This is a genomic window from Irregularibacter muris (assembly GCF_024622505.1).
GTDB lineage: Bacteria > Bacillota > Clostridia > Eubacteriales > Garciellaceae > Irregularibacter > Irregularibacter muris.
On the sequence record NZ_JANKAS010000017.1, the window covers coordinates 1 to 55,237 of the forward strand.

Here is a 55,237-nt window from a genome sequence, read left to right on the forward strand (position 1 = left end):
GTATAACCTCCTTCGCCACGTAAATATGCATCTACAACTTTCTTTTTAAACTCATAACTGTATACAGCCATAAAAATACCGACCTCCAATCGTTAGATTTTTGGTCTAACTTTTGGGGGTCGGTACATTAAGTAAGATGCCTTTTATTCTACAGAATAATTTCTGATTTCTTCTACTTTTCTTATCTTCCAAGGTCCTTGTTCATTTTCCTGTTTTTCTAATTCAAATTCATATACTTTTACCTTATTATATCTTGGATGAATCTCTGTAGGATAATAAAAAGATAAATAGACTATATTTTCTACATCTTTTCTTTCAAAGAAGTAATAAGAAGGTAAAGATATTTGATTCCACCCTTCTTCTACCTCTTGGATCATGCTTTCTACACCTTCAGGATTCTGATCTTCCTCCAGCAAATATCCCTGAGCTTCTTTGATTAAACCCAATTCATAGGCCTGAAAAAAAGCTTTTACTGTCATTTGGGGTTCCATAGGCCATTGGGGCCTTCCCTTCCACCAGCTTGTGACCTTTTCCACTTCCTTGTATTTGTTCTCTACCCATTGATAGATGGTTTTGCCATAGTGATCTACTGTATCAAATAATCTTTTTCCTACCAATATTTGGCCATTAGAAAATAAAGCAATATCATCTCCGTAAGCCCAAAAAATCCTATTAAGTTGTTGATCTTGATATTGAAATATTTCTATATACTGGTGGGAGTTCCCAAACTCTCCCTTTATAATAATTTCTTCTTTTCCATCTCCATTGATATCCTTAATAAACCATTGGGATTGTTCTTCTTCATAATCCTTAAGAATTATTTTATTTCCTTCATTTAACTTCAGAAAGTAGTATTTTCCTTGTTTTATCAGTTGAACTTTTTCTAAATTATTATCATTATTTAAATCCGCCACTTGTTCTTCGAGCAAAACTTCCTGTCCTGAAAGTTCAATTTTTGCCCTGGTGGTCAAATGAATGGATAATTGGTATACCTGATTTGGCCATTGATTTATGCTGATATTATCCCAAAAGTCTTGTTCTTCAGAAATCAATAATTTTCCTTCTTTAAAACTCAATATCTTTTCCGTAGAAGTCTGATTATCCTTAGCGTGTAAAGGATCCATTTTAATATGAATAGTGTCATTGGCTTTCACATTTATGATGTAGGGGATTTTTGCATTTACCTTTTGTTCTCCTAATTTTTCATCGTTGATATATAAATTAGAAGGATCGCCTGGGGTAATAATTAAAGTGACTTCTTCTTTTAGCATGTTAAAAACAGCTTTCTCTTCCATATTACACCATTGATAAATAAAAATACTCATCAATAAAATAATCAATACGAGAAATGATAGGACTATAGATTTCATTTTTTTCCAAGAAAATACTTTTATAATAATCATTTTTTCTGCTCCCCTTTTCATATTATAAATTTATGGGGAGAAGTTTAAAAAAATGTCATTTATTCATTTTTATCCTAAAGCCACATCTAATACCATCATAACAGCAAAACCTAACATAGCTCCAATGGTAGCAACATGGGTATTTTTGTTCAATTGGGATTCTGGAATAAGTTCCTCTACCACTACGTATATCATCGCACCTGCGGCAAAAGATAAAGCATAGGGCAATATGGGTTCCATGGCTACAACTGCTATAGCCCCTATAACTCCTGCTATAGGCTCTACAATCCCTGAAGCCTGACCGTAAAGAAAACTTTTCCACCTGGAAAGCCCTTCCCTTCTGAGGGGAATAGACACTGCTGCTCCCTCAGGAAAGTTTTGTATGCCTATTCCCAAGGCCAAGGCAATGGCTCCCCCAATGGTAGCGGGACTGGATCCTGTGGCCAATGCTCCAAAGGCCACTCCTACGGCCAACCCCTCTGGAATATTATGAAGGGTAATAGCCAATACCAATAAAACACTTCTATGCCAATTGGTTTCTATTCCTTCAGCTTCACTTGTGGGGTATCCCATATGCAAATGAGGAATAATATTATCTACTAGCCATAAAAAAGCTCCTCCTCCTAGAAATCCTATCACTGCTGGTAAAACGGGATACTTGCTAGTTTTTTCCGCCATATCAATAGCTGGAGCAAGTAAGGACCAAAAGCTTGCTGCTATCATAACCCCTGCGGCAAAACCTAACATACCATCTAATACTTTTCTATTAATGGTTTTAAATATAAATACCAATCCTGCCCCCAGGGCAGTGACAAACCATGTAAAAAGAGTAGCAATTAAGGCCTGAGTAACATGATCTATTTCGTAGAACCATTGAAACATCGACACTATCATCTCCTTTAAAACTTTTATATTCAATAGGTATTATCCTATTAGATCTTTTAGTTTATTCCCTTTTTTATTTCTATTCAAGCAAATTTTTTATTTGTTTATTTTATTATAAAATGGTTAAAAATAATAGGAGATTTCATAGCAATAATTTACTAGGGAGGGTTTCTTTTGAAAAGTATAGATATATTAGTCCAAGAGCATAACAACATACAAAGAGTGTTGGCCGTTGTAAGAAAGGCGTGTATGGATATTGTAGAAGGCGGCGACGTAGATACTGAGGATTTCTTGGCTATAGTTGATTTTATTAAAAATTATGCAGATAAGCATCATCATGGAAAAGAAGAGGATATGCTGTTTGCAGATATGTCTAATGAATTAGGCGAAGCCATAAAAGTTGGGCCTGTTCAAGGAATGCTTATAGAACATGATATGGGCAGAAGGTTCGTAAAACTTCTAGAGGAAGCAATTAAAAGATACCAAGCAGGGGATAAAGGTGCTAAAGTAGATATTATTGCCAACGCCATTGGCTATGCCCATTTATTAAATGATCATATTGATAAGGAAAATAATGTACTTTATCAATTTGCCCTACGTCAATTAAAAGATGAAACTAAGGAGAAATTAGATAGGGAATTTAATGAATATGAATCCTTAGATGAACATCAAGAGAGAAGAGAAAAGTACATTCATATGGTTAAAGAATTGCAGAAAAAATATAATCTAATATAATCAAACAGAGGGTAGAAAAATATTATTTTTCTACCCTCTGTTTGATTATAAAGTATCATAAATACCATATATATTTTCCTTACTTGCAATTAGTATTTTATTTATGATACTTCCTTATTTTTTATTTCATCTATAATCTTCGGTAGAAGAACATCTACCTAGTATCTACTTCTCATAAGAAGCTAATCTTTCTAACACCTTTTCCATCATTTCCTGATATTTTTTCTGCTTTTCTTTTTCTTGTTCCACTACTTGGTCAGGTGCTTTGGCTATAAAACCTTGGTTAGATAGTTTCCCATTAACGCGTTTTAATTCAGATTCTAAATGGGATTTTTCTTTTTGTAGCCGCTCTATTTCCTTTTCTTTATCCACAAGATCTTCTAGGGGGATAAAAATTTCTACTTTATCTACCACGGTAGTCACTGCATTCTCTGGTATATTTTCTTTTATCGTATTAACCACTATTTCTGATGCACTGGCAAGACTTTTGAAATATGCAGCGGAATTTTTCAATAATCCAGCAATATTTTCATTATCAGCAATTAATATTACTTTTGCTTTTCTAGAAGGAACCACATTCATCTCTGCTCTAGCATTTCGAATACTTCGAATAACCGCCATGATAGTTTTCATTTCTTGCTCTTCTTTTTCATAGTTATTTTCTTCTTTGTATTCTGGCCATTGAGAGATCATAATACTTTCTTCCTGTCCTGGAAGGTGGGTGAAAATCTCTTCCGTGATGAAGGGCATAAAGGGGTGTAGCAATTTTAGTGTATTCTTTAATACCTTTACCAAGGTATACTGAGCTGCAATTTTGCTATTTTGATCTTCTCCATATAATCTTGGTTTGACCAACTCAATATACCAATCACAGTATTCACTCCAAATAAAATCATAAAGCTTTGCTGTCGCAATGCCTAGTTCATATTTATCTAGGTTTTCCGTAATCTCTTTTATTAGGGTATTGCATCTACTAATGATCCATTTATCTGCACTAGTGAAATTTTCATTGGCAATATCTTCTTTGTCTAAAATGTCCTCCTGTAGGTTCATCAAAACAAATCTAGAGGCATTCCATATCTTATTGGCAAAGTTTCTATTGGCTTCCACTTTTTCCATATGCCATCGAGTATCATTTCCCGGGGAATTTCCCGTAACTAAGGTAAATCTTAAAGCATCTGCTCCAAATTCTTCAATAATTTCTAGGGGATCTACTCCATTTCCCAAGGATTTACTCATTTTTCTTCCCTGGGCATCTCGTACAATCCCATGGATATATACATCTTCAAAGGGGGTTTCTCCCATTTGTTCTATTCCTGAGAAAATCATTCTAGCTACCCAGAAGAAGATAATATCATAGCCTGTGACTAAAACATTATTGGGGTAGAACTTCTCTACATCCTCTGTTTTATCTGGCCATCCTAAAGTAGAGAAAGGCCAAAGGGCAGAACTAAACCAGGTATCCAACACATCTTCATCTTGCACAATATGGCTAGAACCACAAGAGCATTTCTCTGGAGCCTCCTTGGCCACTATAGTCTCCCCACAGTCTTGGCAATAATAGGCTGGAATACGATGACCCCACCATAATTGTCTAGATATACACCAATCTCTGATATTTTCCATCCAATTGTAATAGATTTTTTCAAACCGTTCTGGGATAAATTTAGTTTCTCCTTCTCTTACTACTTGTAATGCTGGCTGAGCTAAAGGTTCCATTTTGACAAACCATTGTTGTGAAATAATAGGCTCAACTGTAGTAGAACATCTATAACAGCCACCAACATTATGAGGATGAGCTTCTATATTCACTAAGAGCCCCATTCCTTTTAAATCTTCTACTATAGCTTTTCTTGCCTCATAGCGATCCATTCCCTCATATTTCCCTGCCAATTCATTCATGGTAGCATCATCATGCATCACCTTAATTTTAGGTAATTTATGGCGTAATCCTACTTCAAAATCATTGGGGTCATGGGCTGGAGTAATCTTTACAGCTCCTGTACCAAATTCCATATCTACATAACTGTCTGCAATAATAGGAATTTCTCTATTCATTAGAGGGAGCATGATTTTTTTGCCTATGAGATGTTGATATCTTTCATCATCGGGATTGACAGCAACAGCAGTATCTCCCAAAATGGTCTCGGGTCTTGTAGTCGCAATGACAATGCTTTCCTCACTATCTATGACAGGATAGGCTACATGCCATAAATTTCCTTCTTTTTCCTCATATTCAACCTCTGCATCCGAGAGAGCTGTTTTACAGTCGGGACACCAGTTGATAATGCGATTGCCCCTATAAATAAGGCCTTTTTCGTATAGTCTTACAAATACTTCCTTTACCGCCTCACTACACCCTTCATCCATAGTAAAGCGTTCCCTTGACCAGTCGCAGGAGCTTCCTAGTTTTCTAAATTGAGCACTGATACGATTACGATATACTTTTGCCCAATCCCATGCTCTTTCTAAAAATCCATCTCTCCCTAAATCATTTTTCGTTAAGCCATCCTTAGCCATGGCTTCGACTACCTTTACCTCGGTAGCTATGCTAGCATGGTCTGTTCCTGGTAACCATAGGGCTGCATAACCCTGCATTCTCTTCCATCTAATGAGAATATCTTGCAAGGTACCATCAAAGGCATGACCGATGTGTAGCTGCCCTGTAATATTTGGTGGAGGCATAACTATGGTATATCCCTCACCTTTTTCATTAATTTCAGGTTTAAAATATCCCTTTTCTTCCCACCTACTGTATAATTTGTTTTCTACTTCGGCAGGATGATAGATTTTTGCAATATTTGTTCTATCTTCCATGACAAAACCTCCTTGATTCTTAAATAATGTTAAATATATATAAAATGCCAACTACTGCTATAATAAAGCCAATAAGCTTTAGAGCTAAAAATGAAATCCATTGAAAAATCTTTGTAATCATCTTTGCGCCATATACCAATACAGCACCAAAAATTAATAAGCCTACACCTAATTCCATATCTTTCACCCCAAGGTCAAAATATTAGTATAAATTAAGAAGTTTAAGGACTAAATAAAAGTGATCATTTCCTCCTCGCTAAATAATAAATGATAATAAGTAGAAGGACCATAAAAGTAAAAAACCCCTCGTCCAATAAAGGACGAAGGGTTATCTTCGCGGTACCACCTTAGTTCTCAATATGAGCACTTTATCATCATATAACGGATTTCTCCGGATCAACCTACTTCAGACGATGTCCTTTCAGTATCACAGTTTAGAAGCTACCTTCAAAAAAGCCTGTTTCAGGAAATTTCTCAGCCTATGAATTTCCTTCTCTTGGAAAGTACTTTTTCTACTCCTCTTCCTCATTACCTTTAACTGTCTATATTTGTAAACTATTATATAGTAATTTTAGATTTTGTCAATTCATTGTGAAGATCTTTTTCTACTATGCCAGTAATATAAGAATTTAATACCTCCAATGCTTTCATATTATGTCCTCCCTCGGGAATAATAATATCTGCCACTTTTTTCGTCGGTTCCACATAGGAATCATGCATGGGTTTTACCGTAGAAAAGTATTGATCCATTACAGAATCTATAGAGCGTCCTCTTTCTTCTATATCTCGCATTAGTCTTCTTGAAAAACGAATATCACTTTCAGTATCTACAAAAAGCTTTAAATCTAGGATATCCAAAATTTCCTTATAATATAAGGTAAAAATTCCCTCTACTATAATAATAGAGGCAGGTTTTACCTCAATAGTCTCTTGACTACGGGTATGGAGTTTAAAATCATAGACAGGCTCCTGTATAGTTTGTCCATTTTTCAAAGCCTTTAAATGTTCAAATAATAATGCACTTTCAATGGCATCTGGATGATCGTAATTGGCCTTTTCTCTTGTTTCAAAAGGGATATGGCTTTGATCTCGATAATAATTATCTAAAAATATCATGGTGCCACTATTTTCTGGCAACATGTTAAAAATCTGATAGGCTAAAGTGGTTTTTCCCGAGCCTGTTCCCCCGGCAATCCCAATGATTTTCATTAATTCCCGTCCTTTCATTTTTAGGATTTATTCTGTGTAATATGCTACCCTAAAATCATATGCTTAGTCAAGGAACTTGTCCAGTAGTTTTTTTGTTTTACTTTATAAATTAAAATATTATGGGTATATAGGTAGAATAATTGGTATTGCCTCATAAAATAATTAATCATATAATAATATAAGATCAATCTGTTGTACTCGTTAAATTAAGAGCTTGCTTTGTATGAGTGTTTGAGCCAAGCAAGTTTTTGACGCTACCTGTAAGGGTTACAAACTCTTCACCTGGGGATTTAACTGGTACAACCGACAAGATGAATTATTTCATACTTATTCTGGAGGTGACTGTTATGGATGATGGACCCTATCATCTTATGTATGTGATAAGGAAATACGAGGTTTCTCATTCATACTTTCACCTACGGGTGCTAATGATAAAAGGGGAAGCCTCAAAAATTGAATAAAGGAGGAATTTCCTTGAAAGAAATCTTGGACAGAATAGAAAATAAAAACTTTAAAAGTTTACAGAAATACCTTATAGAACAACAACCAGCAGATATCGCTGAATACATGAAGGAATTATCTGATAAAAATAGTTTGCTTGTATTTAGATTGCTACCAAAGGATTTGGCCACTGAGGTATTTTCTTTTATGGATGTTTATTATCAAACTAGATTTTCAGAGCTTATTAAGATCGATGAATTAAGAGAAATTGTTGATGATTTATACTTTGATGATAAAATTGCATTTTTGGAGGAATTGCCAGCAAATTTGGTGAAAAAAATCTTACAGAACACCCATGAGCAAGAACGTAGATTAATTAATCAATTTCTTAATTACCCTGAGTTTTCCGCTGGTAGTCTTATGACTATTGAGTTTGTAGATTTAAAAAAACAAATGACAGTAGCTACTGCCATCAAACATATTCGAGAGACCGGTTATGACAAAGAAACTATTTATACTTGCTATGTTATTGATAAATTTAGAAAATTAGAAGGAGTTATTTCCCTACGGGATATTTTAGTAGCTGATGAAGATGAAAAGATTAGTGAATTGATGGAAACAGAATTTATTTCTATCCACACAAAGGAAGACCAGGAGGAAGTAGCTGAGATTTTTAAAAAATATGATTTTCTTGCCCTGCCAGTAGTGGATTCTGAAAATAGGTTAGTGGGCATTATTACCGTAGATGATATTGTGGATGTTATTGAAGAAGAAAATACCGAAGACTTTCATAAAATGGCAGCTCTACAGCCTACTGAGGAAGAATATTTAGACTCTAGCATTCTCTCCCTTGCCAGAAAAAGAATCCCTTGGCTGTTGATATTGATGATCTCTGCTACCTTTACGGGGGCCATTATGGATGGCTATGAAGCCTTATTACAGCAAATCGTGGCCCTCATGGTGTTTGTACCCATGCTCATGGGTACCGGGGGAAACGCTGGATCTCAATCCTCTACTTTAGTTGTAAGGGGGATGGCCCTAGGGGAAATTACTCCCTCTGATATTTTCAAGGTGGTTTGGAAGGAAATAAGGGTAAGTCTTATAGTAGGATCTACCTTGGCCCTTTTGAACTTCTTACGGATTTATTATATTGAAAAGTATCCCTTCAATATATCCCTTACCGTAAGCCTTACTCTAATCATTACGGTCATACTTGCCAAAGTCATAGGAAGTACACTGCCCATTGGAGCAAAGGCCCTAAAAATGGACCCAGCGGTTATGGCCAGTCCTTTGATTACGACAATTTTAGATGCATTGGTGCTGATTACTTATTTTACAGTGGCGGGAAGTATTCTACATCTATAAAACTATTAAAAAGCAAACCACAGAGCTATGGCATGAAAAATAATTACGAATTTTAAGATTCATGTCAAATCTCTAAAGTATAAAAAATATTAAGAGTCTAGTCGATGATCTAAAATCCGATCGAAGACAGATAGAGAGTTTTAATCCTAGGATAAGACAAATGCGTGTTTTACTAGTTTCATTCCAAATTGCCCTATCCTAGGCTTAAAGTTTGTATGCTTACTACAGATTTCACCAAGCTTGCTTTACTGAAACAGGTGACTGGGCTTTTCTTTCACATTTAACTGGTACAACAGATTAATTTATTTCTTTGCCAAATGATAAATATTCAATACATCCTCTTTATAGAGTTTAACTAAACTACCTACAGGACCATTTTCTGTACATTTTTCTGCCATTTCCTCTAATCGGTCATCAGGAATGTTTAATTCCTCTAAAGTAACTGGTAAACCTGCTGCCCTAAAGAAATCCTTCATTTTTTCTATAGCAGTTTCTATGGTTACCTCTAAATGATCAAAGTCAGGCTCTACCTCCCATACCCTTGATGCAAATTGTGCAAATATACTCATGTTATTTTTATAAACATACTTTATCCAGGCCGGGAAAATAACAGCCAAGCCTGCTCCATGAGTTACATCATAGATCCCACTTAATTCATGTTCAATATTGTGGGAAGCCCAATCTTCTTCCCTACCTGTTCCCAACAATCCATTATGAGCGATGGTACCTGCCCACATAATTTCTGCTCGAGCAGCATAATCTCGTGGATTTTTTAGTGCTATAGGAAGATTTTTAATCATAGATTTCAAAGTAGCCTCACAGAGACGATCCGTAAAATCTACATTTTTTTCATTAGTAAAATATCTCTCCATAACGTGGGCCATAATATCCGCCACTCCCGATGCAGTTTGATATGGAGGTAGACTATAGGTAAGTTCTGGATTCATAATGGCAAATCTTGGCCTCATTAAATTATGTCCGCAGCTTTTTTTGTACCATCCCTCCTCATTGGTAATGACCGTTCCACTACTGGCTTCACTGCCTGTAGCAGGCAATGTTAAAACTACACCTATAGGGATAATTGTGCCTATTTTACTTTTTCCTTCAAAAAAATCCCAAACATCTCCATCATAGTGTACACCTACTGCAATAGCTTTGGCAGAATCAATAACACTTCCTCCCCCTACAGCTAGAATAAAGTCAACCTTTTCTCTACGACAAAGTTCTATTCCCTCTTTAACTAAGCTAAGCCTAGGATTAGGTTGTACACCAGATAATTCCACGAAATCAATGTTCTCATCCTTTAGTGCTTTGACTACTCTATCATATAGTCCACTTTTTTTAATACTTCCTCCACCATAGTGAAGTAAAATCTTTTTCCCATGATGCTTTACTTCTTTTCCTACTTTTAACTCAGTTTCCTTCCCAAAAATAAATTTTGTAGGACTTTGAAAAGTAAAATTTTGCATAGTTCATCTACCTCCCTTTATTATTAAATTAAATCCTTGAAAGCCTCTATAATTTATAGAAGGATTTTCAAGCACAAAATTCATTAATGAACTAAAATTGCTTATGTTTATAAAAATGCTACGCTATCTTCAATTTTGTATTCATATCTTATCTTGAGCTATTATTGGCTTGTTAATTGACTTTTACATAATGTGTGGTCATCATGCTCTTTCATGTTTTTTTCATCTATTACCAAATGATTTTACAACGTTTATATTTTTCGGGTGTTCATCTCAATAAGGTGATATTTCATTGTTCCTAATCCTATTTTTTCTGCATGCTCTAGAGTAACTCTTCCCTTTTCAAAAAGCTTTTCCCCGCTATTTTTCTGTAGTAAATCTAAACAAGCTGTATCCAGGGCTACAGGATCCTTTCCTGCTAAAACTCCGATATTATCAGCAATAAGTTCCATGGCCTGGCCCGCACAGTCACAGGCTTCGGTAATGTTATGAATAAAAGCGATATAAATAATATCCTTATCCTTGGCTGCTCCATAGGCATACTCCGCCAATTTTTCTAGAAAATGGTCTCCTCCCCCTGCTGTTTGAATTGCTCCTTGGGGACAAACAGCAATACATCCTGCACAGCCTACACATTTTTCATCATTGATTATGGCGATATCCTCGGTATGGATGGCATCAAAATCACATTTGGTTTCACAGATACCGCAGGTGATACATTTCTCAGCTATTACATTAGGGGATATTCCTGAATGCTGATCCAATTTACCTCCCCGGGCAGCAAAACCCATAGCAAGTTGTTTTAGAGCGCCTCCAAAGCCTGCCTCTACATGACCTTTAAAATGGCTCATGACAATAAATTGATTATAATCTCCATAGGCCTTGCCGATTTTACACTTGTCTATGTAGTCCTTATTAATTTCTATTTCATTATATTCAGTTCCTGTATCTCCATCGGCTATGATAATGGGGATCTGGATAAAGCCATGGTTTTTCGCTGTTTCAATATGGATATCTTTGGTGGTTCTAGATCCTCTATATAATACATTGGTCTCAATATAGGATGGAGATACTCCCTTTTCTTTGAGATAATCTATAATAGCATCATAAGAGGTGGCAGGCATAAAAGTTTTATTGCCTTTCTCTCCAAAATGGACTTTGATGGGAACTCGCTTTTCGAAATTATACTCCGTTTCTATTACGATTTTCTTCAACAATTTTAAAGCATCTTTTCCCAATTCACCATAATCTGATCCTGAGTTTTTGATAAAATATACATTGCTCATTTTTATCCCTTCCCTTCTTTTGATAATCAAAATATTTTATAACCTTTGGATATAATCTCATAATAGCCTAATATTAACCCCCATAAAATACTATCTGATTGTAATTTGCATATCTTTTCCAAGACTTCTTCTGGCCCACCAATATCAATCATATCTTGCATAACATTAGATAGATTATCCGTTGGCACTCTAAAGTGTAAAGCTGCGGCTGCTGCTAGACATAAATTTAATGGGAGAATTCTATGTTTAAGCGCCAACTTTGCTCCTCCTATAATTCTATCGTTATCAGATAGTTTTCGCAATGGATCCCTACCAACTCTAATAATGGTATCATCTAAATCAGGGTCTCTTAATCTTTCTATCATACTATTAATTTTATCTAAAGTTTCGGTAAAGGAGACATTAAATTCTTTTGCTAATGCTTTTCCCGATTCTAATGCTGAACAGTAAACTATATATCGAATATGATGGTCATTTATTGCCTCGGATATATGCTGGTATCCTTTTACAAAACCCAAATACGCCACTACTGCATGAAGCGAATTATAGACAAAGATTTTTCGTGTTTTATAATACTGAAACGAATCTAATAAGATCATATTTTTAATCCGAGGTATTTCTCCTTTAAAGGCATATTTGTTAACAGGAAAATCATAGCTCGATCCTGCATAAATTTTTAATGGATTTCCTTGTTTCATTTCCTTCGTCATATTGGGAACTAATCTTTCAACAGAGGTATCAACTATGCCTACATATTCATTTAACATATTGATCAGGTGGTCATCCTGAAGTTCCTTTACCAATAACTCCTTAAAATAAATATCTGTATCAACCATATTTTCTCCTAGCAATATATTTATTTTAGAATATTCTTTGTTCTCCCATCTTCTTTTTAATCCTTTGACTATTGGCTTCACTATATGAATAAGATTTTTTGCACCTACTGATGTGGAGATTAAATAAGCATTAGAAATCTCTTCTTCTACCTTTTGTAAATCAGATATATTAATGGCTCTTACATTTTTGATAATCATTTCCTTTGCTTCTTTTACATGATCTGCATCCATTACTACCAATGGATATTGCCTATATTTATTTAAAAGTTGGATTTTCTCCTTAGTAACTCCCACGTAAACTGTTTCTAATTTTGATTCATAGTATAATTGACCAAAAAATCCTCTTCCAATATTTCCTGGGCCAAAATGTACTACCTTTTCCATCTTTAATCACTCCCCTTTTGCTCAAGGATTTTTTATTCATCATTACAATAATAGTTTCTTTGATAGAATTCTTGGCCTAAGTATCACGATTACGAATTTTCTCACTTTTTCCCCCATGCTCTCTCCTAATAATATCCTGTAGAGTTTCTTGTCTAGTATTCTTAATATCAAACTTCCAAATATTAAAGGTAATTTGTAGAAGAGACCCAAAGCCAAAAGCACTAATAAGGGTGCCTATTCCCAAAGGGCCCCCTAAAAGAAAACCTATAATTGCAATAATCAATTCTATAGTAGTTTTAATCACAGATACTGATTTGTCTAACTTTCTAATCATTCCTATCAATAGTCCATCAATGGGCCCTGCTCCAAGGCAGCTACTTAAATATAAATAAGCTCCCTGACTAATGACTGTTAATCCTACTATCAAAAGTATAAATTTTCCTAAAAACGTCATAGGAGTAAAGAAAAGATTTGTATGAATAACTAAATCTATAAAAAATCCTACAAAATACATATTAATTATTGTTCCAATACCAGGAATTATTTTTAATATTAATCCAATTCCTATTATGACCACACCCGTTACTTGTACTGATTGACCAATACTAAGGGCCGTAATTTGAGAGAGTCCAATATGAAATACGTCCAAAGGCCCTGTACCTAAATTAGCATATATTGTCATCACAACTCCAACGCTAATTATAAAAATTCCCATAAATAATTTTATATATCTGATTAAATATGATTTTATAATTCCTAAATTCATAACTTCATCTCCCTCATCCACATTTCCAATTGAATCCAGCTGCATTTAACTGAGGAGACTCATTAATAATATTTTTCTTTCTCTTCGTAATCTTACTTAAAAAATCTAACTATTATAAATAAAAACGAATCAACATAGGTAATCCTTTATTGAAAATTAAGTTGTGGTAGCCCTTAGAATAGGGAATTTCCCTTTAGAAATCTAGTTTCTGCCATTGATTCTAAAAATGTATCCTAGGGTATTTCTGGAACAACAGAAGAATAATCATCAGTTTTTTAGTACTTCCAGTAAGTGAATTCACACCTTTCCCCTTGATTGAACATTAAGGGTTCTCCTTTGTAGTTGTGGCTTTATTCTAACAAAGTTGAACCCTTTTCTATTGTTTAGACTTCACCCCTAAGTGAAATGTAATATTAATAAAAATACAATAGTGACGAAGTACATAGCATGGTTAAATGGGGTCTATAAATTATTCACGTTCATGATAACTCTACACATACGCGATAATTTCCAGGGGTACTTGCCGCTTCATATGCCTTTTGTAACTCTGATAGTGGGAAACTGGTTTCTATCAAAGGAGCTACATCTACAATGCCTTCATTTAACAATCTAGCTGACTCTATAAAATCAGCCTTATCAGCGCCAAATGTTCCTATTAACTCTAATTTTCTATAATGTATAACATTTGAATCTACATTTATTTCTGGAGCAGGATATCCTGCAGCAAATAACAAAACACGGCCCCTAAGTTGTTTCACCATTTCTATTGCCTGTTGGTTAGCTTTAGTAGCTCCAACTGCAAGAATTACGGCGTCTGCTCCCTTCCCTTCTGTCATTGCCTTGACCATTTCAATGGGATCGTTCTTGCTGACATCTACAACTTCAAATCCCATAGCTTCTGCAGTCTTAATTTTTTTCTCCATTAGTTCAGTAATAATTACCCTTGCTCCATATCCTTTAGCTGCCTGAGCGTTAACCAACCCCATAGTTCCAGCTCCTATTATAACTACAGTTTCTTTGGGTTGTAGTCTTAGCCTCATTATGCCATTAACGACTGTAGCAAGTGGCTCCAAAAAACCTGCTTCAGCAGGAGGTAAATCTTTATTCATTTTTATAACAAACCTAGAATCCCTGACATTATAATCGGCAAATCCAAATTCTCCTAGATATCCGTCTTCTGATCTGCCACGTTTATGATTTACACAATCTGAAGTCAGTCCAGTTTTACATGCCTCACATTCACCACAATACTGATAAGTTACTGCTATTCGGTCTCCTACCTGAAGTTTTTTATCTACCTTACTCCCTTTAGCTACTATAATACCTGCTCCCTCATGACCTCCTGCCATGGGGTATCCCTGATGTTCTCTCAATCCCAACCACTGCCCATAATCTGTAGTACATATATTGCAAGTTTCTTGTTTAACTAAAATATCGTATTTTCCTAATTCTGGAATAGGACGTTCATGAATTTCAGCTCTATGGGCTTTCGTGAGAACTCCAAATTTCATTGTTTTTGTCATGTTTATTCCCCCTAATCAATTCGTATAATTTACGCTCTACCATTCGAACCAAACAAACGCATATAATGTATTAATTTTTGTTTATACCCTTCAGCTCCCGCCATAAATGCCTCAGGTAAATTGTGTTGTTCCTTATTATCTAAGTACTCTTCTAATGTCTCTAAGCCAGCCATACTTAGATCTGTAAATAAATTAATTTTCTGAATACCTTTTTTAACTGCTTTTTCTAATTGTTCATCTCCTGTACCAGAGCCTCCATGTAATACAAGGGGTATACTAATTCTCTTACTCAACTCATCTAATAAATTAAAATCGAGGTATGGGGTGCCAGTATAAACACCATGGGATGTTCCCACCGCTACCGCTAAACAGTCAATATCTGTGTCCTTAATGAAATTTACAGCTTCATCTGGCTTAGTCAAACCCGAATTGCGAGTTTTTTCATACTCATAGCCCTGACCTACGTGTCCTAGCTCGGCTTCAACAGAAACACCTACTGCATGGGCCATTTTAACAATTTCCTTTACTTGTGCCACATTTTCTTCGTAGGGTAAAGTAGAGCGATCAGCCATAACAGATGTAAATCCTGCTCTAATTGAAGCCACTGCTTCTTCAAAGGTTTGACCATGATCAAGATTTAAAGCAGCAACTACCTCTGGATATTTTTTAGAGTAGTAATAAGTAAGATTGCTCATCTCTTCAACTCCAACACCATATCCGACGTCAATAATAACTGGGGCCTTTAGTTCATTAGCTGCTTCAAATGCTGCCCTAACTGATTCCATATTAAAGACATTTGGTGCTGCTACTCCATATCCTTCTTTTTTGGCTTTGTCTAAAATGCTCTTCATTGTGACCAACATATATTAAACCCTCCTCGTTAAATTTTGGGTGTTACCTCTTGATTTGGTTAAAAGCATGGATGATTGAGTAATTATTCAGAGATAACTACTCAATCCTATATTTAATTTTATTTTCCTAGATACTTATTAAATTTATATTTAGAATATCCCTATCAATGCTCCTAATAATGAGGCTATGATTATTGTTAAAAGAATCTTCGTGTAGTTCTGCCCTTTATTCTTTAGATACCAATAGATAATGAATGTAATAGCAAGGGGAAGAATCCCAGGGGCAATTTGATCAAATATATTTTGTATTGCTAATGGCTCAGCATTTGCCATCTTAATGGTTAATGGTGTAGTTAATTTGACAAAATTAGCTGACAATGCTCCCATCATGAACAGTCCTAATATACTGGCCCCAGTTATTAACTCTTGAACCCATCCACCTTTTAAAACCGTTTTGATCGAATCTTGCCCTAATGAATAGCCTAAATTCCAAATATAGTAGCCCTCTATTAAAGTAATTATTGTAAATAAGAATGGTAAGATTGCTCCTATTGCACTTCCGTTTGAAGCAAAGGTTACCCCTAAAGCGAAACATATTGGTTTCCATGTGCCCCAATCAACAGTATCTCCTATGCCAGCGAAGGGCCCCATTAACCCTGTTTTAATACCAGTAATGGCTTCTTCTGGTACATCTTCCCCTCTAGCCTTCTGTTCTTCCATTGCAATTGTAATTCCATGTACTAATCCACCCCATATCCCTTGACTATTAAAAAAGTTCAAATGTCTCATTAGAGCTTCACTTAGATCTTTCTCATCAGGATAGAGTTTTTTAAGGATGGGAGAGATACATGCACAAAATGCTAATGTTTGCAGTCGTTCAAAGGAGTTAGATATCTCACAAATCCACCACCATAAGAAAAAGGATTTGTTTACATCTTTTTTCGTGAGTTTAATATCACTTTTAACAGATTCTTGATAGATATCGCTCATTATGCTTTCTCCCCTCCTTTTTCTTGTCTCATTAATACTGTTAGTAAAGCTATACAAGTCCCAAATATAGCAGCAGCCATAATATTGATTTCTAGATATTGTACTAGGAAAAAGCCGAGGATAAAAAATGGAATGAGAGTTTTCTTACCGATAATAAATATGGTTATTGCAAATCCTAAAGCGGGAAGTACTCCACCAGCAACACTGAGTCCATGAAGTATCCATTCAGGAATAATATCCATAAAGCCTTGTACTGCTTCAGCCCCATATAAATTGGCTAAAAATACTGGAGGAAATCGTAAAATGAATCCTATCACTAAGGGCCATACCGTTGCAGCCATCCATATTCCCTTTGTATTACAGGTTAAAGCATATTTATCTGCCATATGATTTAAAGAAGCATGAATTGTTCTTCTAACCTGGTCTAGAAATACCCCAAGTACTCCAAAGGGTACAGCTAATACTACCGCCATTTCAGGCGTCATATTTGTTTGTAATGCAATAGGGATGGCTATTAATCCTGCCAAAGCTTCATCAGCTGGCATATTCGCACCCGGAGATATCATACCTAAATATACAAGTTCTACTGCGGCACCAACCATCATTGCCTGTGGTACATCCCCCATAATAAGCCCTATTGGCAATGCCATAACCACAGGTTGCGCGAATACATACCCAAATGTATAGCCAATATTCATTCTGGTTAGCCAATACCATATGCCTGTAAAAATTGCTAATACCATTTACTATTCACCCCTTTAAAAATTAAATTTTTTAATTGCTTTTTCTAGTGGAACTCTAGGTTCCTCTGGTACAATGTGTAATACAACTTCTGTCCCCATTTTTTCCATTTCTCTCAACTGCCTTACATCTTCTGCGTCAAGCGAAATTGCTGAGAACACATTTATTCTCCCTGGACCACCTCCCAATCCTCCTATTTGTAACTCCTGAATTGGTAATCCTTGCTTCAAGGCCTCATAGGCTGAAGTAACGCTTTTAAATAAGACTAGAAGCCTTCCATTTCCAAACTCATTTTCCTTCCACATATTCACAGCATCTTGCAATGTATATGCTTCTACCGAAATTCCTGTCGGTGCTGCCATAGCATAAATATCCTTCATAAATGGATCATTGGCCAGTTTATCATCAATAATTACCATTCTATTAGCGTTTACCCTTTTACTCCATTTTGTTATTACCTGACCATGTATAAGACGAAAATCTACCCTAATCAAATTAATAGAAGCCATATAATCACTCCCCTTTTTATTTCATTCTAATTTAATACCTTTACTATATTTCTACATGCTTGCTTAGAAATTGAAATAATAGCTTCCGCTAACTCCTCACCCCTTAATTCTTTTCTCAATTCATCTGCCCCTATTAACATAGCCATATTTAATCCTGCTACCGCAGAAATGTTATAGTCTTTTGACAACATTGCAGCAATATTTGAAGGCGTACCACCAAATAAATCTGTCATAATTATTGAACCATCTGGAGAACCATTTAATGATTCTTTCACTTTAGATATGTAATTTTCAGGGGACATTCCTGGCAAAAGAGAATATACAAAAACCTTTTCCAGTGGTCCTAAAATCATTTCAGCACTGTTTTTTAATTCTTCTCCGGCTTTTCCATGGGTGAGTATGAAGATCCATGGTATATTGCTTTCCCAACTCATTTTCATCACCTCCTTTCAGATTTAATATATTTTTTGACTATTCGTACGCCTGGAAAATTTAGTATAAATATAGTATGAATTTTCCTAGCTCCTACTTATTGGTATCTAATCTAGATTAACTGGTGTAGGTGTAAACGTTTGCCTTTTCTTGTCTATTAATTAAGCAAAATTCATGCCAAATTGTGTATTAAATCTTAAACTCCATCATATATAGGTTTCTATAAAAAAATACATCCCTTTTTATAAAGAGATGTATAAGCGAGTTATTGTGTGTTAAATAAATCAATGATATATCCAATTTCTGTGTCTGGAATTTCTATATTAAATGTTTGTTCAACTTCCCCTATTGAACTTTTTATTGCATTATATAAAACAGGATTATTTCTAATCGTGTCCTCGATATTATTATAGGTCAATCGCTCATTTATAATTAGCCTTTCAATCATACTGCAGGTGTGAATTACAAAACTAAGTTTTGTGGATCTATAGTCCGTTATTGCTATAGATTTAGTTATTATTTCAAATGAATGATTAACTACATTATAAACCTTAATTGGATTTAGAAAGATCAATGTCTCATTTAACATCTTAACAACAAAATTAGGTTCATTTAAATCATACATATTTTTATTTTTTTCTTCTCCTTGTATCATTAAACTAATCTTTCTTAGACCATCCCCAACGATTACTTCGTCAATGGGTATATAAGGTATATTGGTAAGGTTAGGATTAGTGCTACCGACAACTACTAGGATATTTTCAATATCATTAAGATTATGTATGGTTGCTTCATTCATACTCATTGGTTTGAGAATAATATTGTATTCATCAAGAATAGGAATAGAACTTTTCAACAGCTTAGCTAGCTTAATAGCCGTACCTTTACCGGTTATACATGTAGTAATAATGATCCGTGATTGGCTTATAGATGCTTTCATCTTTACGTTTTTTGTAACTAACCTTCCTATATGAGGAGTTATTCTTTGAATATCTTTTACAAGCTGTTCTAAGCTTGCTTCAGGAAGCAAACATTTTCTAACTACTTCAATCGCAATTGGTGTAGATACCATTTCTACAGAACGAACATTTATGTTTGTCTTCTTGGTTATAATCTCTGCAAAGGCAATTAGAGAACCCATATCCACTAAAAGCAATACTCCCTTCCCCTGGTTAACTTGTTTTACCAATTCAGTGGTCCTATCTAATATAGTTTCTACCCTTTCATCCAGTGGCATATCTATTGCCTTGCAATGATCTGTATCTAGCAGGCTATTGACTACATCCGCTATACTAGAAGCTGTATGCTTGCCGTGGGCCAATACCACGACTCCTATTTTTTTATTTTCCCGTATATTTTCCTCATCCACTGCGTATAAAAGCATTGCTATGAATCCAATTTCTTCCTTAGGTATACTTATATCAAGTTCATCTTCAAGTATATTTTTAACAATTCTTGCAACATTAAACTCATTGGGATTATTCAATGCTATTTTATTTATTTCACTATTAACTATAATCTTATTTTCTGCGATTCTCTCCATTAATGCACTTACATGCATAGCTAAAGCAACTCTTACCTTCTTACTAAACTTTTTCTTCAACTTCCCCTCTGCAACTGTTATTGCTGTTTCAACCGCATTATAAACCCTTGGACTGACAATTTTAAATAATTCTTGATTTTCAGGAATTTCCTTGCCCACATTAAATTTTTTTTGTAGTTTTTTTACATATCTTTCTATATGTCCATTAATTTTCTCATTTATTCTTTTGTGGGAATAGCCCTTTTCAGAATAATAATAATATTTACTGCATATTTCTTTATACAAACCTTCAGATATATCATATTCATCAGTAAAATTGAATTCCTCATTACCTTTTGGTTTAAACTCATAATACTCACTATTTTCAGGATATAATAGGTCAATAATTTCGTTTCTCTTCTCCTGATTTAATAATCCATTATAAAGATAATCAGGTAATAATGTAGTATCTATTTCCACATTTCTTTTCCCATATGTTTTATAATCTAAAAATCCCCTGGCACAGACTAATTGAATATCTCCTTTTAACTGACCAATATTTCCTTGGCAATTGTATAGAAGTAGTGCCTTTATAACATCCTTATATACCATAATGGGAGCTTGTATACTTTTTGATTGATCTTTAAAAAACTGCTTAATTAATTGATATCTTTCTATTAATGCCCTTTCAGATAAGGAAGGGAGTCTTATAATCATTGGGATTCGTCTAAGGAAAGTTTTAAGTAATGTAGAGTTTACATCTTCTGTGGTCGCACCAATAAGAAGTATATTTGCATGTCTTGTCGTCTCAGTTTCTCCGAGTCTTCTATAGATATTTTTGTCCATAAGCAAAAACAACATCTCCTGACCCTCTGGGGCAAGCCTATGAATTTCATCTAATAATAAAATACCGCCATTTGTTCTTTCAATAAGTCCTTCTTTCTCATTATCTGCACCAGTAAATGCACCTTTAACATGTCCAAAAAGTTGAGATAAAATTAACTGAGGATTTTCTGCATATTCAGAGCAATTAAAAATAGTAAGCTTAGCATTCCTATCTATTTGACCTGTTTCTACAGCATAGTTATACATCATTTCAGCGAAGGTGGTCTTCCCTACTCCTGTTGGACCTACTAATAAAGTATGTAACCCTCTAGGCGGATAAAGGATAGCTGCCTTAGCCTGTTTTATCGCAACCTCCAAACTCCCTCCTGATCCAATAAATCTATTAAAAATATTATACTTTGGTAATTTCTCTTTGGCATTTTTATCGTTTATGCTAATAATATCTTCTAAAGAATCTACATGAAATTGATCATCTTTTAATTTAATCCCTAGTATTTCTTCTAATTTATAACTATCAAAAAACAATACGGGTCTACCCAAAATCTTAATTGCTCTTTTTTCATTTACTAATTGATTTAGCTCTTTACTACTATTACTTCTATCAATATTAATTCTCTCCCCCACTTCAGTAGCATCAAATCCTGGAATCTCATTTTTAAAATCCTTTAAAGAAATTTTTGAACAGAGTCGTTTTAATTCATTGTATATTTTTTCTTTTCTAGTCATTCTCCTCTCTCCTTTATAAATACTCTTGAAAAAGAGTGATAGACTTTAAGATTTTAAATCATTTGATTGTTTGATAATACTTAGTTCTTTGAAAGGCTAATAAATGATAAGATAAACAATTAAGCTATCCTATTCAATTAAATTCAAAAAGTGACCATTTAATTCCTCTTGATCTTAATAAATAAATTTTCCCGTATATCAATATTTTTTAAATCCAGTTTTCTTACCGTAATCATATTAATGCTATAAGTCTAAGAAGCAAGATACACCTGTTCATATACAGTAAAAGAATTGTTGTCCAGTAGCAAACTATGCTACCAGTAAGAGTAATTAAACCTAAGGATATGAGAATAGGTAATTTAAACATCTAGTCATTGAAATAAAATAGGCATCCTCTAATGTTACATCTTCTTGTAACTCCATACATAAATCATTTTCCAATCTTTCATAGTTACAAAACTGTAGAGCATGCACTTTTATCTGCATAAATATCACCTCCATTTTTCTAATTTTTATCCTCTATATTAATTTTATTCTAGGCAATAACTTATAAGTCAAATTGTAAATATGCTCTATTAAAATTAGCTTGTATTCTGTACATAATTGATATATATATCGCGAATTTCATATCAATAGTATATTAAAGTTTGCTACAAAACCCTTTTCCAGTATTGATATCTATAAATGAATAATTACTACTAGAAAAAAATTATTATTAATATTATTGAAAAGAAATTTTTGGCTTATTTATAATTATAAACTTAACTTATAATATCTTTATTTTTATGCTATAAGAATAGAACGAAAATCCTTTATATAAACCTCTTGATTTTTTATAATCTTCCACATTTCTGATTAGCTATTTCTATATGTCAGAAATTATTTTACATTTATAAATCCATTTAAAGTCACAAAGCAAGTTAGGTTATATCAATGATAACTTAACTTGCTTTGCTTTTCCATATAGTTATTGGGCTTCTAATCTTTAGCTACCTTTTATTAGTAGTCCGTCTTTTCATGCCTTTCTAATTAATTATTTTCCTTAGACCACCAAGTGATATCTTTGATAGTCGCCTCTATTTATTTCTTGCGTAATCATTTAAATCACTTTTCCATCTGTTTTCTTATAGAATTAATAATTTCTATATAGTCTACTTTTGCGAAATCTGAAACATCTATTTCATAAAGTTTGCCCAAATGAAAATCATTATAACCACGAGTCGTACAGCGATGAATGAATTCATCATAAGTTAATAAATTATCTGCTTTAGCATGCTTTTGTTGCCTATCTTCTTTATGATAGCTCTTTACAATATGTCCTAAATTCCTTGTTCCATCTCTATCTCTATTTCCTTGGCGAGAAAATAACACGTCTAAATCTGCTGTTAGTCGGATTGTAATTATTTGGTATTCATAAAAATCAGCTAATGCACCAATAATCTTTTTTTGTTTATTGCTAAAAGGATAGTCCGATATTATAGAATTTTTCTGTTTAAAACATTCTTCCATTGATGTAAAATATTCATCCCAGCTTTTTTGGTTCAATCTTTCCTTTTCTTCTAAATCCTTAAATCCATACAAATCCCAGTTCTTTTCCTTAAATTTATCAGGGGAAAGTATTTGAAGTTCTGGAATTTCTTTTCTAATCAAATTAGCTAAATAAGTTTTACCTGTTCCGGGATATCCAGCTATTAATAGGATTGTTTGTTTCATCTATCTCCTCTCTTTTTGTACAAAATAATATCTTCAATATTCTTGACCAATTTAAATAATACTATCTTATTTCTTCCTTAATCCATCCATTCACCGCCAGCAAGATTTATCGATTGTCCAGTAAGATAACTTGAATTATCTGTCAAAAGAAATACCGCTGCGTTGATTACATCCTCCATTTCAACCAAACGGTGCATAGGGATATTTTGCTCAAAATAAGGCATTACCTCTTCGGGGTTTATATTTCTTTTTTGAGCATATTCATATTTTAGTTTTTCCCACATCTCAGTTTGGACAATACCGGGGCATATTGAATTTATTCTAATATTATCGCTTGCAAACTCTTTAGCAATGGACTGTGTCAGCCCTTGAACACCAAATTTACTGGCACAATAGACGGTTTGCCATGAACTTGCCTTTTTCCCGGATAAAGAAGACATATTTATAATTTCTCCTTTACCATGTTCGAGCATTTTTTTAATAGCCACTTGACAACATAAAAATGTAGCTTTTAAGTTTACATTCATTGTTAAATCCCAAAGTTCCTCACTACTGCTTAAAAAGGGTACCATTCTCGAAATACCTGCCGAATTTATCCATGAGGTTATGGGACCTAATTCTTTTTCTACTATTTCTACTTTTGCCTCAATCTCTTGCTTGTTCGTTACATCCACTTCGAAAAATAAAGCTTTTCCTTTTAAATTTTCAATCTCTTGAATAACATGCATTCCTTTTAATTTATCTAAATCAAATATAGCAACCTTTGCCCCACGCTTGGCAAAATCTTTTGCGAGAGCAGCTCCCATGCCACTACTGCCACCAGTGATAATAATTACTTTTCCATCCATTCTCTCGTTATTCATTTTATAAATTCCCCTATTTTAAATATTTTTCAATTCCTACAGGTTTATCTTGTGGCATTACCTGGATAAAAACATTTACGTTTTTATTTAATAAATCGTTAAATTCCTGATTTTCCTCTTCACTGGTAGAAATGTTTTTATATAAAACACTTCTGTTTTCTCTTGTCCCCATTCCTCCAACATCTACCTCATCGATTTTAACTCCATGATCAATCAAATAATTCAATACTTCTGGGCCTTTTACTAAAAGAATTGTTGGAGCATCTAAGCCATGGCTAAAAAACTGCACGCCTTCCTCTCTTGTAAAAATTCCTATAGCTATTTCTTCGGGAATTGCCATTTCTAATACTTCGATCATGTATTCATCATTTGCAGTATCATCGTCTACAATCACTACCTGACTAGCATTCCTATTTTTAATCCATGCTGTCATTACCTGGCCATGAATCAATCTATCATCTATTCTTGTTAATACTAAGTTTTGCACGATTTATCTTCTCCCTTCCATTAAATAGAGTAGTTTTTATTCCAATGGAATCATTATGTGTGGCCTTATCTACTAATTCCTTTAAAGTCTGGCCCTCTATGCCTGACAGTACTATAGATAATAACATAGGAAGATTCATTCCTGTTACTATGGCTACATTAAATGTTTTGGAAAGATAAGCCGCACTTTGAAATGGTGTTCCTCCCAAAATATCCGCAAAAATAATTGTTTCACTGTCTCGCTTATCGCCTAAACTTAATATTGTCTGTGATAACTTCTCCCGATAGTCCTCTGGTGATTCACCAGGGATCAAGGGCACAGCCTTAATCCCGTAGTCATCCCCAGCAACCATCTTCAAACTATCCAATAATCCCACGCAAAAATTTCCATGACTTACTAAAATAATATTTATCATAATATCCCTTCCTAATCATCCTATATATCCTAAAATTCCTGAATAAAATCCTAAAATTCCTATAATGAAGATTGCTATAATAATCCAACCCGTATTAATTTTTCTCTTTAACATCCCCCAAATCAACAATGTGATCCCTAAGGGAATTAGCCCTGGAGCCAATGAGTCTAAAACGCTTTGTATTTGTGTAGTACCTTCCCCAATTTTTATAGCTAACTGAGTTCCAACATTCACTCGACTAGCAGCCATTGAGCCTACCACCATTAATCCTACGATACTAAAAGCATTTATTATCATATCTATGGTTCCATTTTTTAAAATCTTTAATAGGGAAGTTTTCCCTTGTTTATAACCTGTCATAAACATAAAGTAACCACATCCAAAAATTAACGCTTCAAAAATCACAAATGATAAGATCGGCCCTAAATAACTCCCATCTAGAGCAAGTGAACAACCTATGCCAAATAAAATTGGAAATAAAATCCCTTGCATTACGGTATCACCAATTCCTGCAACAGGACCCATTAATCCTGTACGCACAGCATTAATGTCTTTTGCCTCCACATTTTGATTATTTGCTCGTGCTTCTTCCATAGAGCATGCTATACCGTTTATGATCGGTCCAACGGTAAATACTTCTGAGTTATAAAACACCATATATTTCTTTAATTCTTGCACTCTACGCTCATTTGTATCATATAATTCGCGAATAGGAGTTATCATAAGATTTGCAGCTCCTAATGCCTGAAGACGTTCATAATTATAACAAGCTTCTGTACTGGTAGTCCATAACCATGTTTTTATTAATGTCTTCTTAGACAACCTCTTTTTAGGTTCATTTATATTGATTTCAGGATCAATAACTGGCTTATTTACTTCTATTGTTTCCTTATTTACTGTTAGACGTTTCACCTTTTTCTTGCCTGTAGAGCCAATCGCGTTACTATTATTTAAAAACACAAGGACTGCAATAATTGCAGAGAAAATAGAAATTGCTGTCAAGCCTAATCCTGAATAAACAGTTAAGAAAAAACCACCAAAAAACCAAGGTATTAATTTTCTTTTCCCTAGGTAATTCAATAACATTGCAATACCTAGTGCTGGCATAATGCCACCTACTACTTCTAAGGCACTGATAATACTCTCTGGGACAGAATTTATTAAGTTTTCTGCCCATCCACTGCCTGAAATTACTAATAGAAACGATGGTATTCCATATAAAATAAACGCTACGAAAAATGATGGGACAAAATTCATAAGACGAACCCCAAGAATATTTCCTTTTTCTAATAATTTATCTGCCCTGTGAATCCATGCAGCATTTACCGTCATATAGACTTGGTTTAAGAGTAAACCAAACATACTAAATGGAATTGCAAAAGTAACTGCCATTTTGGGATCTGCACCAGATAAAATCGTCATTGCCGTTCCGAAAATCCCTGCTACTATTGTATTGCTTGGCATGGTTCCACCTGCGGAGATCCATCCAAGATAAATTAATTGAATATTTGCACCAGCGAGCATTCCTGTCATTGGATCTCCCATAAAAAGGCCTACTAAAGTTCCAGTTGTTAGCGGATACACTAAACATTTCGTTATTGGACCAAAAAACCACCATTGACCCATAGTTGCTAATAAAGCTACCAAAATCGCCGATAATACCATAATATTCCCCCCCCAATTAATTTTCTTTGCTTAAATAAACCATTACCTTTCCTTTCTTTGACAGTTCCAATGTCTTCAGTTCATCACCTACCTCTTCAAGACTTAGTTCTGCGCTGATTATTTTTTCTGTATCTATAAGCCCCCTTTCTAATAGATTTATAGCTCGTTGCGAAGTATGAGGATTAAGGTAAGAAGTAAATATACTTAATTCCTTAGTGTACGCTTCAAATTGATTAAAACTTATGGGATCCTTGGGATCTCCTAAACCAAAGAGAAGTACTTTGGCATTTTTTCCTGCAATATGAATTGCTTGTTCCATAGTTTCTTTTGAACCTATACATTCTATGACATAGTCAATATTTACTTTTTTACTGATCTCTTCTATTTGATCATCTGTTACTGCTTTAGTCGCTCCTAACTCCAATGCTAGTCTGCGCTTTTCTCTTTCCCTTTCAATCACAATTATTTTCCCTGCACCACTATAATGAATAAGTTGCAACATTAGAGATCCAACTGAACCCATACCATATAGAACGACGGTTTTACCACTTTCAATCTGAATTAAATCTAAACCATGAATCGCACAGGAGAGAGGTTCAGTAAAAGCTGCATTTTTCAAGCCTAAAGAGTCAGATATATGGTACACATTTTTTTCTGGTGGACACACATATTCTGCAAATCCTTTGGCCACTCCATGTCTTTCCATACAAAAGTTTGGCAATCCTCGTTGACACCAAGTACACTTCCCGCAACTATAACTGGGATCACAAGCTACTCGATCTCCTGGTTTAAAATTCTTGCAACCTGGTCCTACTGAGACAACTGTTCCAGAGCATTCATGACCTAGAATAATTGGTGGGATCACAATGCTGGCTCCATTTTTCCCTTGAAACTTATGAATATCTGTCCCACACAATCCACACCATGCAACCCGGATCTTAACTTCATCTTCTTGTGGTTCCTTATGTGCTATTTCCCTTACTTCATATTTAAAATCACCTATATAATATCCAGCTTTCATTGTTATCTCCTTAATCATTGATATTTTTAAACAACCTGATTTTTCTTTGGACAATTTCATTTATCACTTCTAAACACGGCACTACATTTTCCCTATTGGAGATATTTTCCTCATTGCTCATATAGCATGATTTAGATTCATTATTCCACCCAATTAATAGTTCTGTTCCAACATTAAATTTACGAATACCAAGATCTATTACCTTTCCAATGTCTTTCTCTTTTACACCCGTTCCCCCATGAATCACTAAAGGAATATCAAGTACTTCATTAATTTCCTTAAGTCTGGAAAAGTTAACATCTGTTTTAGATCTATACTGACCATGATTAGTTCCTATGGCGACAGCCAATGCATCAATTTCAGTCAATTGTACAAATTCAACTGCTTCTTGAGGATCGGTATACCGAATCTTTTCTTTTTCTATAACTATTCCTTCTTCCGTTCCCCCTACAATTCCTAATTCTGCTTCCACACTAACCCCGTGATTTTTTGCATACTCAACAACACGTTTAGTTCCTAAAATATTCTCTTTTAATGAAAATGATGAACCGTCGTACATAACTGAACTATATCCAGCATCAATCGCTTTACGGATTTCATTAAAATCTTTTGCATGATCAAGATGCAAAGTAACCTTTACTCCATATTCTTCTGCCATGGACTTACATACGGCCACCAGATTCCTATGGCCTATATAATTGGCCGTTCCACAACCCGTCTGGATAATTACTGGCGTTTTTTGTTTGTAAGCCGCACGAATGATCTCAGGTAACATTTCTAAATTATGAGTGTTGAAAGCCCCAATGGCCATATTTAGAGATTGGGCTTCATTTAATACCTCCTTCAATGATACATACATTAAAATCCTCCTTTAGAAAACAAATTTATTTTTCGTAATTTTATAACTCAAAAATAATAGCTATTTAAATTTGATCATCTCAAAATATACGTATATAAGATTATCATTATGATATAATGAAAATTATTAAAAAGACATATAAAATCATTGAAAATGCTTTCTGAAAAAAGCTATTATATTATATTTTGAAAACCTATTCATATTTAATTTAATATATTCTAATATGGGGGTATAAACATATGATTATAGATTTACAAAAGGAGATTTATCAAAATCTATCTAGTACAGAAAAGCAAGTTCTTAAGTTTTTAAATAATAATGAGGATAAAATACCATTTTTGTCTATCACTCAAATAGCTAAAAAATCATTTACTTCCTCTGCAACCGTTTCAAGAACCATCCAAAAATGTGGTTTTAGTGGAATAAATGAACTACGATATAAAATTTCCACAAAAAAAAATAAAAAGGAGCTAGAGTCTCCTTATGTTGTAAATAACATATTAGCTAAATCTTATAGAGAATGTACAAAAACAATTGATAATATTTCCTCCACTAGTATATTTCAAACCATAGAGTTTATGAAAAATTCTAGGCGTATTTTTATAGTTGCTAGAGGATTTACTGCTCTTATTGCTGAAGAATTTCAAATGTATCTACAACTACTAAAATATGATGCCGTAATTGTAAAAGATGTAATGTGGATGAAAAACATCCATAAAATTGTTTCAAATAAAGACGTCGTTATTATTTTATCTCTTCAAAATTCTACTCCAGAACTTGTTGAAACTGCTAGAACCGCAAAAAAATGCGGGGCAAAAATTGTTATATGCTGTTGTAAAACACCTACAAATTTGGAAAAATACTCTGATGTCACTATTATCGGTCATACCGAAGAAGTGATGAAAGCCGGGGGACAAACTGTTTATTCAAGGGTGCCTTTATTAATTATCACAAGAACAATAATTGAATATATAGGATTATAATTTTATCTTTACAAAGAGTTAAAACCTTTAAAGTGATTTTTAGGGCTGAAAGAGAATGCAGGTTGTCATAAAAGGCGTAGATTATCTACCTCCCCATCTCTCCACAGATAATGAAGAGTTGGTAGAGGAAAATTTAAGATTTATTCTAAAGAGAAACCTTTTAATAGTCGGTAAGTAAAATCTCCATGAAAAATATCCTCTAAAATCTGCTTTATTTTAATGTTCCCGGCTTCAATATACATATCTACATCAAGTAGTCTAATTTTTATCAATATAACTAAATAATAAGATTTTTTAAGTTTTATTGGTCCTATTATTAGTAGGGGGCTGACTTTCCCACTTATATATCTTATCTGCTCCTGTAAAAGCACCCTTCACATGTTCAAATAAATGGGATAGCAATAACTGGGGATTTGTATATAAATCAGCACAATTGAAAGTAGTAAAGGGGGACTTTTTATCATGTCTTCCTGTAAATTTGGCGTATTCATACATCACTTTAGCAAATAATGTTTTCCCTACCCCACTTTCTCCTATTATCAAACAATTTAATCCATCGGGAGGATACATTATAGCTGCCTTTGCTCGCTCTATGTTGAGCATTTGATTAATTAGTAATTTGCTAAATAGTAATGGAAAGCTTTTCCTATGATGAGTTAATAAATCCAAAAAATAGAATCAGAAATGTAAGGTATTGTAGAATGTAGATCCTGATACAATATCTATAATATCTTGTGGCTTTGATACAATATAGGTTGCTCCATGCTCTTTTAATTCCTCATAGGAACGAAAACCCCAAAGTACACCTATGCTGTCCACCCCAGCATTTCTTGCTGTCATAATATCTGTTTTAGAGTCTCCTACGTATAAGACTTCTTGTGGCAAAAGTTCCATAAGCTCAACAATTTCTAATGCTGCTGTGGGATCAGGTTTCTTTGGTACATTTTGGCGTTCTCCCAAGATCTCTACAAAGGAAATTTCTTTGAAAAATTTCGAGACTAATTGACGAGTATAATCCGTCCTTTTATTAGAATTTACCCCTATTTTTATGCCCATTCTATATAATCTATCCACTATCTCACAAATTCCCTTATAGGGCTTTGTTTTATTCTGATATCTTCTATCATAAATTTCCACAAATAATGGTAATGCCTCGTCGATCGTCTTTTCATCCATTCCCTCTGGGAAACTATTCTCCATCAAATTTCGAAATCCTCTTCCTATCTTTAGCTTATATTCCTCATAATTATGGTTTGGGTATCCATAAGCTGTTAATACTTCATTTACACTGTCAGAAAGATCTTCTATAGTATTAAGTAAAGTTCCATCTAAATCAAAAATTATGCCTTTGTATCTGCTCACTTTGTATCCATCCCTTCGCTATTTATTCTTTCCTAAAATTAATTTTTTTCATTTTCTTCTCATAAACTTCATAATCATTCTCAGAAAAGAGAACAAAGATAATTTCTTCCATTTGATGAGTCTCCTCTAGAAAACCCAAAACAGCCCTTATGGCAATATCAGATGCTTTCTCTATGGGATAGCCATATACTCCTGTAGAAATAGAAGGAAAGGCAATGATTTTCAATTAATTTTCCTCTGCTAATTTTAAAGAGTTAAAATAGGCATTATATAAAAGTTCTGGCTCCCCACTTTTTCCATTTTTGTAAACGGAACCTACTGTATGGATTCTCCTTTTACTGGGCAGTTTACCAGCTGTTGTGATTCTAGCCTCCCCTGTGGGACAACCCCCTATCGCTTTGCACTCCTCTAAAATCGCTTTACCCCCAGCCCGATGAATAGCACCATCTACGCCACCACCCCCTAGTAGGCGATTATTTGCAGCATTGACTATGGCATTCACCCTTAAGGTGGTAATATCCTCCCGTATTATTGATATTTTTGCACCCTTAATTTTCAGTATTCTCCCCTACCCAATATATTCCTTCAATTTACATTATAATATATAACTAGAAATATTCTCCAACATTCTATTCTTTTTTTCTGCTTACCAAGGCTATAATAAGTGTACTACTCTACTGATTGTAGCAATATTTATTTCTGTTAAATAATTTATTTCCTAGATAATAAGACCATATATATAAAATCCCGGACATTTTGTCCGGGATTTCGTACTTACTATCTTCTTCTAATGACTATATCATTTTTTATATTTAGATTTAGATGCTGAGAATCGTTGTGAGATTATTCTTATTAAGATAAAAATGTCTTTCTTATATTAAACTTTTTAGCTTTTCAATGGATTTCCGATCTTTTTGTAATATTTCCCCTACAAGTTCTCTCGAAGAGTCATCTAAGTCTCCCCGTAATAAATTTTCTGTCATTTGAATGCCTTTAGTCATTCCTTCTATCGCTTTTTTAATATAATCCGATGGGGCGATTTCTGGAGAAGTTTGCATATTTATTTTCATATCCGCCATAGTGCCCTTTAGCCCAGTATCTTCCTTTGGTTGCCCTCCCAATTCTTGAATATAGTGGGCTAAGTTCTGAATATTCTTTCTATGTTGGTCCTGTACTTGTTGAAAAGTTGTTTTTACTTTATCATCCCTTACCTTAGAAATGTAGATGTTAAAGGCCTCAATAGACATATATTCTCCCTGTACCAATTGATTTAAAGATTTTATGACTTCCATATTTTTATCCATATAGTATCTCTCCTCTTTGTCTAGTTAGCTTATTTATTCTTATTTGTATTATGTCACTAAATTTAGGCTGAAATTCCTCTATTGCAGAAAATAAAGATGCCTTCATAAATTTTATTATTCAAGATGAAGAAGACACATAAATAAATGTCTTCACAACTCTGCCTCCCTGCCACTTCTTTTTCTACGCACCAAAAACTCCTTTTTTAAATATATTGTAAAGGATAAGAGAATTTAAGGAGGTTGCCTATTTTGAAAAAATCCAAATTTATTATTTTAGCCGTACTTCTTCTTGCTCTGATTACTGTTTTTGTTTCAGGTTGCCGGGAAGAAGGACTAACAAAGGTTAAGGTCAGTGAAGTTACTCACTCTATATTCTATGCTCCTCAATATGCTGCCATTAGTCAAGGTTTCTTTGAGGAAGAGGGCTTGGAAGTTGAGCTAACCCTTGGAGACGGAAATGATAAGGTTATGACTGGAGTATTGTCTGGCCAAGTAGATATCGGTTTTTCTGGTTCAGAATCCACTGTGTATGTTTATAACGAAGGAAGAGACGACTATGCCATTACCTTTGCTCAATTAACCCAAAAGGATGGTTCCTTTTTAGTAGGTCGTGAACCTGATCCTGATTTTACCTTTGATAAATTAAAGGGGAAGGACGTCATTGGAGGACATAAAAGTGGAATGCTGGCCATGACCTTTGATTGGGTATTAAAAAAGAATGGAATTGACGCTGAAAAAGATTTAAATATGGATAATAGTATTCACTTTTCTGCTATGGCAGGGGCTTTTCAGGGCGGTCAAGGAGACTATGTAACTTTATTTGAACCAGTGGCCACCGCTATGGAAAAAGAAGGTACTGGATATGTTGTAGCCTCTATTGGAAATGAAAGTGGAATTGTTGCCTACACAGCCTACAATGCGCGAAAGAGCTTTATTGAAGAAAACCCAGAGATTATCCAAAAATTTACCAACGCCATCTACAAAGGACAGCTTTGGGTGGAAAAGAGTAGTTACGAAGAGATTGCTAAGGCTATTCATGAATTCTTCCCCGAGATGGAAATAGAAGATCTAATAAAGGCCGTAAAGAGATATAAAGACCAAGACTCTTGGTCAAAGACACCTGTTATGACAAAAGAATCCTTTGAAACCATGCAGGACATTGTAGAATCTGCAGGAGTAATTGATAAAAGAGGTCCCTATGATAAGTTAGTAAATATTGAATTTGCTGAAAAAGCGGTAGAGCAAATAAAATAATCTACCCTATTGTGTTGGTTTATTTAGGTTAAATTAATTATCAGAGAAAAGGTATAGCATTTGCTAGTTATCACCAAATTCCCTCATATTCATATACTGAAAGTGATATTAAAAAATTTAAAGGAGGTTATTGATCTTGAAAAAGGCTAAATTGTTTACTGCAACAATTCTTGTCATTTTAATGATCGCTGTTTTATTTACAGGTTGTGCTGACAAGAGCCTAACAAAAGTTAAAGTGAGCGAAGTTACCCACTCAATATTCTATGCACCCCAATATGCTGCCATTAGTCAAGGTTTCTTCGAAGAAGAAGGCTTAGAAATCGAACTTGCCAACGGTGGAGGTGCTGACAAGGTTATGACTGCGGTATTGTCTGGCCAAGTAGATATCGGTTTTTCTGGTTCAGAATCTACTGTATATGTTTATAACGAGGGGAGAGACGACTATGCCATTACCTTTGCCCAATTAACCCAAAAGGATGGTTCCTTTTTAGTAGGTCGTGAACCTGATCCTGATTTTACCTTTGATAAATTAAAGGGAAAGGACGTCATTGGAGGACGTAAGGGTGGAATGCCTGAAATGACCTTTGAATGGGTATTAAGAAAACATGGAATGGACCCCGCCAAGGACGTAAATATTGACACTAGCATACAATTTGATGCTATGGCAGGAGCTTTTCTAGGCGGTCAAGGAGAATATGTAACTTTATTTGAACCAGTGGCCACCGCTATGGAAAAAGAGGGTACTGGATATGTTGTAGCCTCTATTGGAGCAGAAAGTGGCGTTGTTGCCTACACAGCCTACAATGCACGAAAAAGCTTCATTGAAGAAAATCCAGAGATTATTCAAAAATTTACCAACGCCATCTACAAAGGACAGCTTTGGGTGGAAAAGAGTAGTTACGAAGAGATTGCCAAGGCTATTCATGAATTCTTCCCTGAGATGGAAATGGAGAATTTAATTACAGTGGTTAAGCGATACAAAGATCAGGACTCCTGGGCAAAAACACCAGTAATGACAGAAGAATCCTTTGAACACATGCAGGATATCATTGAAGCTGCAGACGTTTTAGATAAAAGGGGACCCTATGACGAGCTTGTCACTACTGATTTTGCAGAAAAGGCAGTTGAAAACATTAAATAATTCATTTATAAGGAGGGATGATGATGAATACTCCTATTGTTCAAATAAAAAACTTTTCCAAAACTTTTCACACTTTAAAGGAAGAGACCCTAGCAGTACAAGACTTTTCATTAGACATCTATGGGGGTGAGTTTTTAGTTCTGGTGGGGCCCAGTGGCTGTGGAAAGTCGACGATTCTTTCAGCCTTGGCCGGACTGCTCAAGCCCACAGCAGGGGAAATAAATTTCAATCCTTTAAAGTCAAATCATGATAATCCTTCCATTGGATATATGTTGCAACAGGATCATTTGTTTCCATGGCGCACTATTCTTCAAAATGTAATTCTTGGCTTAGAAATCCAAGGTAAAAATACAATGGAGAATATTGAAAAGGCCGAGCAGCTACTTAAGATATATGGCTTAGGAGATTTTAAGCATCATTATCCCAACCAATTATCCGGTGGCATGAGACAAAGAGCTGCTTTAATTCGTACCCTTACTATTGATCCAGAGATCCTACTCTTAGATGAACCTTTCTCGGCCCTAGATTACCAGACTAGATTAGCCGTATCTGATGATATAGGTTCCATCATAAGACAGGAAAAAAGAACTGCCATCATGGTAACCCATGATATTTCTGAAGCTATATCTCTGGCAGATAGAGTCGTTGTGTTGACAAAGAGACCTGGTACCATAAAAAATATACACAATATTGAATTGAGCTGTTCAAAACAAACTCCTATTAAACGACGTGAGGCCCCTGAGTTCAGGGATTATTTTAATACCATATGGAAGGAGCTGGATGTCCATGTCTCCTAAAAGGATAATGAAAAGTGAAAATGAAAAAACCTTTTCCAATGAACATGAGCAGTTTATAAAAAACGTTAGAAAAAGAAAAATCATTGTATGGTGTACACAATTGATTGTGCTGATTTTATTCTTTGCTTTTTGGGAAATAGCTGCCAATCTGAAATGGATAGACTCTTTTCTTACTAGCCAACCTAGCAGAGTATGGAATACATTTTTAAAATTACATGGTGATGGTTCCCTCTATCAGCATATTGGAATAACTGTTGGCGAAACTGTAGCAGGTTTTGTATCAGGAACTATTTTAGGTACACTGATTGCCATTGTGCTTTGGTGGTCAGATTTCATATCCGAAGTGCTAGACCCCTATTTGGTCATATTAAATAGTCTGCCTAAAGTAGCTCTGGGCCCAATCTTTATTGTTTGGGCAGGAGCAGGAGTAACAGCTATTCTGACCATGGCTTTATCTATTTCTATTTTCACTACTATTATTGGTGTATATAGTGGTTTAAGGGAAGTAGATAAGGAAAAAATCACTCTTTTAGAAACCTTCGGGGCCAATAAAAGACAGATTTTGCAAAAAGTTGTTTTACCAGCAAGCTTTCCTACTATTATGAATGCCCTTAAAATAAATGTAGGCCTATCCTGGGTAGGTGTAATCATGGGAGAGTTTTTAGTATCCAAAGCAGGTCTTGGTTACCTTATTGTCTACGGTAGTCAAGTTTTCCAGTTGGATTTGGTAATGACAAGTGTTATTATATTAGCCGTTGCCGCTGCAATTATGTATTTAGGTGTGGCTTATATCGAAAAAGTAGTCTTAAAGCATAGATCCTAAGAAGAGTTGAATATTCAACTCTTCTTTTATTATGATAGAGGCAGCTTGATCGTAATCGCAAGGAACCAAACTTTCCCATTCTACAACTACAGTTACTTGTTGTTCTTTCAAATGGCGGCTTTGCTGCCTTTTTTGCTATCTAATAGAATTTTTAGATAATTTCAATTATTATTCACCATATTGTATATTTATTCACTTTATATTAAAATAATCCTAGTGCATAATTATTTTTAAACTAAAGGAGAATTTGTAGTGATAAATCATAATATAAAGAAGAAATTTGCCTCGAGGGATTTATTTTTATTTATTATCCCCTCTTTAATCGGTGTTTTGATATTTATGACACCCATAAAGTATGCCGGTGAATATACTATACCTGTAGCTGTATTGTCAAATCTATTATTAGATAAATTTATAGCTATCATCCCTACCTTTATGACCATTTTCATCTGTTTAACAGGCTTGGGGACTCTTATGACTAAATTATTCAAGCCTAGTGTGATTACTAAGAATGGTTTTTTAAATAATTTATTTAATGTTTCCCCCTTCTGGATGTTTTCCAGGCTCATGGGATTGCTTTTTGTGGTGTTAACTTATTTTCAGATAGGGCCTCAATGGATATGGTCTGAAAATACCGGAGGGTTATTGTTATATGACCTTTTGCCTATTCTATTTTCTGTATTTTTATTTGCCGGTTTCTTTTTACCCTTATTGTTGGATTTTGGATTATTAGAATTTTTCGGTGCTCTATTAAATAAAATAATGCGTCCTATATTTTCCCTTCCAGGTCGTTCCTCCATAGATTGTATTACCTCCTGGTTAGGAGATGGGACAATCGGCGTTTTATTGACCAGTAAGCAATATGAAGATGGGTATTATACCAAAAGAGAAGCATCAGTCATTGCCACTACTTTTTCTGCTGTGTCTATCACTTTTAGTTTGGTGGTTATTTCCCAAGTGAATTTAGCTCATTTATTTATTCCTTTTTATTTAACCGTATCCTTAGCCGGGGTGGTAGCAGCCATTATTGTTCCTCGCATTCCACCTCTTTCTAGAAAATCTGATGATCTCTTTGGAAATGCTCAACCTAAGAACAATGAAAAAACACCTACGGGATATAATTCCTTTAGCTGGGGAGTAAAACAAGCTGTAGACCGTGCGGCTGAAAATAATAGTATGGGGAATTTGTTTATAGGAGGTTCTAAAAACGTAATAGATATGTGGCTAGGGGTTACTCCTATTGTCATGGCCTTTGGTACAATGGCTTTGATTGTAGCAGAATTTACTTCAGTATTTCAGTGGCTGGGTATGCCTTTTATTCCTCTATTGAAGTTATTACAAGTACCTGAAGCTGCTATGGCATCTCAAACCTTTATTATTGGATTTGCAGATATGTTCTTACCCTCTGTTATAGGAAGTACCATTCAGAGTGAATTAACCCGTTTTGTTATCGCCTGTGTATCTGTAACCCAGCTTATTTATATGTCAGAAGTAGGTGGGTTGATATTGGGCTCAAAAATCCCCATATCCTTTAAGGAGTTATTTATGGTCTTTATTGAAAGAACCTTGGTTACTCTACCAATTATTGTATTGGTAGCCCATATTATTTTCTAATAATAAAGCAGCATATTTTTATAATATGCTGCTTTATTTCATCGTATTTTTATCTAAGAATTTGCCTATGTCCTCTCCTGATTTTCCAATCTCTAGGCTTCAGGTTTTGCATTTTACTCTATATACCCCTTTTCCTTCATTAACCTTAATACTAAGGTTTGTCTCTTTTGAGCTTGTTCTAAGTGTTCTTCGGGATTATAAATACTCGGTCCCTTTAATACTCCGGCCAAAAGGGCACATTCTTCTGTGTTTAAATCTTGAACCTCTTTATGAAAAAAGCTTTGGCTAGCTTCCTGTATACCATAGGCACCGGCACCAAAATAACTATTGTTTAAATACATTTCCAATATTTCTTCTTTGCTATAGGTCCTCTCTAACTTCCATGCTAAAAATAGTTCCTTTATCTTTCTATTTAGCGTTTTCTCTTGGGTTAGAAATAGATTTTTGGCAAGTTGTTGGGTGATGGTACTGCCTCCTTGCTCAAGACTTCTTTCTTTGATATTGGTATAAAGGGCTCTCCCAAAACCCAAAACATCGAATCCATGATGGGAAAAAAACCTATGGTCCTCTACCGAGACTACTGCATGAATAAGATCTTGGGGGATTTCCTCATAATTTATGTAATTACTAGTGGTTGCGGACACTTGGGCGGTAAGATTATCCTTTATGTTATAGCTACTATTGTTTGTCTCTATGACATAACTACTAGCTGTAAATACTAGAATCATGATAATAATGAACAAAGATACTATTCTTTTCATTCTTCCTTATCCTTTCTCTTTAGTAATTTATGCCATTCTCCTATAATAAACTTAACATATTCATTCTCTTAAAATTTCAACCAATATGTAAATTTATTATATCCTCTTTGAAAACTCTAAGATTTTTTCCAAAAAACCAAAGATATCCCTATTACAGGGATATCTTTGGCAGTTCTATTGAGATTTACTTTTCAAAAGCAGAAAGTCCTGCAATTAATGTTTTATTGGCAGCCACCATATAGGCAATTCTTAGGGTTTCTTTTATCTCTCCCTCTGTAACTCCCATATTTCTAGCGGTTTGCGCTAGAGATTTTACGCCCTCTCCTGATCCTGCTAATGCATCTAGGGCCATGGTAATAAGAAGTTTTGATTTGATATCCAATTCTCCTTGTTGATTAGCTAAATCCATATTCTGACTTACTACATTAAATAATTCTGGATCCAGATCTTTTAACACCTCTATAAAAGGTGGGTATTGTTTTTCCATGCTAATATCTCCTCTCTTATTGTCATTACTGCTAATTATTATTTCGCCAATTAATTTAAAAATCCTTTTACAATCTTTATAGGAAGAAATAGCATGATTTGTCAGATGAGCTGTATAAGTCTTTCCTTGGCCATATCCAAGGCTCTTTGAAATTCTTCTTCACTTTCTTGCATAAAATATATGCTCTCATCAATTTCTTCTTTTTCTTTGGCATAATTAAATTGATTCACTGCAACCTGCAAGTGACGATCAGCTATTATCACCTGTTTTAATGTCTTTATGGCTAAGGCCTTGTTATTCTTCAAGTTATTGATTACACCTTGGTCAATAATTTTCTCCCCTGATTTTTTTCCCATCAGGTGTTTGATGATTAGCTTGAGTATTTCCCAATGCCATTGATTTTTTATCCTATTTCCCATGATTATTCCCTGCTTAATATAGCTTGGGTGGTGTTTTTAACCCCTGAATATAATCCTGAGGCTGAAAGGCCTAGCATGATTCCTACCAAGATGGAAATTTTAAAATTTTCAGGGTATACATATATAATAGAAATAACAATTCCAATGATTAAATTCCAAATAGGAGTCCATTTTCTAGGAAGCTTTATCATTTGTGCAAGCTTAGCTAATGCTATCATCAAGGGCACAAAAATACTGGCCTTTGAAAAGACATCAAAAATCTCGTTCATATCCATCCTCCTCTATATAATTATTTCCTGTTTTAGAGCTAATTTGAAATATTAAAACAGGTTCATTATAACTATATGAAAGGATTAGATTGTACCATGCAGAATATTTCTATTAATTTTCTACTAGAATAGTAGCACTTATTTTTATATTGGGGTAAAAGGATTTGTATCTTAAAAATTGTATTTCATCCTCTGTACCCTTTCCTTCTGTAAGTTCTATAACAATGCGGGTTTTTTTCTCATTAATATAAACTCTTTTTACTTTCTGGCCACCAGTAATAACAAGATATTCATAAATATTTCCCTCTTTTTTATAAAAATACTGCTCTTTATTGGTTGCCTTTTTTATCTTCTCTAGAGAGTCCATAAACCAATCGTAGGCATTTTGCTCCAAGGTATTTTCAAAGAATATATCATCTTTATCTCCATCAAAAATTATTTGGTGGTTTAAAAGATAATTTCCCTCTTTGTCCCTTTTTTGAGGTAAGCTTTCAACCTCTGACAAGATAAAAGAGCCATCCTCTACCAGGAGTTTTAAGGTTCGATCATATTTTATAAAGTAGTATTCCTGTTCTTTACTTTGCTTTTCATCCAACTTCCAACCATACTCCTTAACCTTATCCTGAAAGGACTTTGGGATTCCTGAAGAAACTTTTATATTTTCCCAATGATATTGAAATTGTGTATCATCCTCTTGGGTCTCTATAAACTCGGCTTCCTCAGGAATTGGAAAATCCTTTATTTCCTTACTCTCAATGAATACCTCTTTTGAGGCACACCCCATGAATAAAAATAAAACACATGCAATAACTATTAAACAACGTTTCATGATATTTTCTCCTCACGTTTTCTCTGGTATAAACTCATAACCCCATTGTAAAATGCACTTTCGTTATTATTGTAACATAAACTATAATTTTTTCTTACATATTGCCTATCCTTTGTCATTATATAAAATCATAGGCAATATATCAATTATTTGAGGGTTGCCAAGCCAGAGAAATTCCTGTTGCTGCCTTTATATCTTGGTTAAAACAAACCAAATCTTCCACCGATACATCCTTTATATCCTTCTTCCCTACTAGGCCTGTAAGCATTGCCATTTCCATGGTAGAGGCCTTTATAAAGTTTGCCAATTCTTGAGCTCCGGCTTCCCAATCCAACTTATCTGTATGTTTTCCCCAGGATAAATATAATTCTGCTGGCGAGGTGCCCATGGGCACTTTTTGCAATTGGGAGTAGACCATGGCGATTAAAGCCGATTGTCCTGCATAAACAGCATCAGCACCTAAGGCTAGAGCTTTCATATAGTCTCCACTATCTCTTAGGCCCCCTACTGCAATTAAGGATATATTCTCTTTTACGCCTTTTTTTACCAAATAATGATAGGCCCTAGGAATAGCAAATAATAAGGGAATTGTGGCATTATCCATGCTTACCTTTGGTGACCCTGCTGTACCCCCTCCTGCTCCATCTATGGTGACAAAATCACATCTCGCTTCAATGATTTCATCTAAATCCTTTTCTATATTTCCTGCGGCAATCTTGGCTCCAATAGGAATATCATCTCGGATTTTTCTTAGGTTTTCTACAATATGCTTTAGGCTTTTCCCTTCTTTAATTTCAGGATGTAAAATAGGTCGCATAGCACTTTGACCTTTTTCTAGATTTAGATGTCTGGCTAGTTCTTCATCAATATCCGTAGATTCTACCGTTTCTGTGAGGGGACCCATGGAGGCCTGGCCAAATCTTATCTCTATGGCATCAGCTTGTTTTAATTCTTCTTCACGATTGCCATATCTTGCCCTATTGTATTGCACAATATAGTATTTTGCCTGTTCTCTCTCAGGTAAATAAAATCCCGCATCTCCAGAATTACAAGCGGTTCCAGCCAAAGCTGTACCCTTTCCCCATGCCTTTTTTGCTTCCTTACTTATGGAAATTCCATAAGCCATTGCTGTAGCCATAATAGGAGTAGGTAGTCGTAGGGGAATTTTTGCCTTAGGTCCTATTCTTACTTGGGTATTGACCTCTAAGGGATCCACTGGTTTTTTAGCAATCATAGCCGGTACAAATCTTAACTCGTCAAAATAGGGAAACTTTATAGAAGTTCCATATATTTCTGTCACTGGCACTCCATGCTCTGCCCTCTCTCCTATAGCTCCTATTTTCAATAAGTCAAAACCATAAGTCATATTCGGGGCTTTCACACTTTCAATTTCTCGCATTCTTTCTAAAAACATTTCCATAATCTTTTGGGACCATTCTTCGATCATTTCTTTCCTTCCTTTCTATTGGTTTACTGTTAGTATGCTCTTCTTGAAAGGAAAAAAACAAAAACTGTACATGATGTACAGTTTCAAATTATAAATGGATATACTTTACTATTGTAAGTTAAGAAAGATATATTTTATCTAGATACGCCCAAAGCCTGCTGTAGTTTTTCCAAATTTTCTCTCATAATAGAGATGTATTCTTTTCCACTATCCATTTCCTCTTGGGTTAGTCCATCTAAAGAATGCAATACATCCACTTTAGCTCCAGTTTCCTCTGCCAGTACATTTGCAAGTTTTGGACTACTTAAATTTTCAAAGAAAATAGTAGTAAGTTCTTTCTCCTTCATCAGGGAAGTTATCTCCGCCAGTTTTGTAGAACTGGGTTCCACTTGGGGAGCAATGCCGGCAATGGGTACTTGTGTTAAGTCATATCGCCTTGCCAAATAGCCAAAAGCTGCATGGGCTACAACAAATTCTTTTTTCTCTATATGGGCAAGATTTTGTTGATAATCTTCATCAAGGGTTGCTAGGTCTTCTTTAAAATCTCCAAAGTTTTTTTCATAGTCTTCTTTATTCGTCTGATCTACTTTTATAAGTATATCTTTGATGGCCTCTGCCATTTTTTCTGCTATGGTTGGATCTAGCCAAATATGAGGATCATAGGTACCATGATGATGGTCTTGTTCATGCTGATGGTCATGCTCCTGTTCATCGGACTGAATATAATCAATACCTTCTATCTCTCCCACTGCTAAGGTTTGTATTTCTGTGCCTTTAAGGGAGCCGGCTAATTTTTCTGCCCAGGGGTCCATTTCTAAGCCATTGTACAGCAAGATTTTAGACCTTTCTATGTTGGCAACGGTTTTTGCGCTGGGTTCCCATGAATGGGGCTCTGCCCCCGGAGGCACCAATAATTCTACTTGAATATTATCCCCACCTATTTTTCTAGCAAAATCATATACGGGGTATATACTGGCATATACCCTAACTTTTTCATCCTCATTTGTTTCCTCAGGCTCCTGGGAACAAGAGGTAAAGGTAAATAGCAAAATGGTGATCATCAATATCATAAATATTTTATTTTTCATTTTTTATCCTCCTATTGACTTTTCTCGTTTACACTGCACTTTTCACAATAACCAAAAATTTCAAAATGATGTTCTAGGGGGATTAGTTGTTTAAGCTTTAATTGTTCTTCCATTTGTTTCAAAGGGCAAAACTCAATGACTTCTGTCTTGCCACAGTCTTTACATATAAAATGATGATGATGCTTCTTTAACTCCCTTAGTTTGTAAGTGCTATGGTCCTCCCCTGTATGGATTTTATGTATAATGTCTACTTCCTCTAGTAACTCTAAATTGCGATAAACAGTAGAAAAATTAAGACCTGGATATACTTTCTGTACCTTTTCATAGATTTTTTGAGCACTTAAAAGACTATCCTGAAATTCTAAAAAAACCTCTAAAATAAATTTTCTTTGATTGGTAATTTTATATCCCTTTTCCCGTAATCTCTTTTCTATATCTTCTAGAGTATTCATAAACTCACCCCGTTTTTCATCATGCTTCACTATGCTTTCTTTGTAACCTTCTTTTTATAGATCTAAATAACAAAACCATGATCAATATAAATACACTTAATAGTACAATGGTTCCCCCGGGTGCCAGTTCCCAATAAAAGGATATAATGATGCCTAGAATAACCGAAGCTAGAGAGAAAGCAATGGCATATAGGATTGTCTTTTTAAAAGAAAGTTCCAGTTGGATGGCGGCAGCTACTGGAATAACCATTAAAGAAGAAACCAACAGTATTCCCACCACCCTCATAGAAATGGTAATGGTAAAGGCAATAAGTATAGTGAAGAATATATTTATTTTTTCTACGGCAACTCCTGCGATTTTTGCTCCTTCTTCGTCAAAGGCAATAAGGAATAAACTTTTAAAAAGATAAAGAATAGTGATACAAATAAATATTCCCAGGGCAATAATCAGATATAAATCCTGAGGCAATACCGTAGTAAGACTACCAAAAAGATAGCCCATTAAATCAATATTTACATTATGGGCTAAACTAATAAGGACTACCGCTAGACCAATTCCTCCTGAAAGGATTATGGCAATGGCCACTTCCCCATACTCTCCATAACTTTTTCTTAATTTTTCAATACCTAAAGCCGCCGCTACAGTAAAAACTAGAGAACCAGCCATGGGAGTTGTTCCTGTTAAAAATGCCGCTGCTACACCGGCCAGTGCTACATGAGAAAGACTATCTCCCACCATGGACATCCTGCGTAACACTAGAAATACGCCTATCATAGGGCATATAACACCAATAATCAATCCACTCACAATTGCCCTTTGCATAAAACTATATTGCAATATTTCTACCATATTCATCCCCCCTAGTGGTCGTGATGGTGATCTATCATTTTCACTTTATCACCATAGATATTTTTTATAAACTTCTCTATTTCCACAGAGGAGTCGCATTGACTGGTATGCACTTTTCTATTCCCCATACAAGCTATACGATTTGCTTTCTCAGTAATTACACCTATATCGTGGGAGATCATGACTATGGTCATGTTCATTTCCTTATTTAGTTTTCCCATGATATCATAAAAAAGCTCCTGGGATTTTACATCAATCCCCACAGTGGGCTCATCCAAAAATATAAGTTCTGGATTACTGGCCAATGTTCTAGCAATAAAAACTCTCTGCTGCTGTCCTCCTGATAGATTGCCAATTAAGCGATTTTTATAATCCTGCATTTTGACAACTTCTAATACGTGGTCTATGGCTTCTTTCTCTTTTTTCCCCTTGGTTCCTAGGAGTTTATTTCCTAAGGGAAGATTGGAAACTATGATTTCTTCCACTGTTGCAGGAAAATTTTTATTAAAGGAAGTGGCTTTTTGAGAGATATACCCGACCTTATTCCATTGTTTAAACTTTTTAATATCCTCTTGAAAAAGTTTAACCCTTCCCCTATAGGGCGTTAAAATGCCCAAGATTAGCTTTACAAGAGTACTTTTAGCCGATCCATTGGGTCCAATTATTCCCATATAATCTCCCTTATAAATATCTAGAGAGGTATTTTCTAATACTCTTTGTTCATCATAACCGAAGGTGATATTTTTCACTTCCACAATCTTTTCCATATTTACTCCTTCTTGCAAATGATTTGCATTTAATTCTCTTGATATTTTACCACAATTATTTGAGTTTATTCAAAAATTATATAATTTTTTTAAAAATATGATGAATTTTTGCATATGTCATGGGCATAGATGGATATTTTCCTATGGAAGTGATTAATCCTCTATATATAAGAAATGGGCTATTGCTACTCTAGCCATGGAGGAAAGTTTTGTGTTGGTTAGCAAGACAATTTTTTTTATATCATCAAAAAAGGACTGGAAAATCCAGTCCTTTACGTCTTACTATTGCATATTTTTTGGTGTAAATGTTGCACAGTCTGTGGTTTGTGTATCTTGGGCTCCTGGAGGTTGTATTTCTATTTCTTGAGCCAAACATTCTTTTCCTGATCCCCAAAAATGGCAGCTGTCTACTACACATTTTACTCTACCAATAGGTTGGTTGGATTTAGATACTCTAACATCCATTTGCATTCCCCTTTCCTAAGAAAGATTACTACACCCTTATTATTTGAAAATTTACTGTAATCATACCTTGTAATATATTACATCTGTCTTAGGCTGATTTATCTTCTTTAGGAAATTTATATATTCATTTAATTTTTTATTCCTCAAAGGATTTGGAATAACGATAATTGACTCGAACAAGTTGTCCACCAAAATCTTTTTCTTCTTTTTTCTCCTTAATATAAAACAATCCCAAAATCATTAGTATTCCCGAAATTAAACCTGCTGCTGTATATAATTTTTTATTCATGTCCTCCGCCTCCTCTTATTTTTCTTTATTCTAATGTACCCATTATCAGATATTTCAACAATTTTTTCAATGAAAATTTTAATTATTTTTTATTTTCTCAATAAGCAGAAGATTATCTATTCCTTTTATAAAAAACAGACCTATATTTTGGGTCTGTTTTTAGTGCTCTTTATCAATATCGTATTTTCTATTAAATACAGAATTGCTTATTCTAATATATTATTATCTACTTCTACTTTCAAAATTCAGGATTTTGTAGATAGTAAGATAGATTAGAAGAGGATTTTATAATAATTACCTTATCATATTTAAATAAACCATAAGAATATCCAAATTTAAGTGCTATGATCAATATTATTATCATTACTATAATAAATAAAATCCGCTTGTGCTTATTCATTATTATCATCCTCATCCTTTTACAATTGTATGACTAATGCCATGCTAATAAAGTAGCAGTATTTAGTCCTTTGTCATCCAGAAAGCTTTGCCACTTTAAAATAGCCCTCTATTAATATAGACGCTTAAAAGGGTAAAAATGTTTCATTTTTTTTAAAAATATTTTTTTACTTCCTAATATTACATCTCATATTCAAAGCTAATCCGGAGATAATAAGCCATGTAGGACGAATTCATCAATAAGGAGGAAAATCTATGAATACCAACGGAAACCAACCCCAAATTACTACCGATAATTTGAAGGTTTTAAAGGATCAGATAGCCTATGAAGCATTGCTGAATAAAAAGGCTAGGCAATACAGCGAATATTGCACCGATGCCCAGTTAAAAGGTGTGTGTACTAATGCTGCTGATATGCACAAGCAAAATTTTACAGCATTAAAAAACTATTTAGAAACCCATCAATAATATTATTAAAATAAATCATTTTTGGAGGGATTATATTGACCCATCAACAACCAAACTTTAGTGAAAAAGAGTTAATGCACGATTTGCTTGCCACAGAAAAGCAGGTAATCACCGCCTACAGTACTGGTATGACAGAATCCTCCTGTCCTAATCTTAGAAACACCTTAGAAGATAACTTTACTAAAGTCGAAAAGGTTCAATACGAAATTTTTAATGCTATGAATCAAAAAGGATGGTATCCTGTTAAGGATGCTCCTGCCAATGAAGTGCAACAACTCAAAAACGAGTCTAATCAAATGGCAGCACAGGTAAAATAATTTTATAGTGTTAAAGCTAGGGAATTTTCCCTAGCTTTAATATTTTTATAAAAACTAACCTATATTGTGTTGATTAAGTTCCACTTTGCCAATGCTTTCAAACTAAGAGTTTGTAAGCTTGCTATAGATTACATCAAACTTTCTTTGCTCAAACAGTTTATACAATTTTTCTTTACTTCATTAACAAATTCTAAGTCTTTTCACGAAACAAATTTCCTGTTTAATTGGCATAATCGATTAGTTTTTTATTTATTCTCAAGGTTTTTTGCAAGGTAATACAAGGTTTTTACCGGTACACCTGTAGCTGCCTTGGGTAGATAACCTGCGTTCTTTTCTATATACGAGGTCCCTGCAATATCAAGATGCACCCAGGGAGTGTCCCCTACAAATTCTTGTAAGAATAAACCAGCTGTAATAGTACCTGCTTCCCTGCCTCCAATATTTTTCAGATCACCAAATTCTCCCTTAATCAGCTCTTTATATTCCTCATTATGAGGAAGTTCCCATATAGATTCCCCAGCTATCTCTCCAGCCCTTTGTACATCCTTCATTAATAATCCATTATTGGTTATGGCTCCTGTATTAATACTCCCTAGAGCCACTACACAGGCACCCGTAAGGGTAGCTATATCTATTACCCTATTGGCTTTTACCACATCGACGGCATACCACAAGGCATCTGCTAAGGTCAATCTTCCTTCAGCATCTGTATTGAGTACTTCAATGGTTTTTCCAGACATAGAACCAATAATATCGCCAGGCTTATAAGCTCCTCCAGAAATCATATTTTCACAGGCTGCCACAATGCCCACAACATTTATCTTGAGGTTAGATTTGGCTATGGCTTTCATAGCCCCTATTACCGAGGCCGCTCCTGCCATATCCGAGTGCATAGTAACCATTCCATGAGAAGGTTTAATAGAATAGCCACCGGAATCATAGGTTAGACCCTTGCCCACCAAAGCTAATTTGATCTCTGAGTTTGGATTTCCTTTATAATTCATCACAATAAATTGGGGTTCTTGGGCTGAACCTTTCGTCACAGCTAAGAAAGCTTTCATCTCTAGCTCTTCTATTTCCCTTCTATCATAAATCTCTACTGCTATTCCCAATTGTTCTAGTTCTTTTTTGGCATTATTTCCAAGCTTTGTGGGTGTCATCACCATAGCAGGTTCATTCACAAGGTCTCTTGCCAAGAAAACACCTTCTACTAACCCCTTTATCTCCTCAATGATATCAATAATGCTGTCATCTCTTTGGGATAATGCTAAATACACATTCTTTACTGTAGGTATCTTCTTTTTCTCCCTTAGATATTTTTCAAAACTATATTCTGATTGTAATAACCCCTCTACCACCCCTTGAGCAATCCTTGGCATATCCAAATTTCCTATAGTGGCTATATTAATTTGAAGGGTTTCAATCTTTAACCTCATTAATTCCTTCCCTAATTTGAAGAATGCTGTTCTAAGAGAATTTGTTGTTATCTTTTCTTTCTCTCCCAATCCCAATAGGATAAATTTTTTAGGAGAATTTAAAATATCACAATACACTTCCCCTATGTTCCCTTCAAACCATTGTTTTTCTCTTAGGACATTATACAATTCTCCTTCTTCCCCTATACAATCTTGACCTTTGAAAATAGGAAATACTCGAATATCTCCGCCCGTTCCAATATAAAACTCCATAATATCCCTCCTCTAAGTACTACTCTCTATATTATCAGAAGTTTCCCACAATTCCAAGTTATTGCCCTAGACAACAAAATAATCTTGTTATTCAGTATGATTCTGATACAATAATACAATAAGAATTTTCATTTAGAACATTCTCCTAGAAATCCCTATATTTTTATAGATCATTGGGGATTTTATTACCAATACTAAAATTTTATGAAGGCTTTATTTTATGATAGGAAAGTTTATCCTCCTAAAGGATTAAACTTCCTTAGAATATTTGTGTGGCTATTGCCACTATCTTATCAATCAGGAGGGCATTATGGTTAAGAAAAATGAAATTGTAGAACTTTTAATTGAAGATATAGAATTTCCCAATCGGGCGGTTGGATATATAGATGATCAAAAGATTATCATAAAAGATGGTATTGCTAATCAAAAGGTGAAAGCAAGAATTACCAAAAAAAGAAAGAATAAAATTGAGGGCACTATTCTAGAAGTGGTGGAGCATTCTCCCATAGAAATCCCACCAAGGTGTAAGCATTTTGGGACATGTGGAGGATGTACTTATCAAAATATCCCCTATCAACGTCAGTTGGATATGAAAGCCACGCAAGTAAAAAAATTATTAGATAATGTAGGCATTAAGGATTATTGTTTTTTAGGTATCTCCCCCAGTCCTTTGGAATATGAGTATCGAAATAAAATGGAATTCTCCTTTGGAGATGAAATTAAAGGTGGCCCCTTAACCCTAGGCATGCATAAAAAAGGCAAGTTTTATGAAATTGTCACCACAGATGAATGTGCCATAGTGGATGAGGATTTTACCCATATTTTAAAGACTGTTTTAAAATATTTTCAAGATAAAAAAATAGCCCACTATCATAAAATAAGCCATCAAGGCGTGCTCCGCCATCTTGTCATTAGAAAAGCTTATTCTACTGGACAAATATTAATCAACCTGGTGACTACTTCCCAGCAAGAATTTGAATTACAAGAATTTAAGGAAATGCTTTTGAATCTTCCCTTGTCCGGAAAGATCATGGGTATTTTGCATACTTTAAATGATAGTGTTGCTGATGTGGTGCAAAGTGATAAAACAGAAATTCTCTATGGGCAAGATTATATCCTTGAAAAAATACTCGGCCTATTCTTTAAGATTTCTTCCTTTTCCTTTTTCCAGACCAATTCCCTAGGGGCGGAAAAATTGTATTCCATTGTGCGAGATTTTACGGGTTCTACCAAGGATCAGATTATCTTTGATCTATATTGCGGAACAGGTACCATAGCTCAAATTATGGCTCCTGTGGCCAAAAAGGTATTTGGTATTGAAATTGTGGAAGAGGCCATGGAGGCTGCTCGGGAAAATGTAGCTTTAAATGAACTGGATAACTGCGAATTTATTGCTGGAGATGTTATGGAAAAGGTTAGTGAATTGACACTTCAACCAGATCTTATTATCTTAGATCCCCCCAGAGCAGGTATTCATCCTAAAGCGATCCATAAAATTATTAATTTTACGCCTAAACAATTTATTTATGTATCCTGTAATCCAAAATCCCTGACAAATGACCTGCCAATATTTGTTGAAAGAGGTTATAAGGTTATAAAAGTACAATGTATGGATATGTTCCCCCACACCCCTCATGTAGAGACGATTGTGCTAATAGAAAAGAAATAGGCTGGCATCAAAGGTTTCGGAGGTTTTCAACTAAATATTGGAGTGTGTTTTATGTTCCCTCAGACTGATTAGTTCGGGGGAACTTTTACTTAGAATGTCTAAATTTTGCACAAAAAATAAACATATCATATTGACACCATCACTACTATGTATTACTATATAGATGTAGTAAGTAATACTGAATATCTGTAATACTAGATAGTGAAGAGGTGATTTTTTGGAAAATATTACGGAAATGTTAAAGGGAGTACTGGAAGGCTGTGTCCTTGAAATCATCAACCACGAGGAAACCTACGGTTACGAGATCACGCGAAGGCTGAATGTCCTCGGATTCTCGGATGTTGTGGATGGGACAGTTTACACTATTTTGGTGCGACTTGAGAAGAATAAACTCGTGGACATAGAAAAAAAACCATCCGATATGGGACCGCCACGAAAGTTTTTTAAGCTCAACGACGCGGGGCGTGAGGAACTAAGAATGTTCTGGGAAAGGTGGGAATTCGTATCATCAAAAATTAACGAGTTAAAGGAGAAGAAATAATGAATTTTTGGGAGAAAATTACGGGAAATGACATGACTAAAGAATTTAAAACTTTTGAATCGCGAGCCCAAAACCTACCGACTGATTATCAAGCGGCATGGGAAAAAATTAAAGCTAATCTTTGGCAGCACTCTGATTTCACCGGTCGCAACCTCATGCCAATTCTTGACGGTGTGCTTGGCCTGCTCGAAGAAACGGCTGTGGACGGTCAAAGTGTACAAGAGGTTTTAGGTGACGATATCAAAGGCTTTTGTTTAGCGCTGGTCGGTGAAGAAGGGGCAAAGTCTTTTCGCGACAAGTGGCGCAAGCAACTCAACAATAATATCACTAAAAGATTAGGTAAATAGGAGGATAAAATGAGAATACAAGATATCATCGAAGGCAAAAAAGAGTGGAGAGCACACGTGGCCCGTGTTAAAGCGCTTCCGAAAGATTATCAGATTGTTTATAAAGAGATTCAAAAATATCTTTTTAAGGTTGGCCCTGTTGAGCTAACTGACGGGATAGGGTTACTCTCGGGGATTATCGATCTTTTTGAAGAGGGCGCGGCGTTGGGAAAGGGCGTGCTCGAGGTAACAAGCAGTGATGTAGCAGCTTTCTGCGACGATTTAATCAAGGATTCAAAAACTTATGCTGACATCTATCAAGAAGCTACTGACCAAAAAGTTAACAAGGCCATGAAAAAGATTACAGATAAAAAAAAGTAAAAGATCTGCAACTTATATTGTTCAACAAAAAATATTAACTAAAGGGATGGTAGTGTGTGTAAATACCAGTGGATATTATGCCCGATATGTGGCAACAAAACAAGGGTCAAGATAGGTGTTGATACGGTGCTTGAAAACTTTCCACTATTTTGTCCTAAATGTAAACAGGAAACGATAATTAATGTAAAACAACAGAATATATCAGTTGTTAAAGAGCCGGACGCAAAGACGCAGAGCCGATAACATGTGTGTAATCACAGTTGTCGACTCTTATTTTTTTATAACTACTTAAGCTAAATCGAAAGGTTTAATGCAGGTTTGAGTAATTTACAAAATTTTGTAGAGGGGGAAAAGAAAATGAAAAAAAACATCATACAAATTAAAGGGTTAAAGAAATCTTATAAAGATATAGAAGTACTCAAAGGAGTAAATCTTGAAGTAGAGCAAGGAGGCATCTTTGCATTACTAGGTTCTAACGGAGCAGGAAAAACTACGATGATTAGAATTATGGCAACTTTACTTAAAGCGGATGCTGGAAGTGTTGTAATCAATGGTTTTGATATTGAAAAAAATCCAGGGGACATTAGAGGTTCTATCAGTCTTACTGGTCAGTTTGCTGCTATTGATGAAATTTTGACTGGACGTGAAAATATTCAAATGATAGCAAAACTTAGACATCTTAAAAATCCAAATCAAGTAGCAGATGAGTTAATTAATCGTTTTGGTATGTCAGAGGCTGCAGACCGTAGAGTGGATACTTACTCAGGAGGTATGAAAAGAAGAATTGATATCGCAATGAGTCTTGTGGGAAATCCAAAGATTATTTTTCTAGATGAACCAACAACAGGTCTTGATCTAGAAGCACGTTTAGAAGTTTGGAAGATTGTAAAGGAGTTATCAGCTGCAGGAACTACAGTATTTTTAACGACTCAATATTTAGAGGAAGCAGAACAACTCGCGGATAAAATAGCTATTCTTCATGGAGGAAAAATCATCGCGCTAGATACACTAGAGGGATTGAAAAAACTATTCCCTCCTGCAAAAGTTGAATATGTTGAAAAACAACCGACCTTAGAAGAAATATTTTTAACAATCATTGGTGAAAAGGGGGAGAAATAAATGGAATCAACAAATAAATATTTTTTAAAAGATTTGAGTGTTATGTTTGGCCGTTCTATGCGTCATATTTTTAGAAGTATGGATACAATTATTACAGTTTGTATCACACCAATTGCCATGATGTTATTATTCGTTTATGTATTTGGTGGCGCAATCGAAACAGGCACAGAAAATTATGTTAATTATCTATTACCAGGTATAATGTTAATGGCCATTGGTAGTGGCATTGCATATGTAGCTTACCGCTTATTTATAGATAAAGAGCGTGGTATTTTTGAACGTTTTCACTCTATGCCTATCGCTCGTTCTACAGTATTATGGGGCCATGTATTAACCTCATTAATTTCAAATGGAATTTCTGTAATAGTTATTATACTTGTTGCATTATTAATGGGTTTCCGTTCTTTAGCAGGAATCTTAGAGTGGTTAGCAGTATTTGGAATCCTTGGGGTATTTACACTTGCTTTGACTTGGATTGCTGTAATTGCTGGACTTGCTGCTAAAACACCAGATGGTGCAGGGGCATTCTCTTACCCAATCATCTTCTTACCATTTATCAGTTCTGCCTTTGTACCAACAGATACGATGCCTTCAGCAGTACGTGCCTTTGCAGAAAATCAACCTGTAACTCCTATTGTAGAAGCTATTCGTAATATATTAGCAAACCAGCCAGTAGGGAGTGAGATATGGACTGCTTTGGTTTGGTGTATAGCAATAATAGTTGTTGCCTATATATTTGCAATGAAAATTTATAAGAAATTATAACCTATCTTTATACTAAGTACAGTTACTCACCTATAGGAGTAAATTTTGCAAAAAAGGCTATTATATTAATAATCTTTTGCATAATTGTATAAATACCATGTATAGTATAGTATTTTATAAGTATATTTTGATTTCATAGATTTTCAACAAAATGGGTACACAACTAATAGGATACTGAATTTTCCATCCTCCTTTTTAGAAGATACATCTTTACGCAAAATCTATATTAATGTGTATTAGTATCATTTCTCTATCACAAGACATGTGGAGACAGTGGTATTGATGTTGAAACTATAAAATATATTCCCGAAAGGTTGGGGTAAAATATGAATGACTGGAAAAAGGATAGGATAAATACTGCTCTCAATGGTACAAACCCTACTGTTTTAGCTAAGATGAAAAGTGGTTTCGCCGTTTTTGGAGACACGCAGTTTCTTCCAGGATATTGCGTTTTATTAGCTTATCCTCAGACTAATAGTTTAAATGATTTGACATTAAAGGAACGCTCCGAATTTTTAACTGATATGACCTTAATAGGCGATGCAATTTCTCAGGTATATCATCCTTTAAGAATAAACTATGATATTTTAGGAAATACAGATGCATTTTTGCATGCTCATATATTCCCCAGATATGAATATGAAGAAGAAAAATATAAAACAAAACCAGTATGGCTCTACGATCCTAGCAATTGGAGTAATCCAGAATTTCAATTCAAGCAAGATAAATACCAAGAAAAAAGACTCGCTTTGCAGAAAAAGTTAATAGAATTAATTGATAGTTACAAAATCTACTAAAAAGTACACGTTATCAGCGTCTTTACTTTTTCCTCCGTGAAAAAAGTCCATAAGGGCAGTTTTCATAATCAAGTGGTTAGGTAAGAATAATAAATTGCAATGAGGTAGAAAATTATAAGATGAATAAATCATATTTACTTCACCTATAATATAATATATAATACAAACAATAACTTAAATGCAAGGAAAAGGAAAGTAACTTTAAATATGCTTTTACAGAGAGTTCCATTATGGTGAGAAGGAGCAAAGAATATTAAAGTGAAAATGGCCTTGGAGCTGTGCACCGAGATCATCAGATTTAGGCTGCAACGGGTGCACCCGTTATAGTGATAGAGTATAATTACATTAATGTAACGTACTTGAAAAGGCATGTATCGTGAGGTACAGGTAAATTAGGATGGTAACGCGAAGTTTTAACTCTCGTTCCTAAGAATATTTTCTTAGGTTCGGGAGTTTTTTTATTAATTTTTATAAAAATATAAGCAATCTGGTAATATGTCAACAACTAAATTTGAAAGTAATATAGTGAATGAATAAAAAAGGGCATAACAAATAAACCTTGAGATAAAAAGCAAAAAATCAAGGTAGAAGAAAGCTATGAATTAGG

Annotated in this window: 58 protein-coding genes, 2 pseudogenes and 2 other annotated features; of the genes and pseudogenes, 19 read left to right on the forward strand and 41 right to left on the reverse strand. The window is 34.7% G+C overall.

Features of this window, described 5'->3' with window-relative positions; all coding sequences use genetic code 11:
* Positions 1–143: 143 nt before the first annotated feature.
* Positions 144–1,403, reverse strand: coding sequence for a hypothetical protein (locus tag NSA47_RS13570; protein ID WP_257532868.1), 1,260 nt, complete (start codon positions 1,401–1,403; stop codon positions 144–146).
* 69 nt (positions 1,404–1,472) lie between these two features.
* Positions 1,473–2,285: a ZIP family metal transporter gene (locus NSA47_RS13575; protein WP_257532976.1), complete on the reverse strand. Its 813-nt coding sequence runs from the start codon at positions 2,283–2,285 to the stop codon at positions 1,473–1,475.
* 177 nt (positions 2,286–2,462) lie between these two features.
* Between NSA47_RS13575 and NSA47_RS13580 the strand changes: the two genes are divergently transcribed.
* Positions 2,463–3,023 carry a hemerythrin domain-containing protein gene (locus NSA47_RS13580; RefSeq protein WP_257532870.1) on the forward strand — a complete coding sequence of 187 codons (561 nt, stop codon included), beginning with the start codon at positions 2,463–2,465 and terminating at the stop codon, positions 3,021–3,023.
* A 165-nt stretch (positions 3,024–3,188) separates the two neighbouring features.
* Here the strand turns inward: NSA47_RS13580 and NSA47_RS13585 are convergent, their stop codons facing one another.
* The 3 genes from NSA47_RS13585 to udk all read right to left on the reverse strand — a co-directional run bounded on the left by NSA47_RS13585 (position 3,189) and on the right by udk (position 7,049).
* A complete protein-coding gene (locus NSA47_RS13585) occupies positions 3,189–5,840 on the reverse strand; it encodes a valine--tRNA ligase (protein ID WP_257532872.1) in 2,652 nt (883 codons plus the stop codon).
* A 19-nt stretch (positions 5,841–5,859) separates the two neighbouring features.
* On the reverse strand, positions 5,860–6,018 hold the full coding sequence (locus tag NSA47_RS13590) for a hypothetical protein (RefSeq protein WP_257532874.1): 159 nt from the start codon (positions 6,016–6,018) through the stop codon (positions 5,860–5,862).
* Positions 6,019–6,153: 135 nt separating this feature from the next.
* Positions 6,154–6,378 (reverse strand) — a binding site (T-box leader).
* A 20-nt stretch (positions 6,379–6,398) separates the two neighbouring features.
* On the reverse strand, positions 6,399–7,049 hold the full coding sequence (udk, locus tag NSA47_RS13595; RefSeq protein WP_257532876.1) for a uridine kinase: 651 nt from the start codon (positions 7,047–7,049) through the stop codon (positions 6,399–6,401).
* A gap of 474 nt (positions 7,050–7,523) precedes the next feature.
* On the opposite strand from udk, the gene mgtE reads away from it, so the two are divergent.
* Positions 7,524–8,855 carry a magnesium transporter gene (gene mgtE, locus NSA47_RS13600; protein ID WP_257532878.1) on the forward strand — a complete coding sequence of 444 codons (1,332 nt, stop codon included), beginning with the start codon at positions 7,524–7,526 and terminating at the stop codon, positions 8,853–8,855.
* 302 nt (positions 8,856–9,157) lie between these two features.
* On the opposite strand, the gene NSA47_RS13605 is transcribed toward mgtE, so the two are convergent.
* From NSA47_RS13605 to NSA47_RS13695, 19 genes are all read right to left on the reverse strand, one after another.
* Positions 9,158–10,324, reverse strand: a complete 1,167-nt coding sequence (locus NSA47_RS13605) for an iron-containing alcohol dehydrogenase (RefSeq protein ID WP_257532880.1) — start codon at positions 10,322–10,324, stop codon at positions 9,158–9,160.
* 251 nt (positions 10,325–10,575) lie between these two features.
* A complete protein-coding gene (locus NSA47_RS13610) occupies positions 10,576–11,610 on the reverse strand; it encodes a DUF362 domain-containing protein (protein WP_257532882.1) in 1,035 nt (344 codons plus the stop codon).
* 26 nt (positions 11,611–11,636) lie between these two features.
* Positions 11,637–12,830: a mannitol dehydrogenase family protein gene (locus tag NSA47_RS13615; protein ID WP_257532884.1), complete on the reverse strand. Its 1,194-nt coding sequence runs from the start codon at positions 12,828–12,830 to the stop codon at positions 11,637–11,639.
* A 76-nt stretch (positions 12,831–12,906) separates the two neighbouring features.
* On the reverse strand, positions 12,907–13,641 hold the full coding sequence (locus tag NSA47_RS13620) for a YczE/YyaS/YitT family protein (protein WP_257532886.1): 735 nt from the start codon (positions 13,639–13,641) through the stop codon (positions 12,907–12,909).
* 434 nt (positions 13,642–14,075) lie between these two features.
* Positions 14,076–15,119: a zinc-dependent alcohol dehydrogenase gene (locus tag NSA47_RS13625; protein ID WP_257532888.1), complete on the reverse strand. Its 1,044-nt coding sequence runs from the start codon at positions 15,117–15,119 to the stop codon at positions 14,076–14,078.
* Positions 15,120–15,148: 29 nt separating this feature from the next.
* On the reverse strand, positions 15,149–15,982 hold the full coding sequence (locus NSA47_RS13630; protein WP_257532889.1) for a class II fructose-bisphosphate aldolase: 834 nt from the start codon (positions 15,980–15,982) through the stop codon (positions 15,149–15,151).
* A gap of 138 nt (positions 15,983–16,120) precedes the next feature.
* Positions 16,121–16,960: a PTS system mannose/fructose/sorbose family transporter subunit IID gene (locus tag NSA47_RS13635; protein ID WP_257532891.1), complete on the reverse strand. Its 840-nt coding sequence runs from the start codon at positions 16,958–16,960 to the stop codon at positions 16,121–16,123.
* Entirely contained in the window at positions 16,960–17,703 is a 744-nt protein-coding gene (locus NSA47_RS13640; RefSeq protein WP_257532894.1) for a PTS mannose/fructose/sorbose/N-acetylgalactosamine transporter subunit IIC, read from the reverse strand. The genes NSA47_RS13635 and NSA47_RS13640 overlap by 1 nt, the downstream gene beginning before the upstream one ends.
* A gap of 15 nt (positions 17,704–17,718) precedes the next feature.
* Complete coding sequence (locus NSA47_RS13645) at positions 17,719–18,210, reverse strand: PTS sugar transporter subunit IIB (RefSeq protein WP_257532895.1); 492 nt, start codon at positions 18,208–18,210, stop codon at positions 17,719–17,721.
* A 26-nt stretch (positions 18,211–18,236) separates the two neighbouring features.
* Entirely contained in the window at positions 18,237–18,644 is a 408-nt protein-coding gene (locus NSA47_RS13650; protein WP_257532897.1) for a PTS sugar transporter subunit IIA, read from the reverse strand.
* Positions 18,645–18,907: 263 nt separating this feature from the next.
* Positions 18,908–21,736, reverse strand: a complete 2,829-nt coding sequence (locus NSA47_RS13655; RefSeq protein WP_257532900.1) for a sigma-54-dependent transcriptional regulator — start codon at positions 21,734–21,736, stop codon at positions 18,908–18,910.
* Positions 21,737–22,072: 336 nt separating this feature from the next.
* Positions 22,073–22,222 (reverse strand): hypothetical protein, encoded by a 150-nt coding sequence (locus NSA47_RS13660; protein ID WP_257532902.1) that lies wholly within the window; start codon positions 22,220–22,222, stop codon positions 22,073–22,075.
* 618 nt (positions 22,223–22,840) lie between these two features.
* The gene (locus NSA47_RS13665) at positions 22,841–23,449 is read right to left on the reverse strand and encodes an AAA family ATPase (protein ID WP_257532904.1); all 609 of its coding nucleotides are present in this window, start codon (positions 23,447–23,449) and stop codon (positions 22,841–22,843) included.
* Between the two features lie 77 nt (positions 23,450–23,526).
* Positions 23,527–24,297, reverse strand: a complete 771-nt coding sequence (locus tag NSA47_RS13670; protein ID WP_257532906.1) for an SDR family NAD(P)-dependent oxidoreductase — start codon at positions 24,295–24,297, stop codon at positions 23,527–23,529.
* Between the two features lie 28 nt (positions 24,298–24,325).
* Positions 24,326–24,799: a PTS sugar transporter subunit IIB gene (locus NSA47_RS13675; protein ID WP_257532909.1), complete on the reverse strand. Its 474-nt coding sequence runs from the start codon at positions 24,797–24,799 to the stop codon at positions 24,326–24,328.
* Positions 24,768–25,214, reverse strand: a complete 447-nt coding sequence (locus tag NSA47_RS13680; RefSeq protein ID WP_257532911.1) for a PTS sugar transporter subunit IIA — start codon at positions 25,212–25,214, stop codon at positions 24,768–24,770. Before NSA47_RS13680 ends, NSA47_RS13675 begins: the two co-directional genes overlap by 32 nt.
* A 15-nt stretch (positions 25,215–25,229) precedes the next feature.
* Entirely contained in the window at positions 25,230–26,879 is a 1,650-nt protein-coding gene (locus NSA47_RS13685) for a PTS system mannose/fructose/sorbose family transporter subunit IID (protein WP_257532912.1), read from the reverse strand.
* 16 nt (positions 26,880–26,895) lie between these two features.
* Positions 26,896–27,918, reverse strand: a complete 1,023-nt coding sequence (locus NSA47_RS13690; RefSeq protein WP_257532914.1) for a zinc-dependent alcohol dehydrogenase family protein — start codon at positions 27,916–27,918, stop codon at positions 26,896–26,898.
* A complete protein-coding gene (locus tag NSA47_RS13695; protein WP_257532916.1) occupies positions 27,911–28,759 on the reverse strand; it encodes a class II fructose-bisphosphate aldolase in 849 nt (282 codons plus the stop codon). The genes NSA47_RS13690 and NSA47_RS13695 overlap by 8 nt, the downstream gene beginning before the upstream one ends.
* A 239-nt stretch (positions 28,760–28,998) precedes the next feature.
* Here NSA47_RS13695 and NSA47_RS13700 point away from each other — a divergent pair, with 239 nt between their 5' ends.
* Both NSA47_RS13700 and NSA47_RS13705 read left to right on the forward strand, forming a co-directional pair.
* A complete protein-coding gene (locus NSA47_RS13700) occupies positions 28,999–29,742 on the forward strand; it encodes a MurR/RpiR family transcriptional regulator (protein ID WP_257532918.1) in 744 nt (247 codons plus the stop codon).
* Positions 29,743–29,797: 55 nt separating this feature from the next.
* On the forward strand, positions 29,798–29,920 hold the full coding sequence (locus NSA47_RS13705) for a hypothetical protein (RefSeq protein ID WP_257532920.1): 123 nt from the start codon (positions 29,798–29,800) through the stop codon (positions 29,918–29,920).
* 170 nt (positions 29,921–30,090) lie between these two features.
* On the opposite strand, the pseudogene NSA47_RS13710 reads toward NSA47_RS13705, so the two are convergent.
* The 4 genes and pseudogenes from NSA47_RS13710 to NSA47_RS13725 form a co-directional block, all read right to left on the reverse strand.
* Positions 30,091–30,336, reverse strand: a pseudogene (locus NSA47_RS13710) (sigma 54-interacting transcriptional regulator); the annotation flags it as partial.
* A gap of 84 nt (positions 30,337–30,420) precedes the next feature.
* Complete coding sequence (locus NSA47_RS13715) at positions 30,421–31,104, reverse strand: HAD family hydrolase (RefSeq protein ID WP_257532924.1); 684 nt, start codon at positions 31,102–31,104, stop codon at positions 30,421–30,423.
* Positions 31,105–31,126: 22 nt separating this feature from the next.
* Positions 31,127–31,606 (reverse strand): annotated as a pseudogene (locus tag NSA47_RS13720) (macro domain-containing protein).
* Between the two features lie 370 nt (positions 31,607–31,976).
* Entirely contained in the window at positions 31,977–32,408 is a 432-nt protein-coding gene (locus NSA47_RS13725; RefSeq protein WP_257532926.1) for a DUF2383 domain-containing protein, read from the reverse strand.
* A 249-nt stretch (positions 32,409–32,657) separates the two neighbouring features.
* On the opposite strand from NSA47_RS13725, the gene NSA47_RS13730 reads away from it, so the two are divergent.
* The 5 genes from NSA47_RS13730 (at position 32,658) to NSA47_RS13750 (ending at position 38,037) form a co-directional block, all read left to right on the forward strand.
* The gene (locus NSA47_RS13730; RefSeq protein ID WP_257532928.1) at positions 32,658–33,662 is read left to right on the forward strand and encodes an ABC transporter substrate-binding protein; all 1,005 of its coding nucleotides are present in this window, start codon (positions 32,658–32,660) and stop codon (positions 33,660–33,662) included.
* A gap of 181 nt (positions 33,663–33,843) precedes the next feature.
* Positions 33,844–34,803 carry an ABC transporter substrate-binding protein gene (locus NSA47_RS13735; protein ID WP_257532978.1) on the forward strand — a complete coding sequence of 320 codons (960 nt, stop codon included), beginning with the start codon at positions 33,844–33,846 and terminating at the stop codon, positions 34,801–34,803.
* Between the two features lie 23 nt (positions 34,804–34,826).
* Positions 34,827–35,600, forward strand: a complete 774-nt coding sequence (locus NSA47_RS13740) for an ABC transporter ATP-binding protein (protein WP_257532930.1) — start codon at positions 34,827–34,829, stop codon at positions 35,598–35,600.
* Positions 35,601–35,607: 7 nt separating this feature from the next.
* Complete coding sequence (locus NSA47_RS13745) at positions 35,608–36,423, forward strand: ABC transporter permease (protein WP_257532932.1); 816 nt, start codon at positions 35,608–35,610, stop codon at positions 36,421–36,423.
* 255 nt (positions 36,424–36,678) lie between these two features.
* Positions 36,679–38,037: a YjiH family protein gene (locus NSA47_RS13750; RefSeq protein WP_257532980.1), complete on the forward strand. Its 1,359-nt coding sequence runs from the start codon at positions 36,679–36,681 to the stop codon at positions 38,035–38,037.
* 113 nt (positions 38,038–38,150) lie between these two features.
* Here the strand turns inward: NSA47_RS13750 and NSA47_RS13755 are convergent, their stop codons facing one another.
* The 12 genes from NSA47_RS13755 to NSA47_RS13810 form a co-directional block, all read right to left on the reverse strand.
* Positions 38,151–38,798 carry a transglycosylase domain-containing protein gene (locus NSA47_RS13755; protein ID WP_257532933.1) on the reverse strand — a complete coding sequence of 216 codons (648 nt, stop codon included), beginning with the start codon at positions 38,796–38,798 and terminating at the stop codon, positions 38,151–38,153.
* Positions 38,799–38,982: 184 nt separating this feature from the next.
* Positions 38,983–39,285 (reverse strand): carboxymuconolactone decarboxylase family protein, encoded by a 303-nt coding sequence (locus tag NSA47_RS13760; protein ID WP_257532935.1) that lies wholly within the window; start codon positions 39,283–39,285, stop codon positions 38,983–38,985.
* Between the two features lie 101 nt (positions 39,286–39,386).
* Positions 39,387–39,704 (reverse strand): hypothetical protein, encoded by a 318-nt coding sequence (locus tag NSA47_RS13765; protein WP_257532937.1) that lies wholly within the window; start codon positions 39,702–39,704, stop codon positions 39,387–39,389.
* 2 nt (positions 39,705–39,706) lie between these two features.
* Positions 39,707–39,973: a hypothetical protein gene (locus NSA47_RS13770; protein WP_257532939.1), complete on the reverse strand. Its 267-nt coding sequence runs from the start codon at positions 39,971–39,973 to the stop codon at positions 39,707–39,709.
* Positions 39,974–40,085: 112 nt separating this feature from the next.
* The gene (locus tag NSA47_RS13775; RefSeq protein ID WP_257532941.1) at positions 40,086–40,802 is read right to left on the reverse strand and encodes a hypothetical protein; all 717 of its coding nucleotides are present in this window, start codon (positions 40,800–40,802) and stop codon (positions 40,086–40,088) included.
* A 142-nt stretch (positions 40,803–40,944) separates the two neighbouring features.
* A complete protein-coding gene (locus NSA47_RS13780; RefSeq protein WP_257532943.1) occupies positions 40,945–42,249 on the reverse strand; it encodes an FMN-binding glutamate synthase family protein in 1,305 nt (434 codons plus the stop codon).
* A gap of 134 nt (positions 42,250–42,383) precedes the next feature.
* The gene (locus NSA47_RS13785) at positions 42,384–43,337 is read right to left on the reverse strand and encodes a metal ABC transporter solute-binding protein, Zn/Mn family (RefSeq protein ID WP_257532946.1); all 954 of its coding nucleotides are present in this window, start codon (positions 43,335–43,337) and stop codon (positions 42,384–42,386) included.
* 11 nt (positions 43,338–43,348) lie between these two features.
* The gene (locus NSA47_RS13790; RefSeq protein ID WP_257532948.1) at positions 43,349–43,789 is read right to left on the reverse strand and encodes a Fur family transcriptional regulator; all 441 of its coding nucleotides are present in this window, start codon (positions 43,787–43,789) and stop codon (positions 43,349–43,351) included.
* Positions 43,790–43,808: 19 nt separating this feature from the next.
* Complete coding sequence (locus NSA47_RS13795) at positions 43,809–44,639, reverse strand: metal ABC transporter permease (protein WP_257532950.1); 831 nt, start codon at positions 44,637–44,639, stop codon at positions 43,809–43,811.
* A gap of 11 nt (positions 44,640–44,650) precedes the next feature.
* Entirely contained in the window at positions 44,651–45,406 is a 756-nt protein-coding gene (locus NSA47_RS13800) for a metal ABC transporter ATP-binding protein (protein ID WP_257532952.1), read from the reverse strand.
* Between the two features lie 282 nt (positions 45,407–45,688).
* The gene (locus tag NSA47_RS13805; RefSeq protein ID WP_257532953.1) at positions 45,689–45,871 is read right to left on the reverse strand and encodes a DUF1540 domain-containing protein; all 183 of its coding nucleotides are present in this window, start codon (positions 45,869–45,871) and stop codon (positions 45,689–45,691) included.
* A gap of 136 nt (positions 45,872–46,007) precedes the next feature.
* Positions 46,008–46,160 (reverse strand): stress-responsive transcriptional regulator PspC, encoded by a 153-nt coding sequence (locus tag NSA47_RS13810; protein WP_257532955.1) that lies wholly within the window; start codon positions 46,158–46,160, stop codon positions 46,008–46,010.
* Positions 46,161–46,814: 654 nt separating this feature from the next.
* Between NSA47_RS13810 and NSA47_RS13815 the strand changes: the two genes are divergently transcribed.
* Together NSA47_RS13815 and NSA47_RS13820 are read left to right on the forward strand one after the other, a co-directional pair.
* The gene (locus tag NSA47_RS13815) at positions 46,815–47,027 is read left to right on the forward strand and encodes a hypothetical protein (protein WP_257532957.1); all 213 of its coding nucleotides are present in this window, start codon (positions 46,815–46,817) and stop codon (positions 47,025–47,027) included.
* Between the two features lie 35 nt (positions 47,028–47,062).
* Entirely contained in the window at positions 47,063–47,344 is a 282-nt protein-coding gene (locus NSA47_RS13820) for a spore coat protein (protein ID WP_257532959.1), read from the forward strand.
* 245 nt (positions 47,345–47,589) lie between these two features.
* Here NSA47_RS13820 and NSA47_RS13825 read toward each other — a convergent pair whose 3' ends face one another.
* The gene (locus NSA47_RS13825; RefSeq protein WP_257532960.1) at positions 47,590–49,032 is read right to left on the reverse strand and encodes a leucyl aminopeptidase; all 1,443 of its coding nucleotides are present in this window, start codon (positions 49,030–49,032) and stop codon (positions 47,590–47,592) included.
* A gap of 310 nt (positions 49,033–49,342) precedes the next feature.
* Here NSA47_RS13825 and rlmD point away from each other — a divergent pair, with 310 nt between their 5' ends.
* The 8 genes from rlmD to NSA47_RS13865 all read left to right on the forward strand — a co-directional run bounded on the left by rlmD (position 49,343) and on the right by NSA47_RS13865 (position 54,630).
* Positions 49,343–50,701 carry a 23S rRNA (uracil(1939)-C(5))-methyltransferase RlmD gene (gene rlmD, locus NSA47_RS13830; protein ID WP_257532962.1) on the forward strand — a complete coding sequence of 453 codons (1,359 nt, stop codon included), beginning with the start codon at positions 49,343–49,345 and terminating at the stop codon, positions 50,699–50,701.
* Positions 50,702–50,918: 217 nt separating this feature from the next.
* Positions 50,919–51,242: a PadR family transcriptional regulator gene (locus tag NSA47_RS13835; RefSeq protein WP_257532964.1), complete on the forward strand. Its 324-nt coding sequence runs from the start codon at positions 50,919–50,921 to the stop codon at positions 51,240–51,242.
* On the forward strand, positions 51,242–51,589 hold the full coding sequence (locus tag NSA47_RS13840; RefSeq protein WP_257532966.1) for a DUF1048 domain-containing protein: 348 nt from the start codon (positions 51,242–51,244) through the stop codon (positions 51,587–51,589). The genes NSA47_RS13835 and NSA47_RS13840 overlap by 1 nt, the downstream gene beginning before the upstream one ends.
* Before the next feature lie 9 nt (positions 51,590–51,598).
* Positions 51,599–51,949, forward strand: a complete 351-nt coding sequence (locus NSA47_RS13845; RefSeq protein WP_257532967.1) for a DUF1048 domain-containing protein — start codon at positions 51,599–51,601, stop codon at positions 51,947–51,949.
* Positions 51,950–52,003: 54 nt separating this feature from the next.
* A complete protein-coding gene (locus NSA47_RS13850) occupies positions 52,004–52,192 on the forward strand; it encodes a cysteine-rich KTR domain-containing protein (RefSeq protein WP_257532969.1) in 189 nt (62 codons plus the stop codon).
* Between the two features lie 114 nt (positions 52,193–52,306).
* Entirely contained in the window at positions 52,307–53,068 is a 762-nt protein-coding gene (locus NSA47_RS13855) for an ABC transporter ATP-binding protein (protein WP_257532970.1), read from the forward strand.
* The gene (locus NSA47_RS13860; RefSeq protein ID WP_257532972.1) at positions 53,069–53,833 is read left to right on the forward strand and encodes an ABC transporter permease; all 765 of its coding nucleotides are present in this window, start codon (positions 53,069–53,071) and stop codon (positions 53,831–53,833) included.
* 326 nt (positions 53,834–54,159) lie between these two features.
* Positions 54,160–54,630 (forward strand): HIT family protein, encoded by a 471-nt coding sequence (locus NSA47_RS13865; RefSeq protein WP_257532974.1) that lies wholly within the window; start codon positions 54,160–54,162, stop codon positions 54,628–54,630.
* A gap of 174 nt (positions 54,631–54,804) precedes the next feature.
* Positions 54,805–55,061 (forward strand) — a binding site (T-box leader).
* Positions 55,062–55,237 lie beyond the last annotated feature (176 nt).

What these genes read in the sequence shown, in the direction of transcription:
- NSA47_RS13570 (WP_257532868.1), bottom strand. Translation starts at nt 1,403, where the DNA reads ATGATTATTATAAAAGTATTTTCTTGGAAAAAAATGAAATCTATAGTC.
- NSA47_RS13575 (WP_257532976.1), bottom strand. Translation starts at nt 2,285, where the DNA reads ATGTTTCAATGGTTCTACGAAATAGATCATGTTACTCAGGCCTTAATT.
- NSA47_RS13585 (WP_257532872.1), bottom strand. Translation starts at nt 5,840, where the DNA reads ATGGAAGATAGAACAAATATTGCAAAAATCTATCATCCTGCCGAAGTA.
- NSA47_RS13590 (WP_257532874.1), bottom strand. Translation starts at nt 6,018, where the DNA reads ATGGAATTAGGTGTAGGCTTATTAATTTTTGGTGCTGTATTGGTATAT.
- udk (WP_257532876.1), bottom strand. Translation starts at nt 7,049, where the DNA reads ATGAAAATCATTGGGATTGCCGGGGGAACAGGCTCGGGAAAAACCACT.
- NSA47_RS13605 (WP_257532880.1), bottom strand. Translation starts at nt 10,324, where the DNA reads ATGCAAAATTTTACTTTTCAAAGTCCTACAAAATTTATTTTTGGGAAG.
- NSA47_RS13610 (WP_257532882.1), bottom strand. Translation starts at nt 11,610, where the DNA reads ATGAGCAATGTATATTTTATCAAAAACTCAGGATCAGATTATGGTGAA.
- NSA47_RS13615 (WP_257532884.1), bottom strand. Translation starts at nt 12,830, where the DNA reads ATGGAAAAGGTAGTACATTTTGGCCCAGGAAATATTGGAAGAGGATTT.
- NSA47_RS13620 (WP_257532886.1), bottom strand. Translation starts at nt 13,641, where the DNA reads ATGCAGCTGGATTCAATTGGAAATGTGGATGAGGGAGATGAAGTTATG.
- NSA47_RS13625 (WP_257532888.1), bottom strand. Translation starts at nt 15,119, where the DNA reads ATGACAAAAACAATGAAATTTGGAGTTCTCACGAAAGCCCATAGAGCT.
- NSA47_RS13630 (WP_257532889.1), bottom strand. Translation starts at nt 15,982, where the DNA reads ATGTTGGTCACAATGAAGAGCATTTTAGACAAAGCCAAAAAAGAAGGA.
- NSA47_RS13635 (WP_257532891.1), bottom strand. Translation starts at nt 16,960, where the DNA reads ATGAGCGATATCTATCAAGAATCTGTTAAAAGTGATATTAAACTCACG.
- NSA47_RS13640 (WP_257532894.1), bottom strand. Translation starts at nt 17,703, where the DNA reads ATGGTATTAGCAATTTTTACAGGCATATGGTATTGGCTAACCAGAATG.
- NSA47_RS13645 (WP_257532895.1), bottom strand. Translation starts at nt 18,210, where the DNA reads ATGGCTTCTATTAATTTGATTAGGGTAGATTTTCGTCTTATACATGGT.
- NSA47_RS13650 (WP_257532897.1), bottom strand. Translation starts at nt 18,644, where the DNA reads ATGAGTTGGGAAAGCAATATACCATGGATCTTCATACTCACCCATGGA.
- NSA47_RS13655 (WP_257532900.1), bottom strand. Translation starts at nt 21,736, where the DNA reads ATGACTAGAAAAGAAAAAATATACAATGAATTAAAACGACTCTGTTCA.
- NSA47_RS13660 (WP_257532902.1), bottom strand. Translation starts at nt 22,222, where the DNA reads ATGCAGATAAAAGTGCATGCTCTACAGTTTTGTAACTATGAAAGATTG.
- NSA47_RS13665 (WP_257532904.1), bottom strand. Translation starts at nt 23,449, where the DNA reads ATGAAACAAACAATCCTATTAATAGCTGGATATCCCGGAACAGGTAAA.
- NSA47_RS13670 (WP_257532906.1), bottom strand. Translation starts at nt 24,297, where the DNA reads ATGGATGGAAAAGTAATTATTATCACTGGTGGCAGTAGTGGCATGGGA.
- NSA47_RS13680 (WP_257532911.1), bottom strand. Translation starts at nt 25,214, where the DNA reads ATGATAAATATTATTTTAGTAAGTCATGGAAATTTTTGCGTGGGATTA.
- NSA47_RS13685 (WP_257532912.1), bottom strand. Translation starts at nt 26,879, where the DNA reads ATGGTATTATCGGCGATTTTGGTAGCTTTATTAGCAACTATGGGTCAA.
- NSA47_RS13690 (WP_257532914.1), bottom strand. Translation starts at nt 27,918, where the DNA reads ATGATTAAGGAGATAACAATGAAAGCTGGATATTATATAGGTGATTTT.
- NSA47_RS13695 (WP_257532916.1), bottom strand. Translation starts at nt 28,759, where the DNA reads ATGTATGTATCATTGAAGGAGGTATTAAATGAAGCCCAATCTCTAAAT.
- NSA47_RS13700 (WP_257532918.1), top strand. Translation starts at nt 28,999, where the DNA reads ATGATTATAGATTTACAAAAGGAGATTTATCAAAATCTATCTAGTACA.
- NSA47_RS13705 (WP_257532920.1), top strand. Translation starts at nt 29,798, where the DNA reads ATGCAGGTTGTCATAAAAGGCGTAGATTATCTACCTCCCCATCTCTCC.
- NSA47_RS13725 (WP_257532926.1), bottom strand. Translation starts at nt 32,408, where the DNA reads ATGGATAAAAATATGGAAGTCATAAAATCTTTAAATCAATTGGTACAG.
- NSA47_RS13735 (WP_257532978.1), top strand. Translation starts at nt 33,844, where the DNA reads ATGATCGCTGTTTTATTTACAGGTTGTGCTGACAAGAGCCTAACAAAA.
- NSA47_RS13740 (WP_257532930.1), top strand. Translation starts at nt 34,827, where the DNA reads ATGAATACTCCTATTGTTCAAATAAAAAACTTTTCCAAAACTTTTCAC.
- NSA47_RS13745 (WP_257532932.1), top strand. Translation starts at nt 35,608, where the DNA reads ATGAAAAGTGAAAATGAAAAAACCTTTTCCAATGAACATGAGCAGTTT.
- NSA47_RS13755 (WP_257532933.1), bottom strand. Translation starts at nt 38,798, where the DNA reads ATGAAAAGAATAGTATCTTTGTTCATTATTATCATGATTCTAGTATTT.
- NSA47_RS13760 (WP_257532935.1), bottom strand. Translation starts at nt 39,285, where the DNA reads ATGGAAAAACAATACCCACCTTTTATAGAGGTGTTAAAAGATCTGGAT.
- NSA47_RS13765 (WP_257532937.1), bottom strand. Translation starts at nt 39,704, where the DNA reads ATGGGAAATAGGATAAAAAATCAATGGCATTGGGAAATACTCAAGCTA.
- NSA47_RS13770 (WP_257532939.1), bottom strand. Translation starts at nt 39,973, where the DNA reads ATGAACGAGATTTTTGATGTCTTTTCAAAGGCCAGTATTTTTGTGCCC.
- NSA47_RS13775 (WP_257532941.1), bottom strand. Translation starts at nt 40,802, where the DNA reads ATGAAACGTTGTTTAATAGTTATTGCATGTGTTTTATTTTTATTCATG.
- NSA47_RS13780 (WP_257532943.1), bottom strand. Translation starts at nt 42,249, where the DNA reads ATGATCGAAGAATGGTCCCAAAAGATTATGGAAATGTTTTTAGAAAGA.
- NSA47_RS13785 (WP_257532946.1), bottom strand. Translation starts at nt 43,337, where the DNA reads ATGAAAAATAAAATATTTATGATATTGATGATCACCATTTTGCTATTT.
- NSA47_RS13790 (WP_257532948.1), bottom strand. Translation starts at nt 43,789, where the DNA reads ATGAATACTCTAGAAGATATAGAAAAGAGATTACGGGAAAAGGGATAT.
- NSA47_RS13795 (WP_257532950.1), bottom strand. Translation starts at nt 44,639, where the DNA reads ATGGTAGAAATATTGCAATATAGTTTTATGCAAAGGGCAATTGTGAGT.
- NSA47_RS13800 (WP_257532952.1), bottom strand. Translation starts at nt 45,406, where the DNA reads ATGGAAAAGATTGTGGAAGTGAAAAATATCACCTTCGGTTATGATGAA.
- NSA47_RS13805 (WP_257532953.1), bottom strand. Translation starts at nt 45,871, where the DNA reads ATGGATGTTAGAGTATCTAAATCCAACCAACCTATTGGTAGAGTAAAA.
- NSA47_RS13810 (WP_257532955.1), bottom strand. Translation starts at nt 46,160, where the DNA reads ATGAATAAAAAATTATATACAGCAGCAGGTTTAATTTCGGGAATACTA.
- NSA47_RS13815 (WP_257532957.1), top strand. Translation starts at nt 46,815, where the DNA reads ATGAATACCAACGGAAACCAACCCCAAATTACTACCGATAATTTGAAG.
- NSA47_RS13825 (WP_257532960.1), bottom strand. Translation starts at nt 49,032, where the DNA reads ATGGAGTTTTATATTGGAACGGGCGGAGATATTCGAGTATTTCCTATT.
- rlmD (WP_257532962.1), top strand. Translation starts at nt 49,343, where the DNA reads ATGGTTAAGAAAAATGAAATTGTAGAACTTTTAATTGAAGATATAGAA.
- NSA47_RS13840 (WP_257532966.1), top strand. Translation starts at nt 51,242, where the DNA reads ATGAATTTTTGGGAGAAAATTACGGGAAATGACATGACTAAAGAATTT.
- NSA47_RS13845 (WP_257532967.1), top strand. Translation starts at nt 51,599, where the DNA reads ATGAGAATACAAGATATCATCGAAGGCAAAAAAGAGTGGAGAGCACAC.
- NSA47_RS13855 (WP_257532970.1), top strand. Translation starts at nt 52,307, where the DNA reads ATGAAAAAAAACATCATACAAATTAAAGGGTTAAAGAAATCTTATAAA.
- NSA47_RS13860 (WP_257532972.1), top strand. Translation starts at nt 53,069, where the DNA reads ATGGAATCAACAAATAAATATTTTTTAAAAGATTTGAGTGTTATGTTT.
- NSA47_RS13865 (WP_257532974.1), top strand. Translation starts at nt 54,160, where the DNA reads ATGAATGACTGGAAAAAGGATAGGATAAATACTGCTCTCAATGGTACA.